This window comes from Aquabacterium olei (assembly GCF_003100395.1).
GTDB classification, from domain to species: Bacteria; Pseudomonadota; Gammaproteobacteria; order Burkholderiales; family Burkholderiaceae_C; genus Aquabacterium; species Aquabacterium olei.
This window is the reverse complement of the sequence record NZ_CP029210.1, coordinates 3,397,774-3,454,386: the sequence shown is the minus strand read 5'-3', so window position 1 is coordinate 3,454,386 and position 56,613 is coordinate 3,397,774. Positions and strand designations below refer to the sequence as shown.

Genomic DNA, 56,613 nt, shown 5'->3' with positions numbered 1-56,613 from the left:
GCATCTGGGGCGGCGCAGCGTGTCCGATTTTCAGCGTGGCGTGCTGGCCCTGCGCAAGAAGGCCATCCTGCAGGCGCGGGCGGAAGCGGCGGCCCAGCCTGCCGCGCTCGCCGATGCCGCACTGCAGGGTGGCGTCGACGGCGCACCGTCAGACAGCACCGCGTCGGCCGCGCCTGTGGCGATGACCGAAGAAGAGCGCGCCGCCGCCGAAGCGCTGGCCAGCCGCGAGGCCCTGGCGCGTGCCGCCCGCATCAGCCCGACCACCGTGGCCCAGATCGAGAAGATCCAAAAGCACGCGGCACCCGAGTTGGTCGAGGCCGTCAAGCAGGGCACGATCTCGATCAATGCCGCCGCCACGGTGGCCACGCTGCCGATGGAAGAGCAGGTGGCCGCGGCGGCCGGCGGCCGCAAGGAGCTGCAGCAGGCCGCACGCCAGGTGCGCGAGGCGCGTCGCCAGGCCCGTGAAGGCCGCCACGCCGAGGTCAGCGAGATGCTCGAAGGCGATGCGGGCCAGCCGGCGTCTCAGGCCGCGCCGTGGGAGGCCATCGACGCGGCCGACGACGGCCCGCGCCCCGGCGAGACCCCGGAAGAGACCATTGCCCGCCTGGTCGAGACCGTGCGCACCCTGCGCAACCAGAACGCCATGCTGGCCGCCCGCGTGACGGCGATGGAAGGCTGACGCCCGCGATTCAGGCGGCAGGGCGGGGCGCCGGGTTGTCGAACACCAGCGCGCCGTCGTCCAGGCCCGCCAGTCGCAGGCGCCAGCGGTCCAGCAGCGCGTTGTCCGGCGTGCGCCAGGGGCCCTGCGTGCCGGCCTTCGGGAAGCAGTGCAGGTTGCGCAGCACATAGCCCGGCTGGAAGTCCAGGCGCCGGTCGGTGCGCAGGTCCGCGGGCGCGCGGGGCATGCAGCGCCGCAGGCCCGTGCCGCGCAGGTGGCGCAGCACGCGAACCACCTGCTCGGTGGCCAGCTCGGCGCGCAGCGTCCATGAGGCGTGCGTGTAGCCAAAGGCATAGGCAAAGTTCGGCACGCCGGCCAGCATCATCCCGCGGTGGCTGAAGGTGCGGCGCAACACCACGGGCGCGTCGTTCACGGTCAGCGTCATGCCGCCAAGGGCCAACAGGTCCAGCCCAGTGGCCGTCACCACGATGTCGGCGGGCAGGTGGCGGCCGGAAGCCAGCGCCACACCGTCGGGCGTGAAGTGGTCCACCGTGTCGGTCACGACCTCGGCATGGCCTTCACGCAGGGCGGTGAACAGGTCGCCGTTGGGGGCCAGGCACACCCGCTGATCCCACGGCCGGTAGTGCGGTGTGAAGTGCACCAGCAGATCCTGACGGGGGCCGAGCGCCTGGGCCACACCGCGCAGCAGGTGACGCCGCACGGCCTCGGGCCAGCGGCGCGACAGGCGATGCACCAGCACCTGGCGGGCCGCGCGCGCCTGGCGGATGAGCCGGCCTGCCAGCGGGGCGGGCAGCCACCGCGTGAGGTGCCGGGCCAGCGCGCTCTCCCCCGCGCGCACCTCGACGTAGGTGGGCGAGCGCTGCAGCATCGTCACCTGTGCCCCTCGGGCGGCCAGGGCGGGCACCAGCGTCACGGCGGTGGCCCCCGAGCCGATCACCACCACCCGTTGCCCGGCCACCGCCAGGTCCTGCGGCCAATGCTGCGGGTGGACGATGCGGCCGGTGTAATCGGCCTGCCCGGGCCAGGTCGGTGTGTGGCCCTGGTCCATCCGGTAGTAGCCGCTGCAGGCGTACAGAAAGCGGGCCTGCAGCGTGCAGCGCGTGCGCTCGGGGCCAATCTCCACATCCACGTGCCACAACGCGGTGGCGTCGTCCCAGCGCGCGCCCACCACGCGGTGCTGCAGCCGGATGAGGCGGCCGAGGTCGTGTTCGGCAATCGTGTCGTCCAGGTAGCGCCGGATCGCCTCGCCGGAGGCCGTGCGGTGCGCACCCTGCCAGGGGCGGAAGCGGTGGCCCAGGGTGTGCATGTCCGAATCCGAACGCATGCCGGGATAGCGAAAGAGGTCCCAGGTGCCGCCCGGCGCATCGCGTGCTTCGAGCACGGCCAGCCGCAGGCCGGGCAGTTCACGCTGGAGGAGGGCGGCGGCGCCGATGCCGGAGAGGCCGGCGCCAACAATCAGCACATCAAGGTGCGTGGGATGCATGCAGACGAAGCGTGGTGACAGGGATGCGGATTGTCGTGTGGATGCGGCACACTGACGACCGTCTCGGTCGTGATCGGAGTTGCCTTGATGTCTGTTGCCTCGCGCCCGGTGTGGCGCCGTCGTGTCCTGTGGGTCGCTCTGGCGTGCCTGGCGGTCGGCGTGCTGGCCTGGATGCGGCTCAGGCCGCCGGTGGTGGATGCGGTGCCGGCCGAGGCCCGTGCGCTGGTGCGCACGCTGCAGTTCACCGGCCGCGTGAAGACACCGGCCCGCGTGGAGGTGGGCGTGACCGTGACGGGCCGCGTGGCCAGGGTGGCCGTGGACGAGGGCGATGCCGTGGAGGCCGGCCAGCCACTGATCGAGCTGGAGACCGATGAGGCGCGTGCGGCCGCCGAGCAGGCCCGCGCCAGCCTGGCCCAGGCCGAGGCCCGGCGCGAAAGCCAGGCCACGCTGGCGCTGAGCAGCGCCGAGGCGGCCCTCGGGCAGGCTGAAGCCACGCTGCGGGCCGCCGAGCGCGAGCTGACCCGCACGCAGGAGCTCGTGGCCCAGCAGTTCTACAGCCAGTCCCGGCTGGACGAGGCCCGGCGGGCGGCCGATGTGGCCCGGGCTCAGCGTGATGCGGCCCGCGCCCAGGTGCAGGCCAACCAGCGCAGCGGGGCCGAGCGCGGCGCGGCGGTGGCCCAGGTCGCCACGGCCCGGGCGGCGCTCGCTGCGGCCGAGGCCCGTCTGGCGCAGCTGGTGGTGCGTGCGCCGGCGGCCGGGCGCGTGCTGCTGCGCAACGTCGAGCCCGGCCAGATCGTGCAGGCCGGCAAGGGGCTGCTGACGCTGTCCGTGCAGGGCCCGACCGAGCTGGTGGCGCCCGTCGATGAACGCTTTCTGGGCCAGTTGCGGGACGGACAGGTCGCGCGCGTGCGCGCCGATGCCTACCCCGAGGCACCGTTCGACGCCCGGCTGGTGCGCCTGGCCCCGTCGGTGGACGCCCAGAGCGGGGCGGTGGAGGTGACCTTCGCGGTGCAAGGCGCCTTGCCTGCTTTCCTGCGCGAAGACATGACGCTGTCGATCGAGGTGCGCACCGGCGCCCGTGAGGCAGCCCGGGCGGTGCCGCTCAAGGCCCTGCGCGAACCGGCGGCAGGCTCATCGGGTGAGCGAGCCACGGTGCTGGTGGCCGAAGACGGCAGGGCAGTCGCGCGCGAGGTCGTCCTCGGGCTGCGCACCCTTGATGCCGTCGAGGTGCGCAGTGGGCTGAAGGACGGCGATCTGGTGCTGCTCGACGCGGCCATCGTGCCCGGTCAGCGCGTGCGTGCGCGCCCCGTTCCGCTGACCACGCGGGCTGGGGCGGGGCAGGCCATGTCCTCGTCCTTCTCGCGCTGAGGTCCGCACGCCATGCGGGGCATCGGATTCGAATGGCAGGTGGCGGTGCGCTTCCTGCGCGAAGGGCGCTTTCAGAGCGTGCTCATCATCGCGGGCGTGGCCGCCGGCGTGGCGGTGGTGGCCTACATCTCGGCCCTGGTCACCGGCCTGCAGGCCAACACCTTGAACCGCACGCTGGGGGCCCAGGCCCATGTGGTGCTGTCGCCGCCCGACGAGGTCGTGACGCCTGCGTGGCCCCGGCCCGGCGACACGATGGTGTTGAGCGAAACCCAGGCCCGTGCGCAGCGGCTGCGCACCGTGGCCAACTGGCCGGCGCTGCAGCAGGCGCTGGCACGTCGGGCGGGCGTCGACGCGGTTTCCCCGATGGCGACCGGGGCCGCACTGGCCCGGCGGGGCGAGGCCACGCGCGCGGTCGCGATCACCGGGGTGGAACTGGCACTGTACGACCGCATCGTCAACCTGCGCGACAAGCTGGTGGATGGCGCGCTGCGCATGGGCCCGGGTGAGGCCATCATCGGCCAGACGCTGGCACGGGACCTGGGCCTGCGCGTGGGCGACCGGCTCACGGTCTCCACCGGCGATCGCACCGACACGCTGCGCATCAGCGGGCTGGTCGACCTGGGCGTGAAGGACCTCAACCGCCGCGTGGTCATCATGCCGCTGCGGGCGGCGCAAAGCCTGCTCGATGTGGCGGGCGGCGTCACCCAGCTCGATCTGCGGCTGGCCGACGTGTGGGCTGCGCGCACGCTGGCCGCCGAACTGGGGCGTGAGCTGCCCTACAAGGTCGAAAGCTGGCAGGAAAGCAACGCGCAGCTTGTCACGGCCTTGAATGCCCAGACCATCAGCACGACGCTCATCCGTGGCGTGGTCATGGTGGTGGTCGTCATGGGCATCGCCAGCGTGCTGGTGGTGTCGGTGGTGCAGAAGCAGCGCGAGATCGGCATCCTGCGCGCCATGGGGGCCACGCGGGCGCAGATCCTGCGCGTGTTCCTGCTGCAGGGTGCGCTGGTGGGCGCCCTGGGGTCAATCGCGGGCGTCGTGCTCGCCATGGCCATGATCAAGGCCTTCACCACCTTTGTGCGCGGGGCCGATGGCCTGCCGCTGTTCGCGATCACGCTGCCGCCTGAAATGGCGCTGCAGGCGGTCGGTGTCACGCTGGTGGCCGGGGTGCTGGCCGCCATGGCGCCGGCCCGTCGCGCCGCCCGCATGGATCCGGCCCAGGCCATTCGACTATGAACGACGCCACCGAGCTGCTGCGCCTGCGCGGCCTGAGCAAGACCTACAACACGGGCCAGCCCAACGAAGTTCAGGTGCTGCATGCGCTGGACCTCAGCCTGGCGCGCGGCGAGTTCGTCGCGCTGATCGGCCCGTCCGGCTCGGGCAAAAGCACGCTGCTCAACATCCTGGGCCTGCTGGAGCGGCCGACCTCGGGCGAGCACCGCCTGCTGGGCCAGGCCGTGCAGGACCTGGCCGACGACGAACTCACCCGCCTGCGCCGGGAGGCCCTGGGCTTCGTCTTCCAGTTCCACCACCTGCTTCCGGCCTTCTCGGCGCTCGAGAACGTGACCCTGCCGGCGCTGGTGCGCGACGGCCACGTGGGCGCAGCCCAGCGCGCGCGCGGGCAGGCCTTGCTCCGGGCTGTGGGCCTGGCCGACGCGATGGACCGACGCCCGGCCCAGCTCTCGGGCGGCATGCAGCAGCGCGTGGCGATGGCGCGGGCGCTGATGCTCGAGCCCGCGCTGATCCTTGCCGACGAGCCCACCGGCAACCTCGACACCGCCTCGTCGGACGAGGTGTTCCGGCTGCTGCGCGAGGTGCACAGCCAGGGCCACACGGCCTTCCTGATCGTCACGCATGACCCGCGGCTGGCGGCGCGCTGCGACCGCATCATCGAGCTGGTGGACGGGCGCATCGCCCGGGATGTGCTGACTCAGCCACCGGCATAACGCATCCACCGGCCTGAGGGATGGAAAGACGACGCACTTCTCCGTAGAGTCAACGGGGTCTTCAAAGAAATCTCCTCACACCGCAAGGACAGGGCATGGCATTCATTCAACGCGCCGCAGTGGCGACGGCGCTCGGTTTCGGTCTCGGCCTGGGTGCCGCCCACGCCACCGGCACCCCGATCACCCTCAAGACGGACGGCTACACCAGCGCGTCCACCCACGCCACCACCTCGGTGAAGTACGGCTGGGACACCCTGTCCGTCGACGCCGGCTCGTTCCAGGTCACCACCAGCGCGGGCAAGAGCTTCCTCGCCTTCTGCGCCGAGATCAGCCAGTTCACCAGCAGCAACTGGCAGACGTATTACGTGGGCACCTTCGGCAGCGCCGACCAGACCCTGCTCCAGGGCCTGTTCTCGTCGGTCGCCTCGTTCTCGGGCTCGGCCAAGGTTGACAGCGGCCTCGAGTACGCCGCCCTGCAACTGGCCGTGTGGGAAATCATGCACGAGACCGCCACCACCGCCAGCCTGACCAAGGGCAGCGGCACGCTGTACGTCAATGACACGAGCGCGAGCGGTCTGAGCCTCGCCAGCTTGGCCAACACTTACCTGAGCGCCGCCTACAACTGGGAAGGCCCCTCGCTGGTCAAGGTCGAGAAGCTGAGCAATGGCAGCTACCAGGATCTGGTGCGTGTCACGCCCGTGCCCGAAGCCGGGACCTTCGGCCTGATGGCGCTGGGTCTTGCCGGCCTGGCGCTGGTGCGCCGCCGCAAAGCCTGAGCGCGGATCCGCCGCACGGTATGAAAGGCCCTTCGGGGCCTTTTTTGTTTTTTGATGCATGAATATGGTTCATGTATCGCTGAAAAGATCTCGCTTGATTCATGGATGGGTGATGGCCAGACTGCCGCCATCCCGTCTGATCCGAATCAAGTCCATGACCACCACCCACATTCTTGGCTTTCCGCGCATTGGCGCCCACCGCGAACTCAAGCACGCGCTCGAGTCGTTCTGGCGGGGCGAAGACCCCGATGCCACCCGCCTGCAGGACACCGGCCGCAGCCTGCGTGCCCGCCACTGGCAAGCCCAGCGCGAGGCCGGGCTGGCCTTCGTCACCGTCGGCGACTTCGCCTGGTACGACCACATCCTCACCCTGTGCGCCACCCTCGGCGCCTTGCCGCGGCGCTTCGGGTTCGATGCGCGGGCGCTGACCCTCACGCAGTACTTTGCGCTGGCCCGCGGCAACGCCGACCACCCGGCCATGGACATGACCAAGTGGTTCGACACCAACTACCATCACCTCGTGCCCGAGTTCGACGAGCACACCCGCTTCGACGGCGGTGTGACCTGGTTGCTCGACGAGGTCGACGAGGCGCACGCGCTGGGCCACGCCGTCAAGGTGGCGCTGCCCGGCCCCTTGACGCTGCTGTGGCTGGCGCGCTGGGATGGCGGTGCCACAACTGACCGGCTGGATCTGCTGCCCCGCGTGCTGGCCGCCTACCAGCGCCTGTTGACCGCGTTGCAGCGCCGCGGTGTGGCGTGGGTGCAGGTCGACGAGCCGGTGCTCTGCCTCGATCTGCCAGAGGCCTGGCGTGCGGCCTTGCCGGCCAGCTGTGCGGCCTTGCAGGTCGAGGGCCTGAAGACGCTGCTGGCGCTGCCCTTCGGTTCGGCGGCGGAACATGCCGAGGCGCTGGCCGCGCTGCCGCTGGACGGCGTCCACCTCGACCTGGTGCGCGCACCGCAGCAGCTGCCCGCCTGGCTGGCCGCCTGGCCGCGTGACCGGGTGCTGTCGCTCGGAGTGGTCGACGGCCGCAACATCTGGCGCACCGATCTGCGCCGCGTGCTGACCCTGGTGCGTGAGGCCCATGCCGCCTGGGGCGAGCGCCTGTGGCTGGCGCCCAGTTGCTCGCTGCTGCACGTGCCGGTGAGCCTGGCACCCGAAACGCGGCTCGATCCGGAGTTGCGCAGCTGGCTGGCCTTTGCCACCGAGAAGCTCGACGAGCTGCACCTGCTGGCGCGCGCCCTCGACGAAGGGGCGCCGGCCGTGGCCGAGGCGCTCGCCCAGGCGGAAGCCGCCGTGGCGGGGCGCCGGGCCTCGCCCCGCGTCACGCACCGGGCGGTGCAGCGCCGGCTGGCGCAGGTCACGGTCGACATGGCGCAGCGAGGGCGAGCGTTCGCCGAGCGCGCGGTGTTGCAGCAGCAGGCGCTCGGCCTGCCGCCGCTGCCCACCACCACCATCGGCTCCTTCCCGCAGACGGCCGCCATCCGCCAGACGCGTGCGGCCCACCGCCGGGGCGAGCTCTCGGCCATGGCCTACCTGCACCGCATCCGCGACGAGATCCGGCTGGCGGTGCGCGAGCAGGAAGCGCTGGGCCTGGACGTGCTCGTGCATGGCGAGGCCGAGCGCAACGACATGGTCGAGTACTTCGGCGAGCAACTTTTCGGCTTTGCCTTCACCGACCACGGCTGGGTGCAGAGCTATGGCTCGCGCTGCGTCAAGCCGCCGATCCTGTATGGCGACGTGTTGCGGCCCGAGCCCATCACCGTCGAGACCACGCGGTATGCGCAGTCGCTGACCGAGCGGCCGATGAAGGGCATGCTCACCGGACCCGTGACGCTGCTGCAATGGTCCTTCGTGCGTGACGACCAGCCGCGCGAGCACACGGCACTGCAGCTGGCGCTGGCCGTGCGCGACGAGGTACTCGACCTGGAGCGCGCCGGCATCCGCCTGATCCAGATCGACGAGCCGGCGTTCCGCGAAGGGCTGCCGCTGCGCCGCAGCGACTGGGCCCACTACCTCGACTGGGCCGTGCGCGCCTTCAAGGTGGCCTCGTGCGGCGTGCGGGACGAGACGCAGATCCACACGCACATGTGTTATTCCGAGTTCAACGACATCCTGCCGGCCATTGCGGCGCTCGACGCCGATGTCATCACCATCGAAACGGCGCGGTCGGCCATGGCCCTGCTGGATGGGTTCGGCGCCTTTGCCTACCCCAACGCGATCGGGCCGGGTGTGTACGACATCCATTCGCCGCGTGTGCCCAGCGTGACGGCGATGACGACGCTGCTGGTGCGGGCCGCCAGCGTGATCCCGTCAGACCGGCTGTGGGTCAACCCCGATTGCGGCCTGAAGACGCGTGGCTGGCCTGAAACCCGGGCCGCGCTGGCCAACATGGTCGCGGCGGCCCGGGCGCTGCGTGCGCGCTGGGCGCTGCCGGCCGAAGCCGCGCGGGCCGCCTGATCCGTCGCTGTTGTTTTGTGCACCCGCCACCCCCGAAAGATGTCAGCAAGGCGTAACGCGCCTTGAGTGCTGACACACGGCCCGCCTACAGTGCCCGCATCCGTAAAGAATCAGGGGGAACACGGGGATGACGGACACGGGGGATGGAGCCCGCGGGGCGGCGCCGCCTGGTGCGCCTGCGCAGGCCGAGGCCTGGTCTCTGCGCCGCAGTGCGATGGCCGCCACGGCCAGCCTCGCTGGCAGTGTGCTGGGCGCCTGTGGTGGAGGCGGCTCGCCGGCGCCGCCGCGTGCCGAGCCGTCGGCGGTGCCGCCCGGTTGCACGGGCCTGAGTGCCGCCGCCGCCGCCGCCGAGCCCGCATGCCGGGGCGCCGCGCAGCCGTTCGAGGCCATGACGCGCGAGCGTGCCGCCCGCCTGCTGGCCCAGGGTGGACTCGGCGCCACGCCCGCCGAGGTCGACGCCCTGGTGCGCGACGGTGCCGAGGCGTGGTTCGAGGCGCAGGTCGCCATGGCCGCGCCGGCCTCCGTGTGGGACTGGGGCCTCGCCATGGGCTTCAACAACCGGCTCTACGCCCGCGGTGATTTCGGGCTCGACCGCGTGGTGTGGCGCCGCCTGAGCACCGCGCCCGATGTGCTGCGCCAGCGTGTCGTGCTGGCCCTCAGCGAGATCTTCGTCGTCTCGCCCCTCAACATGGTCGCCTACTGGAAGCAGTTCGCCTGCCTGGCCTGGTGGGAGCTGCTCGAACAGCACTGCTTCGGCTCCTTCCGTTCGCTGCTGCAGGCGATCACCCTGTCGCCCGCCATGGGCGTGTACCTCAGCATGCGCGGCAGTGCCCGGGCCGATGAGCAGGGGCGCCAGCCGGACGAAAACTACGCCCGCGAGCTGATGCAGCTGTTCACCATCGGGCTGGACGCCCTGCAGCTGGACGGCACACCCAGCACACCGCAGCAGGCCACGTACAGCGCCGACACCGTGAGCGAGCTGGCGCGCGTCTTCACCGGCTGGGATGTGGACGGCTTCAACCCGCTCGACCCGGAAGGGCCTTTCGACTACCTGCGCCAGCCGATGGACTTCCACCCGGAGCGCCACGACCCGGGGGCCAAGCGCCTGGTCGACGGGCGCGTGGTGCCGGCCGGCACGCCGGGGCCCGCCGCGCTCGGCATGGCGCTGGACGCGCTGTGTGCCCATCCGAACGTCGGGCCCTTCATCGCCCGCCAGCTGATCCAGCGCCTGGTGTGCAGCAATCCCAGCCCCGACTACGTGCGGCGCGTGGCGCTCGTGTTCAATGCCGCGGACACGAACGGCGAGCGGGGCAATCTGGCGCGCGTGATCCATGCCGTGCTGGCCGACCCCGAGGCCCGCCCCGAGATCCGCCACACCGCCGCAGCCGGTGCGCTCACCGACGGCAAGCTGCGCGAGCCCATCCTGCGCCTGCTGCACTGGCTGCGCCTGGCGCAGGTGCGTTCGGTCGATGGCCAGTGGGCCTTTCCCGACCTGTCGGGCAGCGACACCTTGGGGCAGGCGCCGTTGCGTGCGCCCTCGGTCTTCAACTTCTTCCGGCCCGGGCATGTGCCGGTGGGCACCGACATGGCGGCGCGCGGCCTGGTCGCCCCCGAATTCCAGATCACCAACGAGTCCACCGTGATGGGCTATGCCAACTTCCTGCTGGCGGTGATGCCGTTCGGTGCGGGCGGGCTCGAGCCCGACTATGCCCGCTGGCTGGCGCTGGCCGATACGCCCGACACGCTGGTGGACCAGCTGGCGCTGTACCTCGGGGCCGGCACGCTGAGCCCGTCCACCGTGAGCACCATCCGCAGCGCCGTCGGCAGCATCACCGTGGCTTCCGACACCGAGCGCCGCAACCGCGTGGTTGCGGCCTTCTTCCTGATCATGACCAGCCCGCAGTACCTCGTGCAGCGCTGACGCCCCGCCATGACCCCTTCCCTTCTGAGTCGACGCGCCTTCCTTCGCCGCAGCGCTGCGCTGTCGATGGCCGGCGTGGCCGCGCCGCTGGCGCTCAACCTGTCGCACATGGCCGAGGCGGCCGCCGCCGCCTCGCCGGGCGATGACTACAAGGCCCTGGTCTGCGTCTTCCTGCAGGGCGGCAACGACCACGCCAACACGCTGATCCCGGTGGACCCGACCGAGCACGCCGCCTATGCCGCGGCCCGTGGCATGCTCGCCTTGCCGCGCGACGATCTGGCCGCCACCACGCTCGGGCCCATCGCTTCGGGGCGGTCGGTGGCCATGCACCCGGCCCTGCTGCCGCTGATGGCGCCGTGGCGCGATGGGCGGCTCGCGTGGCTGGCCAACATCGGCCCGCTCGTGCAGCCTACCTCGCTGGCCGACTACCGCGCAGGGCGCGTGCCCCTGCCCCCGCGCCTGTTCTCGCACAACGACCAGCAGTCGGTGTGGCAGAGCGGTGCGCCCGAAGGCGCCCTGTCGGGCTGGGGCGGGCGTGCGGCCGATGCGGTGCTGTCGGGCAACAGTGTGGCGGCGCTCACGTGCATCAACACCGCCGGGCAGGCCGTGTTCCTGGCGGGGGACACCGCTGTGCCCTACATGCTCACGCCCGCCGGCGTGCCCTCGCTGGCGGCGCTGGAAGGTGGACTGTTCGGCTCGGCGGCGTGCGAGGCGGCCTTCCGCAGCCTCGTCACCGACACGACGCAGCCGCACCTCCTGGCCGGCGAGCACGCACGCATCATGGCCCGTGCGATCGACGTGAACGCTCGGCTGCGCAGCGGCCTCTCCGGCATCGCTACCCCAGCGGGGTTCGACCCATCGACGCCGCTGGGGCTGCAGCTCGGCATGGTGGCGCGCCTGATGGCGGCCCGCGCCGCGCTCGGGCTGCGCCGCCAGGTGTTCTTCGTGCAGCTGGGTGGCTTCGACCTGCATGACAACCTGCGTGCGCGCCACCCGGAGCTGCTGGCCCAGGTGGCGGCTGCGCTGGCGGCCTTCCAGACCGAGGTCGATCGGCTGGGCCTGGCGAACCAGGTCACCAGCTTCACCGCCAGCGACTTCGGGCGCACCCTCACGAGCAATGGCGATGGGTCGGACCATGGCTGGGGCGGGCACCACCTGATCCTGGGCGGCGCCGTGCAGGGCGGGGCCCTCTACGGCACGCTGCCGCCGGCGGGGCTGGATGGCGATCACCACGTCGGCCAGGGGCGGCTGCTGCCCACGCTGGCCGTGCAGCAACTGGGGGCGGTGCTCGCCCGCTGGCTCGGCGTGCCCCCGTCTGAACTGGAGCAGGTGGTGCCGGGCCAGGGGCGGTTCGATGCAGCGACGCTGGCATCGCTGCTGCCGGCCTGACTCGCGCACGCCATGCGGCCATCGACGTATGCGGGTACCATCCGGTACCTTGTCGTTCGAAGGTGACTGCATGACCCGTCCCAACCAGCTTGCCCGCACACTGGCCCGTTTCGATGCCCTGCCGACCGCGCTGCGGGTGCGGCTGGTCAGCCTCGTGCTCGGGCGCATTGTTCCGCTCGTCGGCACGGCGGGGTTGCGCTTCGAAGAGGTGAGCGCCCGGCGGGTGGTCGTCGGCATCCGCAACCGCCGGCCGGTGCAGAACCACATCCAGGGTGTGCATGCGGCCGGCATGGCGCTGCTGGCTGAAACCGCCACGGGCTTCAGTGTCGGCATGCACCTGCCCGATGACAAACTGCCCCTGATCAAGACGATGCAGATCGACTACCTGCGCCGCGCCCAGGGCGACCTGCGCGCGGAGGCCCACCTCAGTGAAGAGCAGATCGCGCTGATGCACGCGCAGGACAAGGGCGAGGTGACGGTGGCCGTGCGCATCACCGACGCCGCCGGCGAGACCCCGATCGAGGCCCGCATGGTCTGGGCCTGGGTTCCCAAGGCCCGGCGCTGACCCCTACGCGGGCGTCGCGCCACGCCACTTTGGTCAGGCCTCCACCGGCACCTCGCCGGGGTGCTCGCCGCGTTCGTACACCACGTTGGCGCGGCCCACCAGCAAGGGGTCGGGCTGGGCCACGTGGCTCAGATCGCGGTTGGCGTAGGGCAGCTTGTGCAGCACATAGCGCATGGCGTTCAGGCGTGCGCGCTTCTTGCAATCGCTCTTGATCACGGTCCACGGCGCATCGGCCGTGTCGGTGTGGAAGAACATCGCTTCCTTGGCGCGCGTGTAGTCGTCCCACTTGTCGAGTGAGGCCAGGTCCACCGGCGAGAGCTTCCACTGCTTGAGCGGGTGCGTTTCACGCTCCTTGAAGCGGCGGCGCTGCTCCTTGCGGCTCACCGAGAACCAGAACTTGATCAGGTGCACGCCCGACCGCACCAGGTTGCGCTCGAACTCCGGCGCCTGGCGCATGAACTCGCGGTACTCCTCGGCCGAGCAGAAGCCCATCACGTGTTCCACGCCGGCGCGGTTGTACCAGCTGCGGTCGAACAGCACGATCTCGCCGGCTGTGGGCAGGTGCTGCACATAGCGCTGGAAGTACCACTGACCCTTTTCGACTTCGCTGGGTTTTTCCAGCGCGACCACGCGGGCGCCCCGTGGGTTGAGGTGCTCCATGAAGCGTTTGATGGTGCCACCCTTGCCGGCCGCATCGCGACCCTCGAACAGGATCACCACCTTCTGGCCGGTCGCCTTGACCCAGGCCTGCAGCTTCAGCAGTTCCACCTGCAGGCGGTACTTCTGCTTCTCATAGCTCTTGCGGGCCATGAGGTTGCGGTACGGGTAGGTCGAGGCATCACGCCACGTGGGCGCCAGTTCCTCGTCGGGGTTGACGCGCGGTGCATGGCGGTCGAGTCGCCCCTGCAGCGCGGCGCGCAGCACGGCCGCGTCATCGGGCGAGGCGCCCTCCAGCAGCGAGTCGATCGCCCGGGCCAGCTCTTCGGGCGGGGTCTGCCGCACGATGTCGTCGAGTGCGGCCACCTGGGCGTACTGGCGGGCCACGGTCGCTTCCTGCGCGACCGCCGTCGCAATGTGATCGGGTCGGGTACTGTGGATCACGTCACCTGCCACCGCACGGCGCGGTGCGCGGGCAGTCCGGGCTGCGGCGCGGGTTGTCTTGCGCGGGGCGGCGGGGCGGGAAGAAGCAGGCTTGGCGGGTTTGTCCATGAGGGCGGTGTCATCGTTCTGAAACGATCAAACGTACGCCCAAGGCGGCCGGTGCGCAATGCCGCCGCCGCCCCGCTCCCCGCGCAATCTGAGCCAGATCAAATCACGCGTGTGACATCCGACCGGACGGGGCCATCGTCCCAGGCCGGACGGCCGAATGGGCTCAGCCCGCGGCGCGCGCGGTGACGGCCTTGCCGCTCTTGAGGCCCAGCTTGGCCATCAGCGCCTGGTCCTTGTCGAACTCGGGGTTGCCGGTGGTCAACAGCTTGTCGCCGTAGAAGATGGAGTTGGCGCCGGCCAGGAAGCACAGTGCCTGCACCGCTTCGCTCATGGCCTGACGGCCGGCCGACAGGCGCACGCGGGCCGTCGGCATGGTGATGCGGGCCACCGCGATCGTGCGCACGAACTCCAGCGGGTCGAGCTGCGGCGTGTCGGCCAGCGGGGTGCCGGGCACGCGCACCAGGTCGTTGATGGGCACCGACTCGGGGTAAGTCGGCAGGTTGGCCAGTTGCGCGATCAGGCCGGCGCGGCCTTCGCGGGTTTCGCCCATGCCGACGATGCCGCCGCTGCACACCTTGATGCTGGCGCTGCGCACGTGGGCCAGCGTGTCCAGGCGGTCCTGCATGTCGCGCGTGGTGATGATGTCGCCGTACAGCTCGGGTGCGGTGTCGAGGTTGTGGTTGTAGTAATCGAGGCCGGCGTCCTTCAGGGCCTGCGCCTGCGTGTCGGTCAGCATGCCCAGCGTGCAGCAGGCTTCCAGGCCTTCTTCCTTGATCACGCCGATCAGCTCGGCCACCTTTTCGATGTCGCGGTCCTTCGGCGCACGCCAGGCGGCGCCCATGCAGAAGCGGCTGGCGCCGGCGTCGCGCGCGGCCACGACGGCCTCGCGCACTTCATCGGGCGACATCAGCTTGCTGGCCTCGACCCCCGTGTCATGGCTGGCCGATTGCGGGCAGTAGCCGCAGTCTTCGGGGCAGCCGCCGGTCTTGACCGACAGCAGCGTGGCGTGTTCGATCTCGTTGGCGTCCCAGTGCTGACGGTGCACCTGCTGGGCCTGCCACAGCAGGTCGTTGAAGGGCAGGTTGAACAGTTCGAGCACCTTCGAACGCGGCCAGCGGCCGTTGTCGAAGTTCGGGTCGGTGCAGTCGCCGCCGCAGCCATGGCTGTTGAGCACCGCCTTGCGGGGCACGATCTGAACGGGCTGGGCGGCCGGCTCGGACACGGGGGCGGCGGTGGAGGAGGTGGCGCACTGGGACATGGATCGGGCCGCACCGGGTCGCGGCTGGTGTGAACGGACAAAAACGGCAGGGCCTTGTGAGCCCAGGGCGAAGTTTAGTCGCCCCGGTGCCCGCGGTTGCCGGCATGTGGAATTCCGGGCCGCCAGCGCGGGCCACGGACTGCAGGCAGGGCGCTGGCGTTAAGCTCGCGCCATGCGATTCGAACACCTCATCGAGATCAACTCGCCCGACCCGGTCTTCGGCGCCGCCATGCCGCCCTTCACGCGCGCGCAACTGTGGCGCGGCCTGATGCAGCGGGTGAAAGCGCCCCAGCGCTTCCCGAACGGGCCCGAGGGGTGTGACTGGCACGAGCCGGCGGCCGGCGTGATCGCGCGCACCCTGCGCTTCGGGCCCCACACGCTGACGGACCGGGTGCAGCTGGACGCCGAGGAGAGCCTGGTGTTCACCCCCGAAGCCCACGGCGAAACGGCCCCCATCCGCCTGACCATCCGCATCGAAGAGCCCCAGCCCCGCCAGATGGTGCTGCGCTTCATCTACGAGGCCCTGGCCGAGCAGACCCAGGAAGAGGCGTACTACAACGACTACCGCCACAGCGCCTGGTTGCACAACGACCGCGACATGGTCATCACCTTGCGCGAGTGGCTGGAAACGGGCCAGCTCAACCCGCTGTCGAGCTGAGTCCGGCCCCTTGCCCGTCATCGGCCCGTGTCCAGCACCGGCGCAGGCAATGCAGGGGCGCGGCGTCCGTCGCGCGGGGTGGCCGCGGCCGCACGCAGGGCCGGCGCACGGGCGGCCATCTCGGCGGCCCCTTCGCCCAGCCCGCGCACCACGCACACGGCGGCCGGCCCGCAGGCCGCAAAGCGGGCCACGTCCTGCGGTGTGAGCAGCCCGCCGATCGCCACCACGGGGGCCGGGCTGTGCGCCACCCACCAACGCAGGTTGTGCTCGCCCTGAGGGCGCCAGGGCATGTCCTTCGTGGTGGTGGGCATCACCGGGCCGCAGGCGATCAGGCTGGCACCGCAGCCGGCGGCACGCGCCAGTTCCCACAGGCTGTGTGAGCTCAGTCCCAGCATGACCCGGTCGCGCTCGGCCAGCAGCATGGCCTTGTCTGCGGCGTTCAGGGCCAGCAGGTCTTCCTGGCCCAGGTGCAGGCCCAGCCGGAAGCCGGGCTCGGCCGAGACGCGCGGGGGCAGGGCGAGCGCGTCGCGCCAGTGGTCGTTGACGAAGAGCTGCGCACCCCGCTCGGCGCAGAGGCTCAGGCTGTGAGCCAGATGGGCATCCAGACCCTCGTGCGGCTTGTGTCGCAGCTGCACCAGCCGCAAGCCGGCATTCAGGGCGTGCCCCAGTTCCTGGCTGTCGGGCAGGATGCCGTAGAGGCCGTCGCAGGGCGCGCGAAACGGTGCAAACAGCGGGGCAGGGCGCGGGCGCGGGGGGGGCTGGCCAGCGGGCTGGCCGTGGCTCAGCTGCCAGGGCAGTTCGTCGCCCAGGCCCAGCCACGGCAGGCGGGCACGTCCCGGCTTCGCAAAGCCGGCGCGGGCCTTCACGGGGCCTGCGCCCCGCCCGGCTGCGTGCGAGGCCGCCAGGGCGTCGCGCGTCAGCATGTGGGCCAGCACGATGGCATCGGCTTCGACATGGCCGAGTGCCCATGCGGCCGCCACGCCGGTGGCAAAGGTGCAGCCCGTGCCGTGGTGGTGCGGCGTGTCGATCCGGGGGGCGCACAGCCAGCCGTGGGCCTGTACCGAGGCGAGCCAGTCCAGGCACCAGCCGGGGTGGCTGTCATCCGCTGCATGGGGCGGGGCGTCGCCTCCGGTGATCACCACACTGCGGGCGCCCAGGCCCATGAGCCCGACGGCCAGTGCCGGCAGTTCCTGCCGTGAGCCCGAGTGCCCGCCCTGCTGCTTCAGCAGCCGGCGCGCTTCAGCCCGGTTGGGTGTCACCACCGTGGCCCTCGGCAGCAGCCACTGCCGATAGGCCTCGAGCACGGCCTCGGTGCTGAACGGCACACCGCCTGCCGAGGCGCCGAGCACCGGGTCGACGACCAGGGCCAGTTGCCGATGCGGGTCGGCGCCAGGTGGTGTCTGGGCGCGGAAGTGATCCACCCAGCGCGCCACGGCCTGCACGGCGGCCACGCTGCCCAGCAGCCCGGTCTTGATGACGCGGGGCGGCAGGTCTTCGGCCAGCGCGGCCAGCTGCGCGTGCAGCTGCTCGGGCGGCACGGAAAACAGCGCGGTCACGCCTTGCGAATGCTGCGCCGTCAGCACGGCCGCCACCGGGCACAGGTGCACGCCGAGCGCATCGGCTGCGCGCTGATCGGCGCTCAGGCCGGCACCGCCGGCGGGGTCCAGGCCAGCGATGCTCCAGACGACGGGACGTGCCGCTGCCGTGGGGGTCGAGTCGAGGGTCACAGCAGCACGAAAGGTTGTCCGCCCACGGGCGTGGTGGCGATCGCCACGTCGCTGGTGGCCATCAGCCCGGCGCGGAAGCCGGCGCGGCCACCGGCCACGGCGTCACGGAAAGCCGCGGCCATGCCCACCGGATCGCGCGATTGCGACACGGCCGAGTTCAACAGCACCGCATCGAACCCGAGCTCCAGGGCAGCGGCCGCGTGCGACGGGGCGCCCAGTCCGGCATCGACGATCAACGTGACACCGGGCAGCCGGGCGCGCAGCGTGCGCAAGGCCCACGGATTGAGCAGGCCGAGGCCCGAGCCGATCGGCGCGGCCCACGGCATCAGCACGCGGCAGCCCGCGTCCACCAGCCGCTGGCCGCTCACCAGGTCGTCGGTGCAGTAGGGCAGCACCTCGAAGCCGTCGGCCACGAGTTGGCGCGCCGCGTCGACCAGCTCGAAGGGGTCGGGCTGCAGGGTCTGTTCGTCGCCCACCACCTCCAGCTTGATCCAGTGCGTGCCGAGCAGCTCGCGCGCCATGTGGGCCAGGGTGACGGCCTCACGGGCGCTGCGGCAACCGGCGGTGTTGGGCAGCAGATGGGCACCGCGGGCGCGGGCCGTGTCGCGGATGATCTGCACAAAGCCGTTGTCGCCACCGCCCGGCAGGGCCAGCGTGCGCTTGAGGCCCAGTGTCAGCACCTGGCTGCCCGAGGCCACGATGGCGTCCTGCAAGGCCTGTGGTGAGGGGTAGCCGGCTGTGCCGAGCAGAAAGCGGCTGTGCAGCACCGTGTCGCCGATGCGCCAGGTGTCGTCAGGTGGGGTGGTGGGGTTCGGGGGGAGCATGGTCAGCCTCCGGTGATCGGGGAGAAGCACAGCACGGCATCGCCGTCGGCCAGGACATGGCGGGCGCGGGCGTCGCGCGGGACGAAGCCGCCGTTGACGGCGGTGGCCACGCTGGCCGGGTCGCGGTCAGTGCCCGCCAGCACGAGGTCGACCGCATCGGCCAGCGTGCTGCCTGCCCGCAGCGTCAGCGGGCCGCGGTCGGTGTGGATGGTCAGTTCATCTGAGTGGCTCATCACATGATCCTGTCGGGTGAAGGGGTGTCGTCCACCGGCAGAGGCGGGCATCCCATCTGGGCCAGGGCGTCGTCCACCACCGACGGGGCCAGCAGCCAGCCGTGGCGGTACAGACCGTTGAGCCGCACCAGCCCGTCTCGCACCTGCACCTCGGGGCGGTTGTCCGGCAGGGCGGGGCGCAGGTTGGTGTCCAGCCGCAGGATGCGGGCCTCGGCCAGCGCGGGGATCACGCTGTGCGCGGCGGCCATCAGTTCGACTGCCGTGCGCAGCGACATCGGCGAGCGGTCTTCCGTTTCCAGCTCGCTCGCGCCGACCAGCACGCGCTCGCCCGGCCTCGGCACGATGTAGACCCGGTGGCGAGGGTGCAGCAGGCGCACCGGCCGTTGCAGCCCCAGGCCAGGGGCGTGCAGCCACACCACTTCGCCGCGCACCCCGCGCACGGGCAGTGCCGGCCGGGCCCCGGTGCCGCGTGCATCGATGACCAGATCGAAGCGGTGCACGGTGCCGTCTGCCAGGTGCAGGGCGCCCGGCTCGACACGGGCCACCGGCATCCGCCATTGCCAGCGCACGGCCGCCGCATCGTCGTGCAACGCCTGCATCATGGCCACGGTGTCGAGGTGCCCCTCGCCCGGCAGCCACCACGCATGCAGCGGGCCGCTGCTGCCATGCAGGCCGGGCTCGAGCTCCGCGAGCGCCGTGGCGCCGAGCGGCTTCGGCAGCGCCCATGCCGGTTGCCCGGGCATGGGCTGGTCCAGCCGGGCCAGCACGCGCCGCGCCGCGCCCAGGTCGGGCCCGTGGGCCACCATCAGGCTGCCCAGCCGGGCCATGTGCGGCGCGGGCTGCACCCGCCGGCCCAGCTCGGCGGACACCGCGGCCCACCGCGGAATGCTGTGCCAGCCGCGGCCCGCCACATCGGGCTCGGCGGCGTCCAGTTCGGCCAGCGGGCTGAGCATGCCCGCGGCGGTGAAGCCCGCCGCGCCGCGTCCGTCGAATGCCGGCAGGGGGGCGTCAGCCGGGTCGAACACGCTCACGTCATGAGCCAGCCGTGACAGGTGCCACGCCAGCAGCCGGCCCAGCACGCCGGCGCCGGCAATGCCGATGCGCTGGCCCGGCGCCAAGGGGGATGAGGACATTGCAAGACCTCGCTGTCAGGCCTGCGGCTTGATCGGGATGTAGAGTTCGCCGCCCACCTGCTTGAACTCCTGCGATTTGGCTGCCATGCCCTGCGCGAGCGCGTCGGTTTCGCCCACGCCCTGCGCCGCGGCAAAGTCCCGCACCTCCTGCGTGATCTTCATCGAGCAGAACTTCGGCCCGCACATCGAGCAGAAGTGCGCCACCTTGGCCGCGTCCTTGGGCAGCGTTTCGTCGTGGAAGTCGCGTGCCGTTTCGGGGTCCAGGCCCAGGTTGAACTGGTCCTGCCAGCGGAAGTCGAAGCGCGCCTGCGAGAGCGCGTCGTCGCGTGCCCGCGCGCCCGGATGGCCCTTGGCCACGTCGGCCGCATGCGCCGCGATCTTGTAGGCGATCAGCCCCTGCTTCACATCGTCGCGGTTGGGCAGGCCCAGGTGCTCCTTGGGCGTCACGTAGCACAGCATGGCCGTGCCCATCCAGCCGATCATGGCCGCGCCAATGGCCGAGGCAATGTGGTCGTAGCCCGGCGCGATGTCGATCGTCAGCGGGCCCAGCGTGTAGAAGGGCGCCTCGGCGCAGTGCTTGAGCTGCTCGTCCATGTTGGCCTGGATCATGTGCATCGGCACGTGGCCCGGGCCCTCGATGATCGTCTGCACATCGTGCTTCCACGCAATCTGCGTCAGCTCGCCCAGTGTCTTCAGCTCGGCGAACTGCGCCTCGTCGTTCGCGTCGCTCAGGCAGCCGGGGCGCAGCCCATCGCCCAGCGAGAACGTCACGTCGTACGCCTTCATGATCTCGCAGATCTCTTCGAAGCGCGTGTACAGGAAGTTTTCCTGATGGTGGGCGATGCACCACTTGGCCAGGATCGAGCCGCCGCGCGAGACGATGCCGGTGCGACGCTTGGCCGTCATCGGGATGTGGTGCAGGCGCAGGCCGGCGTGGATGGTGAAGTAGTCCACGCCCTGTTCGGCCTGCTCGATCAGCGTGTCACGGAAGATCTCCCATGTGAGGTCTTCGGCCACACCGCCCACCTTCTCCAGCGCCTGGTAGATGGGCACGGTGCCGATGGGCACGGGGCTGTTGCGCACGATCCAGTCGCGCGTGGTGTGGATGTGTTTGCCGGTGGACAGGTCCATCACGGTGTCGCCGCCCCAGCGGATCGACCACACCAGCTTCTCCACTTCTTCTTCGATCGACGAGGTCACGGCGCTGTTGCCGATGTTCGCGTTGATCTTCACCAGGAAGTTGCGGCCGATGATCATCGGCTCCAGCTCGGTGTGGTTGATGTTGGCGGGGATCACGGCGCGGCCACGGGCCACCTCGTCGCGCACGAATTCGGGTGTGATCTCACGCGGAATCATGGCGCCCATCGGGTTGCCACGCAGGCGGGCCTCGCGCTCGGCGTCGGCGCCGTACTTGCTGCGCCAGTCTTCGGCCAGGTCCAGTCGACGCTGGTTCTCGCGCAGGGCCACGAATTCCATTTCGGGCGTGATGATGCCGCGGCGCGCATAGTGCATCTGAGACACGTTGTGGCCGGCCTTGGCGCGGCGCGGCTGGCGCTGCAGACCCGCGGCGGCCTCGCGCAGGGCGGCCATGCGGGCGTCGTGGCGCTCGCCGGGCAGCAGTCCGTCGTCCATGGCCTGCACGCTGCGGCCGGCATACAGCTCGGTGTCGCCGCGGGCCACCACGGCGGCCTCCCGCACGGGCGGCAGGCCCTTCGTCACGTCGATGGCCACGGCGGGGTCGGTGTAGGGGCCGGAGCAGTCGTACAGCGTGACCGCTTCGCCGTTGGTGAGCGAGACCTCACGCATGGGAACACGCACGCCCGGGTGACTGCCCTCCACGTAGACCTTGCGGGAGGCCGGCAAGGGCTCACGCGTCAGGCGGGTGAGCTCGTTCAGGGTGTCGAGGGCGACGGCAGGATCGGGGGCATTCATGGGCGGCTCCTTGAAGCAGGTGTGGTGACACGTGCTCCGAGGGCGCCCGACAGGCCACGCAAGGAGGGAGGACGAGGGCAGCGCGCGTTCTTCAGCCTGACGGCGCGCGGCCGTCATCTGAAGCCGCGCCCACCCAGGTCGCCATGCGGCCTCGACAGGACAGCTCTTCTTTCGCCGGTATGAACCGGATCAAGTTCAACGGGTTCGGTAATCCATCTCAGCGCCGCACGTGGATTTCACATGTGGCACACCCCGGAGCAGCTTGCAGTTTAGCGCGCTGCCGGGCGAATGGACAAGGGGGCGTCAGGGGCGGACGCGTGACTCGAAAGGCTGGCCGATCGGCATGGTCGGCAGGCGGTCGGCCGTGTGGGCGGCGCCCAGGCGCACGGGGGCGGGCCACGACGACAGGGTCGCGCGTGCGACGGGTCGGCTGTCGGCCGGAGCCTGGGCCTGCTGTGCCTGAGGCTGACCAGAGAGCGGCGCGGTGCGCGTGCCGTCGGTTCCGACCAGACTGAGCACGACCGCAAGCGGGGCGATGGCGTACAGCGTTTTCATGACGGGGCCTGGGTGCCTGGGTTTGTGTTGTTGGAGCCCAGTTTAGGCAGCGCTGCGCCTGGCCACATCCCCCGGCACAGGGGGCCTCCCTAGTGCGGGGGGGATGGTGGGCGCGGATGCACGCGCACCACACGGTGGTCCCGCGCGGGGGGCGAGCTGTCGCCGCCGCATTGACCGCAGCCGGCGCCGCACGACGTGGCAGGCGAGCCACAGTCTTCTCCCTTCTGGCGTGTGGCCGGACGCCAGCGGGCAGGCCACCAGCGCCGCAGCAGCCAGGCCAGGGCGACCAGGCCGATCAGAAGGGTGAGGAGGTCCTGCAGCATGCCGGTGTCCTTACTGGAGCCACCAGCCGGCCACCCGGTAGACGATGAAACACGCCACATAAGCCAGCGTGAACAGGTAGCCCGCCATCAACAGCGGTACCTTCCAGCCGTTGGTCTCGCGGCGCACCACCATCAGCGTCGGCAGGCACTGGGGCGCGTACACATACCAGGTCAGCAGCGACAGCGCGGTCGGCAGGCTCCAGGTCTGGCTCAGCAGCCCGGCCAGCGCGCCCGACAGCTCGTCGCCGCTCTGCGACAGGCTGTAGACCGTGCCCAGCGCCGCCACGGCCACTTCGCGGGCCGCCATGCCGGGCACCAGCGCAATGCAGATCTGCCACGTGAAGCCGATCGGGGCGAAGACCACTTCGAGCGCGCGGCCGATCATGCCGGCAACGCTGTACTGGATGGCGGGGCCGGTGGCGCCGTCGGGCGGCGAGGGGAAGTTCGACAGGAACCACAGCATCACCATCAGCGACAGGATGGTGGTGCCCACGCGGCGCACGAAGGTGCTGGCGCGCTCCCACAGGCCCAGCAACAGGTCGCGCCAGTGGGGCCAGTGGTAATCCGGCAGCTCCATCAGCAGAGGCTGGCTGGCGCCCTGCTTGAGCACGCGCTTGAGCACGAGCGCCACGATCATGGCCGAGACGATGCCCGCCATGTACAGGCCAAACAGCACCAGCCCCTGCAGGTTGAAGACGCCGCCCACGGTGCGCGAGGGCACGAAGGCTGCGATCAGCAGCGCGTACACCGGCAGGCGCGCCGAGCACGTCATCAGTGGCGCGATCAGGATGGTGACCAGCCGGTCGCGCGGCTGCCCGATGGTGCGGGTGGCCATGATGCCGGGGATGGCGCAGGCAAAGCTCGACAGCAGCGGGATGAAGGCCCGGCCCGACAGCCCGACGCTGCCCATGATGCGGTCGAGCAGGAAGGCGGCGCGGGGCAGGTAGCCTGAATCTTCCAGCGCGAGGATGAAGGCGAACAGGATGACGATTTGCGGCAGGAAGACGAGCACCCCGCCCGCGCCGGCAATGATGCCGTCGACCAGCAGGCTGCGCAGCATGCCGTCGGCCATGCGGGCCTGCACCTGCTCGCCGATCCACGACACGCCGGCGTCGATGAGGTCCATGGGCGTGGCAGCCCACGTGAACACCGCCTGGAACACCAGAAACATCAGCACCGCCAGGATGACCGGGCCGAGCAGCGGATGCAGCACGTAACGGTCGAGCGTGGCGGTGAAGTGCGAGGCGTGCGGCGGCGTGTGGACGCAATCGGCCAGCAACTGCCCGACGCGCTGGTGGGTCTGCTCGACCGGGGTCTCGGCGATGCGGCCCATGGGGCGCGGTGCGGCAGGCGGCTGCAGGCGGGCCCAGTCCAGTGCATCCAGCTGATTCAGCAGGGCCTGCTCGCCCCCGGCGCGCACGGCCACGGCCTCCACCACCGGGATGCCCAAGCCCTGTTGCAGGCGGGCGGTGTCGATGCGGATGCCGCGGCGCGTGGCCTCGTCCATCATGTTGATGACCAGCACCATGGGCACGCCCAGGGTCTGGAGTTCGAGCACCATGCGCAGGTTCAGGCGCAGGTTGGTGGCATCGACCACGCACACCAGGCCCACCGGGGCCGATTCGCCTTCGCGCACGCCGGCGATCACATCCCGGGTGATGGCTTCATCGGGGGTGGCGGCCAGCAGGCTGTAGGCACCGGGCAGGTCGAGCAGGCGCCAGGTCTGGCCCCGGGGCGAGATGAACTGGCCTTCCTTGCGCTCGACCGTCACACCGGCGTAGTTGCCGACCTTCTGGCGCGCGCCGGTGAGGCGGTTGAACAGCGCGGTCTTGCCGCAGTTGGGGTTGCCGACCAGGGCGATGAGCGGGGTCGGGGACGCGGTGGGGGCCGCTGCCGCCATGAATGAAGCTCCTGCGTACTGCGCGCTGAGGGGATCGGTGAGGGCGCCGCGTCAGGCGGACACGACCTCGATGAGGGAGGATTCGAGGCGGCGCATGGCGAAGGTACTGGTGCCCACGCGCACCGCCAGCGGGCCGCGCCCGGCAAAGACGCGGCGCAGGACCTGCACCCGCTCACCCGGCACGAAACCCAGTTCCATGAGCCGGCGCTTGAGTGCGCCCCCGTCGTGCCGCGCACAGTGCACCTCGCGGATGGTGGCCACCGTGCGGACCGGCAACTGGTCCAGCGTGAGACCCGTGTCGGGGTGCGCCGAGGGGGCAGGCATGCGGCCGAGGTGGGGGGCGTGGGCGACGGTCATGGCCCATTCTAGGTTCAAATGCGAACCATTCGCAATTCACGGGGCTTGATCCGCATCAGGCTGAACCGATGTTGCCGGACCCGCTCACGTCGGGGGCGGACCGCCGAACCCGGGGAGCACACCCCTGCGAGGGGCAATTGCTCATCCAGCGCTTGCAGACCAATTTGCATGTCCTTGATTTTGAAGGACTTTTTTTTCGACCCGGCGTCCGAAAAACACGCGTAAGTCTTTGATTTCATTGGCGTTTTTTTTGTTTCATCCCTTGTTCCAGGGGTGTGGATCGAGTAAAGTGGGATGAAGTGCACTTTTGTGGGGTTTTGTGGTGAATGTGGTCTTTCAGGGGGCTTCAGCGTTGTCGCTGGACGCGAAGGGGCGGATGGCCGTCCCTGCGCGCCATCGTGACGCCCTGTCCGCCCTGTGCAGCGGCCAGCTCACCATCACCAAGAACCCCGACGGCTGTCTGATGGTCTTCCCGCGTCCGGCGTGGGAGGCCTTCCGCGACAAGGTCGCCGCGCTGCCCATGTCGGCGGCGGGCTGGAAGCGGATCTTTCTGGGCAACGCCATGGACGTCGAGGTCGACAGCGCCGCGCGCGTGCTGATCTCACCCGAGCTGCGTGCCGCCGCCGGCATCACGAAGGATGTGATGCTGCTGGGCATGGGCAGCCACTTCGAGCTGTGGGATGCGGACCGCTACGCCGCGCATGAAGCCGAGGTCATGGCCCAGCCCATGCCCGATGCGCTCCAGGACTTCACCTTCTGACCGCCGCCATGACCACGGGGAGCGCCACCTGGACGCACCGCACCGTGCTGCTGCACGAGGCGGTTGAAGGCCTTTGGGATGCCGAGACCGGCCCGCAGCCGGAGGGCGTCTATGTGGATGCCACCTTCGGCCGTGGCGGCCACTCGCGTCTGCTGCTGTCGAAGCTGGGCCCGCAGGCCCGGCTGCTGGCGCTGGACCGCGACCTGGACGCCATCGCCCACGCCACCCAGGGGCCGGACGCCATCACCGACCCCCGCTTCACCATCGTGCACGCGCCGTTCTCGTCGTGGGCCGAGGTGGTGGCGCAGCAGGGCCTCGGTCCGGTGGCCGGCCTGCTGATGGACATCGGCGTGTCGTCGCCGCAGATCGACAACCCCGCGCGCGGGTTCAGCTTCCGCTTCGATGCGCCGCTGGACATGCGCATGGACACCACGCAGGGCGAGAGCGCCGCCGATTACCTGGCGCGCGCCGCCTTCGAGGAGCTGGCCGATGTCATCCGCACCTATGGAGAAGAACGGTTTGCTGGGGCCATTGCAAAGGCGCTTGTCGCTCGCCGCGAGGCGGGACAGCCTGTGCGCACCACCGGCGAGCTGCAGGCGGTCGTGGCTCGTGCGGTCAAGACCCGTGAACCCGGGCAGGATCCCGCCACACGCACCTTCCAGGCTCTTCGGATTCACGTCAACCGAGAACTGGGCGAGCTGGAAGACGCTCTGGAGTCGAGCCTGAAGATGCTGGCGCCGGGCGGTCACCTGGCGGTGATCAGCTTCCACTCGCTGGAAGACCGCATCGTCAAGACCTTCATCGCGCGCCACAGTCGCGAAGAGGTCGACCGCCGCGTGCCATTTGCCCAGCCCCGCCCGCTGTTGCTGGAATCGCTGGGGCGCATCAAGCCGTCCGAGGCCGAAGTGGCGGCCAACCCGCGCTCGCGCTCGGCCGTGCTGCGCGTGGCCCGCCGCACCGACGTGCCGTGGTCGGCGGAGCTGGTGGCCGCGGCTGGCGGACCGGGCGCGAAACCGTCGGGCAAGGGTGGCCGGGGTGGCGCGAAAGGGGGCCGCCGGTGATGGTGCGCCTCAACATCGTGCTCGCCATTCTGCTGCTGGCCAGCTGCGTGTGGCTGATCCGTTCGAGCAACGACGCGCGCCGCCTGTTTGCCGACCTGGAGAAGGCCAAGGCCCAGTCGCACGAACTGCAGATCGATTACGAGCGCCTGCAGCTCGACAAGCGCGCCCAGGCCACGCCGCTGCGCGTTGAAAAGCTCGCGCGCGAGAAGCTGAAGATGTTCAACAACAACCCGGCGGTGACGCACTACGTTGCCACCGGGGCTCCGGCCGCATCGGGGGCGCAGCCATGAGCCGCGTGCGCGACCTGCTGCGCCGTCTGGTGGGGCGGCCCCGTCGTCAGGGCGCGGCCGGCATGCCAACCGTCCGTTACGCGACCAGTCCGCTGCTGGCTTCGCGCACGCCGCCGTGGCGCGTCAAGTTCCTGATCGGGGGCATCGGGCTGGGCTTTGCCGTGCTGATCGGCCGGGCCGCCTGGATCCAGATCATCCACAACGACTTCTACCTGCAGCAGGGCGCGAGCCGCTACGAGCGCCGCATCGCGCTGCCGGCCAGCCGCGGGCGCATCGTGGATCGCCACGGCGAGCTGCTGGCGTCCAGCGTGCCGTCGCCGTCGCTGTGGGCGATCCCCAAGGATCTGGTGGCCTCCCCCGAGGACCTGCAGTCCCTGGCCAGGCTGATCGACATGCGGCCCCAGGACCTGAAGAAGCGCCTGGCGTCGAACCCGAATTTCGTCTGGCTGCGTCGGCAGGTGCCTGACGACGTGGCGCAGAAGGTGGCCGCGCTCAAGATCAAGGGCGTGCACGAACTGCGTGAGTCGCGTCGTCAGTACCCCGAGGGCGAGTCCGCGGCGCACATCGTCGGCTTCACCAACATCGAGGACCAGGGCCAGGAAGGCATCGAACTGGCCTACCAGAAGCAGCTGGCCGGCCGCGACGGCGCCCGCCATGTGCTGAAGGACCGACTGGGCCGCGTGGTCGAGTCGGTGGGCGACCTCGTGCCCGCAGAGGACGGCCAGCCCGTGCAGCTGTCCATCGACGCCAAGATCCAGTTCTACGCCTACCAGCGCATTCGCGATGCCGTCGCCCAGCACAAGGCCAAGGCGGGCAGCGTGGTGGTGCTCGATGCTGTCACGGGCGAGGTGCTGGCGCTGGCCAACGTGCCCAGCTACACGCCCGAAGACCGCCGCAACCTGACCGGCGCGCAGTTGCGCAACCGTGCGCTGACCGACACCTTCGAGCCGGGCTCGACCATGAAGCCGCTGATTGCAGCGCTGGCCATCGAGACCCGCCGTGTGCGCCCCGAAACCATCATCGCCACGGCGCCGGGCCGCATGACGATCGACGGCTCGACCATTTCCGACTCGCACGCGCATGGCGACCTGACGGTGGCCGAGGTCATCCAGAAGTCCAGCAACGTGGGCACGGCCAAGATGGCCTTGCAGATGCAGCCGCGCGAGATGTGGGAGATGTACTCGGCCGTGGGCCTGGGGCAGAAGCCGCAGATCGGCTTCCCGGGTGTGGTCACCGGGCGCCTGCGCCCGCACAAGAGCTGGCGTCGCATCGAGCAGGTCACCATGAGCTACGGCTACGGCCTGTCGGCCAGCCTGTTCCAGCTGGCGCAGGCCTACACGATCTTCGCGACCGACGGCGAACTGATTCCGATGACGCTGCTCAAGCGCGATGGACCGGACGCGCCACCGCGCAAGCTCGCCGAGCAGGGCGGGCCACCGACGCTGGCCTTCAAGACGGCCTTCAGGCCGGGTGAGGGGGGCGGCGAACCGGACGCCCGGCCTGCCGATGCCGAGCCCATTCCCGTGCGCGGCCAGCGCGTGATCTCGCCCGCCACTGCGCGGGCGGTTCGCCAGATGCTGCAGCTTGCGACGGGCCCCGGCGGCACCGCGCCCAAGGCACAGACCATGGGCTACAGCGTGGGCGGCAAGACCGGTACGGCGCACAAGCAGGAAGGCAAGGGCTACTCGGGCAACAAGTACCGATCGTGGTTTGTCGGCATTGCGCCGATCAGCAAGCCGCGCATCGTGGTGGCCGTCATGGTCGACGAGCCGAGCGCTGGCGTGTACTTCGGTGGCCTGGTGGCCGCGCCCGTGTTCAGCCAGGTTGTCCAGCAGACGCTGCACCGGTTGGGCGTGATGCCCGACCAGCACGTCGAACCGCAGATCATTTCGGCGCAGCCCGCCGAGCAGGAGAGCTTCTGATGGCGGCCAGCCTGCACACCCTGCACACCACCGCCGACGCACTGGCCTGGCTACGCCAGCAGGGCGTGGCTGAGCTCACCGTGGACAGCCGGAAGGTGGGCGCCATGGCCTCGCAAGGCGTGTGCTTCATCGCCTGGCCGGGCGCCGCGCGCGATGGCCGCAGCTTCGTGGCGCAGGCGCTGGCCGATGGCGCACGCGCCTGCCTGGTCGAAGCCGACGGGGCAGAGGCCTTCGGCTTCGACGATGCCCGCGTGGCCGCCGTGCCGGGCCTGAAAGCCCGCAGCGCCGAGATCGCCCACGGCTTCCATGGCGAGCCCAGCGCCCGCCTGCAGGTGGTGGCCGTCACAGGCACCAACGGCAAGACCTCGACGTCGTGGTGGACGGCCCAGGCCCTGGCCGCGCTCGGCCGCGGCTGCGGCGTGATCGGCACGCTGGGCGTGGGCCAACCGGGCGGCGCGGGCTTCACGCCCACCGGCCTCACCACACCCGACCCGGTCACGCTGCATGCCACCTTCCGGGCCTTCGCTGAAGCGGGGCTGCAGGCCGCGGCCATCGAGGCCTCTTCCATTGGCATCGAAGAGCTGCGCCTGCACGCCACGCACATCGCGGTGGCCCAGTTCACCAACTTCACGCAGGACCACCTGGACTACCACGGCAGCATGGCCGCCTATTGGCAGGCCAAGCGCGCGTTGTTCGACTGGCCGGGCCTGCAGGCCGCCGTGGTCAACCTCGACGACCCGATGGGCGCCGGCCTGTGTGCCCACGCGCGTTCGCGCGGCCTGGCCGTGTGGTCGTATGGCGTCGACACGCCGGCCCGTCTGCAGGCGCAGCAGGTGCGCCACGAAGCCATGGGCATCGCCTTCACGCTGGTGGAGCACACCGACACCGGCCTGGCCGAGCTGAGCCGCATTGACCTGCAGGCGCCGGTGATCGGGCGCTTCAATGTGTCCAACCTGCTCGCGGTGGTCGGCGCCCTGCGCGCCCTGGGCGTGCCGCTGCCCGAGGCCGCCGCGGCCTGCCGCGGGCTGCACGCCGTGCCGGGGCGCATGGACCTGGTGGCCGTGCCGCCCGCGCTGGCCACCATGCTGCCACTGGCCGTGGTCGACTACGCCCACACCCCGGACGCCCTGCAGAAGGCGCTCGAAGCGCTGCGCCCCGTGGCCGAGGCCCGCGGGGGGCGCCTGTGGTGCGTGTTCGGCTGCGGCGGCAACCGTGACCCGATCAAGCGCCCGCTGATGGGCGGCATCGCCGACCAGCTGGCCGACCACGTGGTGCTGACCAGCGACAACCCGCGTCACGAAGACCCGCATGCCATCCTGGCGCAGGTGCAGGCCGGCGTGCAGGGACGGGCGCGGCTGGCCGTGGTGGCCGATCGCCGCGAGGCCATTGCCCAGGCCCTGGCCGATGCCGAGCCACGCGATGTCGTGCTGATCGCCGGCAAGGGCCATGAGGACTACCAGGAGATTGCGGGCGTGCGCTCGCCGTTCTCCGACGTGGAAGAAGCCCGTGCCGCCCTCGCGCAGCGGGCCGATCTGGCTGCCATGGGAGGCGCCGCATGAACCGCACACCGATGATGACCCTGGGTCTGGCGCACGCGCTGCTGCCGGGCTCGGTCCTGCACGGCGATCCGGCCACGCCGATGGCCCGCGTGCACACCGACACCCGCACCCTGCAGGCCGGCGACCTGTTCGTGGCCCTGCGCGGTGAGCGCTTCGACGCCCACGATTTCCTGCCCCAGGCGGCGGCCTCAGGGGCGGTGGCCGTGCTGGCCCAGCATGGCATAGACACCTGCGGCCTGCCGGGTCTCACCGTGCCGGATACGCGTGCCGCGCTCGGCTGGCTGGCGTCGGGTTGGCGCGCGCGCTTCGATATCCCGCTGATCGGCGTGACCGGCAGCAACGGCAAGACCACCGTCACGCAGATGGTGGCTGCCATCCTGCGCGCCTGGATGCAGGACGTGGCCGGCACGCCCGAGGCCGCGCTGGCCACGCAGGGCAACTTCAACAACGACATCGGCGTGCCGCTGACGCTGCTGCGCCTGCGCGAGGGCGTGCACCGTTGCGCCGTCGTCGAGCTGGGCATGAACCACCCCGGCGAGATCGCCCAGCTGAGCGCCATGGCCGCGCCCACGGTGGGGCTGGTCAACAACGCCCAGCGCGAGCACCAGGAGTTCATGCACACCGTGGAGGCCGTGGCGCGCGAGAACGGCGCCGTGCTGCAGTCGCTGTCGCGCAGCGGCGTGGCCGTGTTCCCGGCGGACGACGACCACACCGCGATCTGGCGCGAGCTGGCCCAGGGCCGCCGCAAGCTTGAATTCGCCACCCATGGCGTGGCGGCCGTCACAGGCCACACGCACTGGGTCAGCGACGACCATCCCCATTGGGCCCTGACCCTGCGCACCCCGCAGGGCGAGGCCGCGCTGGCCCTGCACATGGCCGGCGCCCACAACGTCCGCAACGCGCTGGCGGCCACCGCCGCGGCGCTGGGTGCGGGCGTGCCGCTGGCCGCCATCGTGGCCGGCCTCACCGCGTTCGAGCCCGTCAAGGGCCGCTCCCAGCTCAAGCGCGTGGCCTTTGCCGGGCGCACGCTCACGCTGGTGGACGACAGCTACAACGCCAACCCCGACTCCGTGCGTGCCGCCATCGACATGCTGGCCGGGCTGCCCGGCCCGCACTGGCTGGTGCTGGGCGACATGGGCGAGGTCGGCGACCAGGGGCCCGCCTTCCATGCGGAAGTGGGGGCCTATGCCCGCGAACGCGGCATCGACCATGTCTGGACAGCCGGCACGCTGTGCGCCCATGCGGCGCAGGCGGTCGGTGCGTCTGCCCGTCATTTCGCCAGCGCCGCCGACATCGTCGCCGCGCTGGCCAGCCCGCAGGCCGCGCCCGATGCGGCCTCGGTGCTCGTCAAAGGTTCTCGCTTCATGAAGATGGAACAAGTCGTCACCTGCCTGTCCGGAGGTGCGCATGCTGCTTAGTCTGGCCCTGTGGCTGCAGGGGTTGAACCCCGACTGGGGCTTCCTGCGGGTCTTCCAGTACCTGACCTTCCGTGCCGTGATGGCCGCCATGACGGCGCTGCTCATCGGCCTGGTGCTGGGTCCGTTCGTCATCCGCAAGCTCACCGAGCTCAAGATCGGCCAGCCGATTCGCGAATACGGCGTGCAGGCCCACCTCGCCAAGCGCGGCACGCCGACGATGGGCGGCGCGCTCATCCTGCTGTCGCTGGGCATCTCGACCATGCTGTGGTTCGACTGGGCCAACCGCTTCGTCTGGATCGTGATGATCGTGACGCTGGGCTTCGGTGCCATCGGCTGGGTCGATGACTGGCGCAAGGTGGTCTTGAAAGACCCAGAAGGCATGCCTTCGGGTCAGAAGTACTTCTGGCAGTCCATCATCGGGCTGATCGCGGCGCTGTACCTCGCGTTCAACGTGTCCGAGGTCAACACGCTGCGCGTGATCCAGCTCTTCATCGACTGGGTGGCCTCGGGCTTCTCGGCCGACCTGCCGCCCAAGGCCGACCTGATCGTGCCCTTCTTCAAGACGGTGAGCTACCCGCTGGGCGTCTGGGGCTTCATCGTGCTGACCTACATCGTCATCGTGGGCACCAGCAACGCGGTGAACCTGACCGACGGCCTGGACGGCCTGGCCATCATGCCGGTCGTGATGGTGTCGGCGGCGCTCGGCATCTTTGCCTATGTGACCGGCAACGCCGTGTTCGCCAAGTACCTGCTGCTGCCGCACATTCCCGGCGCGGGCGAGCTGCTGATCTTCTGTGCCGCCATGTCGGGTGCAGGCCTGGCCTTTCTGTGGTTCAACGCCTACCCGGCCCAGGTCTTCATGGGCGACGTGGGCGCGCTCGCGCTGGGCGGCGCGTTGGGCACCATCGCCGTCATCGTGCGGCAGGAAATCGTGCTGGCCTTCATGGGCGGGGTGTTCGTGCTCGAGGCCCTCTCCGTCATGGTGCAGGTCAGCTACTTCAAGTACACGAAGAAGAAGTACGGCGAAGGCCGCCGAATTCTGCTGATGGCGCCGCTGCACCACCACTTCGAAAAATCTGGCTGGAAGGAAACGCAGGTCGTGGTCCGCTTCTGGATCATCACGATGCTGCTGTGCCTGCTGGGCCTGTCGTCGCTGAAGCTGCGCTGAACGAACACGAGACCATGCACTACCTCAAGGACCTCACCGTGCTGATCCTGGGTCTGGGTGACTCGGGCCTGGCCATGGCGCGCTGGTGCGCCCGGTGCGGCTCGACCGTGCGCGTGGCCGACACGCGTGCCACCCCGCCCCAGGCCGCGACGCTGGCCCGCGATGTGCCGGGCGCGACGTTGCACCATGGGCTGGATGCGAGCTTGCTGGACGGCGTGCAGCTGGTGCTCAAGAGCCCGGGCCTGGCGCCCAACGCGCCCGATGTGGCGGCGCTGTGCGCGCGCGCCGATGAGCAGGGCATTCCGGTGCGTGGCGAGCTGTCGCTGTTTGCCACGGCGCTGGCCGACCTGAAGACCGACCTGGGCTATGCCCCCAAGGTGCTGGCCATCACCGGCACGAACGGCAAGACGACGACGACCTCGCTGACCGCGCAACTGTGCGAGCGCGCCGGCCTGCGTGTGGGCCTGGCGGGCAACATCGGGCCGACCCTGCTCGACACCTTGAGCGAGGCCCTGGACGCCGAACCGCCGCGCGACGTGCCGGTCGATGCCGAGCCGGGAGAAGCCATCGCGGCCCAGGCCGGTACGCCGAGCGATGAGGTTGTCGCCGCGACCGCCGAAGAGGCCCTGGATGCCGACGGCGAGGGTGCGGGCGAGGCCACGCCCCCACTGTCCGACGACGCCGACGCCCCGCTGATCGAACTCACGCCCCCGCCGCCCGCTGCGCCCGTCTTCGAGGTGCTGCCCGATGTGTGGGTGCTCGAACTCTCGAGCTTCCAGCTCGACGGCGTGAGCAACTTCGAGCCGAGCGCCGCCGTGGTGCTCAACATCACCCAGGATCACCTCGACTGGCACGGCTCCATGGCCGCCTATGCCGCGGCCAAGGCCCGCATCTTCGGCAAGCAGGGCGTGATGGTGCTCAACCGTGACGACGAGACGGTGATGGCGATGCTGCCACCGCCCGAAGTCGTGAAGTCGGGTGTGCGCGGCCGGCCAGCGAAGCGGGTCGAGCGCGCCTCGGTGCATTTCGGGCTGGATGTCCCGCGCCGCCCCGGCGACTTCGGTCTGGTGACCGAGTCGGGCATGGCGTGGCTGGTGCGCGCGCTCGAAGCAGACCCGACGATCAAGCGCAAGAAGGGCGAGGAAGAAGAGATCGTGCTGCAGCGGCTGATGCCTGCCGATGCGCTGCGCATTCGCGGTCGTCACAACGCATCGAACGCACTCGCTGCGCTCGCGCTGACCACGGCGGTCGGCTGCCCGCTGGCGCCGATGCTGCACGGCCTGCGCGAATACCGCGGCGAGCCGCATCGCGTCGAACACGTGGCCACGGTGGCGGGCGTAGACGCCATCGACGACAGCAAGGGCACCAACGTGGGCGCCACGGTGGCGGCCCTCACCGGCCTGGGCTCCGACCTGTCGCCGGGCACGCTCATTGTCATCCTGGGCGGCGACGGCAAGGGTCAGGACTTCGGCCCGCTGCGTGAACCGGTCGCGCGCCATGCGCGCGCCGTGGCGCTGATCGGCCGCGATGCCGAGGCGATCGAAGCCGTGCTGCAGGGCGCCGAGACCCCGCAGGGCGAGCCGCTGCCGATGGCGCGCCACGCGAGCCTGGAAGACGCCACGCGCTGGGCCTTTGCACAGGCGCGCGAAGGCGATGCCGTGCTGCTCAGCCCGGCGTGTGCCAGCCTGGACATGTTCCGCAACTATGCCCACCGTGCCGAGGTGTTCGTCACCACGGTGCAGGCGCTGGCTGCCGACCGGGGAGACGTCGCATGAGCCTGACGCACGCCGGCCTCTCCGGACGCCTGAGCAGCCTGCTCGGTGGGCTGCGTGCCCGTCTGGGCGGTGCCGACGCGGCCGGATCCGGCTCGTTGCCGGTGCGCGACTATGTGAACGTCAGTGCCGCCAGTCCCTCGCGCGTGATGGGCTTCGACCAGCCGCTGGTGTGGGTGACGATCGCGCTGCTGCTCGCCGGCCTGATCATGGTCTACTCGGCCACGATCGCGCTGCCCGACAGCCCGCGCTTCGCCAACTACACACCGCATCACTTCTTCAGCCGCCACCTGCTCTCGATCGTGATGGCCGTCAGCGTGGCGGCCGTGGTCACGCAGGTGCCCATGGCCACCTGGGAGCGGGTTGCGCCGTGGCTTTTCATCGCCTCGCTGGTGTTGCTGATCCTGGTGCTCATCCCGCACGTCGGCAAGGTTGTCTATGGCGCGCGGCGCTGGCTGCCGCTCGGGGTCATGAACTTCCAGCCGTCCGAGCTGGCCAAGCTGGCCATCGTGCTCTATGCGTCCGACTACATGGTGCGCAAGATGGACGTGAAGGAACGCTTCTTCCGCGCCGTGGCCCCGATGGCCGTCGCCGTGGGCGTGGTGGGCCTGCTGCTGCTGGCCGAGCCCGACATGGGCGCCTTCATGGTGATCGCCACCATCGCCATGTCCATCCTGTTCCTGGGCGGCGTCAACGGCCGCATGTTCTTCCTGATCACGGCGGTGCTGCTCGGCGCCTTCGCGCTGATGGTGACGCTCAGCCCGTGGCGGCGCGAGCGGATCTTCGCCTACCTCGACCCGTGGAGCGAGAAGAACGCGCTGGGCAAGGCCTACCAGCTCACGCACTCGCTGATCGCCTTCGGGCGCGGTGAGGTGTTCGGCGAAGGCCTGGGCTCCAGCCTCGAAAAACTGCACTACCTGCCTGAGGCGCACACCGACTTCCTGCTCGCCGTCATCGGCGAAGAGCTGGGCTTTGTCGGTGTCGCCATCGTCATCCTGGCCTTCTTCTGGATGGTGGTGCGTCTGTTCAACATCGGCCGCCAGGCCATCGCGCTCGACCGCGTGTTCTCGGGCCTCGTGGCCCAGGGCGTGGCCGTGTGGATGGGCGGCCAGGGATTCATCAACATGGGTGTGAACCTGGGCGTGCTGCCCACCAAGGGCCTGACGCTGCCGCTGATGAGCTTCGGCGGCTCGGCCATCCTGCTCAACTGTGTGGCGTTGGCGATTTGCCTCAGAGTCGATATCGAGAATCGTCAACTTATGCGGGGAGGCCGAGCATGAGCGCACGCCACCTCGTGATCATGGCGGCCGGCACCGGCGGGCACATCATGCCCGGCCTGGCCGTGGCCGACGAGATGAAGCGCCGCGGCTGGACCGTGTCGTGGCTGGGCACGACCGGCGGCATGGAAAACCGGCTTGTGCCGCCCACCGGCATCCCGCTCGACTCCATTGCCTTCAACGGCCTGCGCGGCAAGAGCCCGGTCGACACGCTGTTCGGCGGCGTGCGCCTGCTCAAAGCCTTTGCCGACTGCTGGAAGATCCTGGCGGACCGCAAGGCCACGGCCGTGCTCGGCATGGGCGGCTACGTCTGCTTCCCCGGTGGGGTGATGGGCACGGCCCGGGGCCTGCCGCTGGTCATGGTGAATGCCGACGCGGCCATGCTGCTCAGCAACCGCGCGCTGCTGCCCATCACCGACGTGCTGGCCTGCGGCTTTGACGGCCCGGCCTCACAGCACAAGGTGGCCCGCGTGACCGGCAACCCCGTGCGCGCCGAGATCGAAGCCATCGCCCCGCCCGCCGAGCGCTTTGCCGGCCGCACCGGCCCGCTGCGCGTGCTGGTGGTGGGGGGCAGCCTGGGCGCGCGCGTGCTCAACGAGACGGTGCCGCAGGCGCTCGCGAAGATTCCGGCCGACCAGCGCCCGCTGATCACCCACCAGACCGGCATGGCCAACCTCGAAGACGTGCGCAAGGCCTATGCCGCCGCCGGCCTCGACGCCAGCCGCGATGCCGAGGTCCTGCCCTTCATCAACAACATGGCCGAGCGGCTGGCCGCCTGCGACCTGATCGTGTGCCGTGCCGGCGCCATCACCGTCAGCGAACTGTGCGCGGCCGGTGTGCCGAGCATCCTGATCCCGCTGATTGTGTCGACCACGGCACACCAGCGCGACAACGCCGAGTACATGGCCGGGCATGGCGCCGCCGTGCACCTGCCGCAGACCGAACTGTCGGCCGACGCCCTGGCGCAGCGCCTGATGGCGCTGGACCGCACACAGCTGCTGACCATGGCCGATCGGGCGCGGCAACTGGCGCGCACCCGCTCGGCCGCCGCCGTGGCTGATGCCATCGAACAGCACGTGAAACCTACTTCCGGAAAGGCGTCCGCATGAAGCACGCCGTCAAGCACATCCACTTCGTGGGCATCGGGGGCGCCGGCATGAGCGGCATCGCCGAGATCCTGCACAACCTGGGCTACACCGTCTCGGGCTCCGACCAGTCGGACAGCGCCACCTCGCGCCGCCTGGCCTCGCTCGGCATCCGTGTGTTCATCGGCCACGAGGCCGCGCACATCGAAGGCGCCGAAGCCGTGGTCACGTCCACCGCGGTGAAGGGCGACAACCCCGAGGTGATCGCCGCGCGCGCGAAGCGCATCCCCGTCGTGCCCCGCGCCGTGATGCTGGCCGAGCTGATGCGCCTGCGCCGCGGCATCGCCATTGCCGGCACGCACGGCAAGACCACCACCACCTCGCTGGTGACCTGCATCCTGGCCGAAGCCGGCGTCGACCCGACCTTCGTGATCGGTGGCAAGCTCAACAGCGCCGGCGCCAACTCGGCGCTGGGCAAGGGCGAGTACATCGTCGTGGAGGCCGACGAGTCGGACGCCTCCTTCCTGAACCTGCTGCCCGTGCTGTCGGTCGTCACCAACATCGACGCCGACCACATGGACACCTACGGGCACGACTTCGCGAAGCTCAAGCAGGCCTTCGTCGACTTCCTGCACCGCATGCCGTTCTACGGCTCGGCCATCCTGTGTGCCGACGATCCCGGCGTGCGCAGCATCATCCCGTTGATCTCGCGGCCGGTGATCACCTATGGCTTTGGTGAAGACGCCCAGGTGCGCGCCGTCAATGTGGTGGCGCTGCCCGGCGGGCAGATGCGCTTCACGGTGCAGCGTCGCAACGGCCAGGTCATGCCCGATCTGGACGTGACGCTGAACCTGCCCGGCGTGCACAACGTGCTCAATGCGCTGGCGGCCATTGCCGTGGCCACCGAGATCGAGCTGCCCGACGCCCCGATGGTGAAGGCGCTCGGTGAGTTCACCGGCGTGGGCCGCCGCTTCCAGCGCCACGGCCAGTGCCGTGCCGGCGACGGCGGTCAGTTCACGCTGATCGACGACTACGGCCACCACCCGGTCGAGATGGCCGCCGTGATCAACGCGGCGCGCGGCGCCTTTCCCGGCCAGCGCCTGGTGCTGGCCTTCCAGCCGCACCGCTACACCCGCACGCGCGACTGTTTTGAAGACTTCGTGAAGGTGCTGGGCACGGCCGATGCGGTGCTGCTGACCGAGGTTTATGCCGCGGGCGAAGCGCCCATCGTGGCCGCCGACGGCCGGGCCCTGACCCGCGCGGTGCGCGTGGCCGGCAAGGTCGAGCCGGTCTTCGTTGACGACGTGGCGGCGCTGCCCCAGGCCATCGCTGAAAGCACGCGCGACGGCGACATCGTGATCTGCATGGGCGCCGGTTCCATCGGCGGCGTGCCCGCCAAGGTGGCGGAACTGTTGAAGCAAGAGGCATCGGCATGAGCCAGGTTCACCTTCAGCCCCTCCGCATCGACCCGGCCTCGCTGGGCAAGGTCGCCGTGCTGTTCGGCGGCACCTCGGCCGAGCGCGAGGTCTCGATCATGTCGGGCACCGGCGTGCTGCAGGCGCTGCAGTCGGCCGGCGTCAACGCGTTCGCCTTCGACCCGGCCGAGCGCCCGCTGGAAGACCTGCGCACCGAGGGCGTGGACCGCTGCTTCATTGCGCTGCATGGCCGCGGTGGCGAAGACGGCACCGTGCAGGGCGCGCTCGAGCTGCTGAAGATCCCGTACACGGGCTCGGGCGTCATGGCCTCGTCGATCGCGATGGACAAGATCATGACCAAGCGCATCTGGCGTTTCGAGGGCCTGCCCACGCCGGACTGGCGCATGGTCAGCAGCGCCGACGAGTGCGTGCACGCGCTGGCCGTGCTGGGCGCGCCGATGATCGTCAAGCCCGCGCGCGAAGGCTCGTCCATCGGCCTGACCAAGGTGACCGACCCCGCCCAGTGCGCCGCCGCCTACGCGGCCGCCGCGCAGCACGACCCCGAGGTGCTGTGCGAGCAGTTCATCGAAGGTGAGGAAACGACCTGCCCGGTGCTCATCGTGGAAGGCCACGCGCAGGCGCTGCCCGTGATCCGCATCGTCGCGCCGGGAGGCAACTACGACTACCAGAACAAGTACTTCACCGACGAGGTGCAGTACCTGTGCCCGAGCGGTCTGGATGCCGACGAGGAAGCCGAGATCCAGCGCCAGGTGGTGCGGGCCTTCCGCACGCTGGGCTGCCGCGGCTGGGCCCGCGCCGACGTGATGATCCGCCAGAGCGACCGCCAGCCCTTCCTGCTGGAGATCAACACCTCGCCGGGCATGACCGGCCACTCCCTGGTGCCCATGTCGGCCCGCGTGGCCGGCCTGAGCTACGAACAACTGTGCGTGCACCTGCTGGCTTCGGCCAGCCTGGACAGCACCACCCGCTGACGCGAAGAAAGGCGCACAGGACCCCACCATGCTGGCTGCCGCAGCCCTCCACGCTGCCCCCCTCCAGGACGAGACGCCGATGGACGTCCGCTGGATGAACACGGCTGCGATCGCGCTGGCGATCGGGCTGGTGGGGCTGTTGCTGGCTGCCGGCTTGCTGCGCCTGTCGCGCCTGCCTTACTTCCAGATCGACCGCATCGAAATCGGCGGTGACCTCGAGCGCAACAACCTCGCCACCGTGCGCGCCAACGCCGTGCACCGCCTGCAAGGCAGCTTCTTCGACATCGACCTGCAGAAGAGCCGCGAGGTCTTCGAGGCGGTGCCCTGGGTGCGCAAGGCCGTCGTGCGCCGCGTGTGGCCCAACGAGCTGCGCGTGACGCTGGAAGAGCATCGCCCCGCGGCCTACTGGTTCCGCGAGGACCAGGAGGACCAGCTGGTCAACACGCTGGGCGAGGTGTTCGACGCCAACCTCGGCGATGTGGAAGACGAGCGGCTGCCCGTGCTGCGCGGGCCGGCCCACAGCACCGGCGAGGAGTCGGCACGGATGCTGGCCATGCTGCGCGCGCTCAAGCCGTTGCTGGCGCCGCTGGGCGAGATTCAGACGCTGCGCCTGACGGCCCGCGGCTCGTGGAGCGTGCTGCTCGACAGCGAGGCTCGCATTGAGCTGGGCCGCGGCACCGACGACGAGGTCCTGGCACGGGGCGCGCGTTTCGTGCAGACCCTCCCGGCGCTGCAGCGACAGTATCCGGCGCCGCTGGAGCAGGCCGACCTGCGCTATCCGCAGGGCTACGCCGTGAAGCTGCGTGGCACCAGCACCTGGGCCGATGCGGCCAGCAAGCCCAAGCCGCCGCCCGTGCGCAAGCCGTCGGCGCCCACCTCACCCTGATCAACCACCTGAGCCCTTCACACACACCATGCCCAAGGAATACAAGGATCTGGTCGTCGGACTGGACATCGGCACCGCCAAGGTGATGGCGGTCGTGGCCGAGGTCCTGCCCGGTGGTGACCTGCGCCTCGCGGGTCTCGGCGTGGCCCCGAGCCATGGCCTCAAGCGCGGCGTGGTCGTCAACATCGACGCGACCGTGCAGTCCATCCAGCAGGCGCTGAAAGAAGCCGAGCTGATGGCCGACTGCAAGATCAGCCGCGTGTGGACCGGCATCACCGGCAGCCACATCCGCGGCCAGAACAGCACCGGCATGGTTATCGTGCGCGACAAGGAAGTCGCTCCGATCGACGTGCAACGCGTGGTCGAGACTGCCAAGGCCATCAACATTCCGAACGACCAGCGCCTGCTGCTGGTCGAGCCGCAGGAATTCATCATCGACGGCCACGAGGTGCGGGAGCCGATCGGCATGAGCGGCGGCCGCCTGGAGGTCAAGGTCCACATCGTGACGGGCGCGCAGAGCGCGGCCGAGAACATCGTCAAGTGCGTGCGCCGCTGCGGCCTGGAAGCCGAGCAACTGGTGCTCAACCCGAGCGCATCCAGCTCGGCCGTGCTGACCGACGACGAGAAGTCGCTGGGCGTGGCCCTGGTCGACATCGGTGCGGGCACGACGGACGTCTCCATCTTCACCGATGGGGCCGTGCGCCACACCGCCGTCATCCCGATTGCCGGTGACCTGATCACCAGCGACATCGCGATGGCCCTGCGCACGCCCACCAAGGACGCCGAGGACATCAAGGTCGAGTACGGCGTGGCCAAGCAGCTGCTGGCCGACCCGAACGACCAGGTCGAGGTGCCCGGCCTGGGTGACCGCGCCCCGCGCATGCTCTCGCGCCAGGCGCTGGCCGGCGTGATCGAGCCGCGCGTCGAAGAAATCTTCTCGCTGGTTCACCAGGTGATCCGCGAGTCCGGTTACGAGGAGCTGTTGTCCTCCGGCATCGTGCTGACGGGCGGCTCGGCCGTCATGCCCGGCATGGTCGAACTCGCCGAGGACATCTTCCTGAAACCCGTGCGCAAGGGCCTGCCCCTGTACGCGGGTGCACTGCACGACATGGTGGCCAGCCCGCGCTCGGCCACCGTCATGGGCTTGCTCGAAGAAGCAAGACTCGCGCGCACGCGCGGGATGAAAGCGGCGCAGCAGGCCGGGTCGGTTCAGACCCTGTTCGGCCGCGTCCGCGACTGGTTTGTAGGCAACTTCTGACGCCCCACCGAGGGCAACTCCATTTCATTGGCAACTGCTTGAACAAAAGAGAGGTACGACATGGCAATCGAGATGATCGACAACTTTGATGCCGGCACCCAGATCAAGGTGATCGGGGTGGGTGGCGGCGGCGGCAACGCCGTGGAACACATGATCAGCCAGGGTGTGCAGGGCGTGCAGTTCATCTGCGCCAACACCGATTCGCAGGCGCTGGGTCGCTCGAGCGCCGAGATGCAGCTGCAGCTGGGCTCGTCCGGTCTGGGCGCGGGCGCCAAGCCGGAAGCCGGCAAGGCGGCTGCCGAAGAGGCCGTGGACCAGATCCGCAACGCGCTGGACGGCGCGCACATGGTCTTCATCACCGCCGGCATGGGCGGTGGCACGGGCACGGGCGCTGCGCCGGTGATCGCCCGCGTGGCCAAGGACATGGGCATCCTGACCGTGGGTGTCGTGACCAAGCCGTTCGAATTCGAAGGCAACCGCCGCACCAAGCAGGCCGATGCCGGCCTGGCCGAGCTGGAAGCCAACGTCGATTCGCTGATCGTCGTGCTCAACGAGAAGCTGCTGGAAGTGCTGGGTGACGACATCACCCAGGAAGAAGCCTTTGCCAAGGCCAACGACGTGCTGAAGAACGCCGTCGGCGGCATCTCGGACATCATCCACATCCCGGGCCTGGTGAACGTCGACTTCGAAGACGTCAAGACCGTGATGAGCGAGCCGGGCAAGGCCATGATGGGCACCGCCACTGCCGGCGGCCCGGACCGCGCCACCAAGGCTGCCGAAGCCGCCGTGGCCTGCCCGCTGCTGGAAGGCATCGACCTGTCGGGTGCGCGTGGCGTGCTGGTGCTGATCGCCGCGTCGAAGTCGAGCTTCAAGCTGGCCGAGTCGCGCAACGCGATGAACACCATCCGCCGCTATGCGGCCGATGACGCCCACGTGATCTACGGCACCGCCTACGACGAAAGCCTGGGCGACCAGCTGCGCGTCACCGTGATCGCCACCGGCCTGAGCTCGGGCAAGCGTGCCCAGGCGCCGATGACCGTGGTCCACAGCGCGGCCACCACGCAGGCCTTTGCCCGCACCGGCACCGACAACATTCCCGTGCTGAACCACCCGGTCGGCCACGCCCAGGGCCATGGCCTGGGTGGCGCCGGCGGCCACGACTTCAGCGGCCTCAACACCCCGAGCGTGTGGCGTTCGGGTCGCACGCAGGCGGCCGCCAAGGTCGACGCGCTGGCCAGCAACGGCATGGACGAGATCGAGATCCCGGCCTTCCTGCGCAAGCAGGCCGACTGAGTTGCCTCACTGATCGTACCGTTGCCAAGAAGTTGATCCCCCCGGGCCCGTGAGGGCGCGGGGGGTTTTTGGCGTTCTCGCCGCCGCCCTTCTTTTCTGGCGTCAGCCCTGCACGCGGAACACCGACACCGCGCGTGACAGTGCGCTCGCCTGGTTGCGCAGGCTTTCTGCCGCAGCCGATGTCTCTTCCACCAGCGCCGCGTTCTGCTGCGTCGTCTGGTCGAGCTGCCCCACCGCCTGGTTGATCTGCCCCACGCCGGTGCTCTGCTCCACGCTCGATGACGTGATCTCGGCGATCAGGTCGTTGACCTTGCGCACCTGCAGCACCACCTCCTCGATCGTGCGGCCTGCGCTGTTGACCTGTTCGTTGCCGGCGTCGACCTTCTCGACGCTGTCCGTGATCAGGCCCTTGATTTCCCTGGCTGCATTGGCCGAGCGCTGCGCCAGCGAGCGCACTTCGCTGGCCACGACCGCAAAGCCGCGGCCCTGTTCTCCCGCCCGTGCGGCTTCCACGGCGGCATTGAGCGCCAGGATGTTGGTCTGGAACGCGATGCCGTCGATGACCGAGATGATGTCGGCGATGCGCCGGCTCGACGCCTGGATGGCGGCCATCGTGGACACCACCCGGGCCACGTCCTCGCCACCGCGCGCGGCCACGGCGGTGGCCTGCGCCACCAGCTGGTTCGCCTGGTTGGCGTTGTCCGAGTTGGTTCGCACGGTGTCGTTCATCTGGTGCATCGAGGCGGCCGTCTGCTGCAGGCTGGCGGCCTGCTGCTCCGTGCGCGCCGAGAGGTCGGCGTTGCCCTGGGCGATCTGGGTCGAGGCGGTCGCGATGGCGTCGGTGCCCTGGCGCACATCGGCCACCAGGCGCGACAGGTTGCTCGTCATCGCGTTCATCGAGCGCACGAGCTCGGCCACCTCATCTTCGCCCTGCGTCTGTGCATGGTGGGTCAGGTCGCCCTTCGCCACGGCCTTGCTCAACGCCACGGCCTCGGCCAGCGGCACCGTGATCGAACGGGTGATGCGCCAGGCCAGCACGCCGCACACAATGGCCAGCAGACCGATGCCGGCCACCACCAGGTTGAGCGCGAGCTGGTAGGTGTGCTGCGCGGTGACCCAGGAATTCTCGGCGCCGCGCTTGTTCAGCGCCACGTCCTTGGCGACCAGGCCGAGCAGTGTCGCGTAGGCGCTCCCGGCCTCGCCGATGGCCAGTTCACGGGCGTCGGCGAGGGCGGCATCCCCCTGATCGGACAGCCCGATGAGGCGGCTGTTGATCCGGCGATAGGCGGCCAGCTGCGTCTTGATCTGGGCCGTGAGCTGGCGCTCGTCCTCGGACGAGATCAGGGCTTCGTAGTGCGCCAGGGTCGCCGGGATCCGCTTGTCGAAGATGTCGGCGAGCACCGTGGACTGATGGGCCTTGCCGGCCGCGGTCGGTTCCAGCACGTGCCGCAAGCTGGCGCGCCGGGCTTCGTCGAACTCGTTGCGCAGTTCGCTCAGCGCCTGCACGCTGGGAAGCCAGTTGACGGCCAGCTCACGTGTGTCGCCATGCAGGCGGGCCATCTGGAACAGGCCGAAGGCGCCCGTCAGGAGCAGCAACACGGCGGTCGTGCCGAACGCGAGCCCCAGCCGCGCTCCCAGTTTCATCTTGCTCAACATCGTTTCTTGCTCCCTGGTGCCCTGGTTATTCGGGCATATCGGCGCAGCGGAACAAGACTTGACCGGGGTTTAACGTTGGCGGTTTACCGTGCGGATGGGGCGGTATTCCGTCACGTGAGGCTCATTGGCCCGTGGCGAGGGCCGTCAGCGCGGCCAGGCGCGCCTGCGTGATCGCGTCGCCGATGGCCGGGCCCTTCAGGCCGCGTGCCAGGGCCCCGGCCGAGACCGATGCCGTGTCCACCGCCAGCACGGTGTCGAGCGCCGCGGCAAGGCGTGGGCCCTGCGGGTAGGGGCAGTCGTCCAGGCCGAGGCGGCCGCGCGCATCGCACTCGCACGCCAGCAGCAGCTCCCGGAAGCGGGCGGGCTTGCGCAGGCCGTCGCACCGCTCGAGCAGGCGCAGCACGGCCTCGGGGCCGAACTCGCCGCTGCGGTGCACATTGCCGTGCTCGCGCGCCACCACGTCGGCCAGCTCGCGGCAGTCGTTGGGCACGCGCAGGCGCGCACTCACGTCGCGTAGCAGGCGCACGCTGCGGCCCTCGTGGCCCAGATGGCGCGGCAGGATGTCGGCCGGCGTGGTGCCCTTGCCCAGGTCGTGGCCGAGGCAGGCGTACCGCACCGGCAGGCTGGCGCCCAGGCGGGCCGCCATGTCGAGCACCATCATCACGTGCACGCCGGTGTCCACCTCCGGGTGGTAGTCGGCCCGCTGGGGCACGCCCCACAGCCGGTCCAGCTCGGGCAGCAGGCGGGCCAGGGCGCCGCAGTCACGCAGCACGGCGAACATGCGCGACGGGCGCGCCTCCATCAGGCCGCGCGCCAGCTCCTGCCAGACCCGCTCGGCCACGAGGTGGTCGACCTCGCCGTCGTCCACCATCTGCCGCATCAGCGCCAGGGTTTCGTCGGCCACGGTGAAATCGGCAAAGCGTGCGGCGAAGCGGGCCAGGCGCAGGATGCGCACCGGGTCTTCTGCAAAGGCAGGCGAGACGTGGCGCAGCACCCGGTCGGCGAGGTCGCGCTGGCCGCCGTGGGGGTCGATGACCGTGCCGTCCTCGTCCTGTGCCATGGCGTTGACCGTCAGGTCACGGCGCACCAGATCCTCCTCCAGCGTCACCTCGGGGGCCGCGTACACGGTGAAGCCGTGGTAGCCCCGGCCGCTCTTGCGCTCGGTGCGGGCCAGCGCGTGTTCCTCGCCCGTTGTCGGGTGCAGGAAGACGGGGAAGTCCTTGCCGACCGGCCGGAAGCCGAGGGCGGTCATCTGCTGCGGGGTCGCGCCGATGACCACCCAGTCGCGGTCGCCGCCGGGGCGTCCGAGGAGGCGGTCGCGCACGGCGCCGCCGACAAGGTAGGTTCTCATGCGGTCAGTTTAGTGAAATGCACGGAAAGAGGGAGGGCGCGGCAGCCATGCCCTGGCATGCACACCGATTTGTGCGTTTCCGCACGGAAGAGGGCGAGGAGTGTCGATTTCAGTGCAGCGGCGCGGTGAAATCGGGCTCAAAAGAAGCGAAACAGGCCGGAATGGGCTGGCACGGCGCATGCGTGATGAGCCGCACCCCAACACCTCAGGAGGTCCCGCCATGAAGCGTTCCCTGTTTGCCCTTGCCACCGCGGCCGCACTGTGTGTGGCTGGCGCGGCCCATGCTGCCGAGCCGGTCTACGGCACGCTGTCCGGCACGTCGAAGAGCGTCAAGACGGTCTTCGAAGTCGACTACGCCGGCACCCTGTATGGCAACCTGTCGTCCTATCTGATCGACGGCGTCGGCTACGACATCTTCTCGGTGGTCGTGGACGGCGTCACCCTGGTCGACGAGCTGCCTGCATCCCCGAACGATTTCTACTCGTTCGCCTTGCCCGTGCTGCCCGGTGAGCACACCATCTGGGTGAAGGGGGCGAGCTTCGGCGGCCAGTTCAGCGGCACCTACACGGTCACGCCGGTGCCCGAGCCCGAATCGCTGGCCCTGGCCATGACGGGGCTGGTGGGTGTGGCTGGCGCACTGGGCCGTCGCCGCCTCAAGCGCTGAACTTCGCTTTGCGGGGCGCTCAGCGCGTGGCCACGGCCTGCTGTGCCAGGGAGAGGTAGTCGGCCACCGGCACCTCCTCGGCACGGCGCTGCAGGTCGAAGCCGCTGTCCAGACCCCGTTGCGCGATCCACGCACCCAGCGTGTGGCGCAGCAGCTTGCGGCGCTGCGAAAACGCCACCGCCACCAGTTCCTCCAGCACCGCCGGATCGATGTCCGGGGGGGCTGCAAACGGCGTCATGCGGACCACGGCCGAGTCCACCCGCGGCGGCGGATCGAAGGCTTCCGGCGGCACATCGACGACGTTTTCCATGTCGTAACGCCACTGCAGCATCACGCTCAGGCGCCCGTAGTCCTTGCTTCCAGGTGAGGCCACCATGCGGTCGACCACTTCCTTCTGCAGCATGAAGTGCTGGTCCTCCACCACGTCGGCCACAGGCAGCAGGTGGAACAGAATGGGGCTGGAGATGTTGTACGGCAGGTTGCCGATCACGCGCAGCTTGCGGCCGATCTGGGCCTGCAGCGCCGCGAAATCCACCTTCAGCACGTCGGACTCGACGACCGACAGCTCCGGGCGCTTGCGCAGCCGGGCCGCCAGGTCGCGGTCCAGTTCGATCACCGTGAGCTGACCGCTGCGCTCCACCACGGGATTGGTCAGCGCCGCCAGACCCGGGCCGATCTCGACCAGAGCCTGACCAGGCCGCGGGTCGATTGCTCGCACGATCTCGTCGATGACGCCGCTGTCGCTCAGGAAGTGCTGACCGAAGCGCTTGCGGGCCACATGGCCGCCACCGCCAGCCACCGCGCGCTTGGGGGAGCCGCCCTGAGGGCGCCGGTTTCCAGGACGATCAGGGCGCATCACGCATCTCGATCCAGGCGGCCGCGCGGATCTCGCGCGCCCATTCCTCGTAGGTGGACTCGAACTTGCGCTCGCGCAGCACGTTGCGGGCGGCTTCGCGCTTCTGTGCGTCCGTCAGCTGCACCTCGCGGCGTTCGATCAGCTGAATCAGGTGAACGCCGAAGCGGCTGACCACCGGCTCCGAGATCTGGCCCGGTTGCAGGGCATTGAGTGCGCGCTCGAACTCGGGCACGAACATGCCGGGCGGGGCCCAGCCCAGGTCGCCACCGCGCGCGGCGCTGCCGTCCTCGGAGTACTGGCGGGCCATCTGCGGGAAGCTGCCCTGGCCGCTCGTGATCTGTCGGCGGATGTCGGCCAGGCGCTTGACCAGGTCACCCGCGGGTTGCTGCGGGCTGCTGCGCAGGAGGATGTGGCGCGCGCGCTGTTCGGTGTAGGTGGCCTGCGCGGTGTTCTCGCGGGCCACGAGCTTGATCACGTGGAAGCCAGCGTTGGAGCGCACGAGGGGCGCCACCTGACCGACCTGCAGGTTCTGCGCGGCCTGCACGAACAGTTCGGGCAGCCGGCTGGCCTCGCGCAGACCGAAGCTGCCGCCCTGCTCGCGCGTGCCGCGGTCGTCGGACTGGGTCTTGGCCAGCTCGCTGAAGTTGGCGCCCTGGGCGGCCCGGTCGCGCAGCCCCTGGGCCTTGGCCTGCAGGGTGCGCACCTGTTCCGGCGTGGCGCCCTCGGGCACGGCGATCAGGATGTGGGCCAGGTTCAGCGCGGTTTCGGCCTGGCTGGCCGGCTCGCTCTGCAGGAAGGCGGTGACCTCGTCGTCGCTGATGCGGATGCGGGCGCCCACTTCGCGCTCGCGCACCCGCTGCAGCAGGATCTGCTCGCGCAGGCTGGTGCGGTAGCGCTGGAAATCGAGGCCATCGGCTTCCATGCGGCGCTTGAGCTCGGCGCGCGTCATCTGGTTCTGCATCGCGATGCTCTCGATCGTGGCGTCGATCTCGGCGTCGCCCACGTCGATGCCCAGCGTCTTGGCGTGCGCCAGCTGGGCCTTCTCGTCAATGAGCGCGTCCAGCACCTGGCGGCGCAGCTCGTCGGCCGGCGGCAGTTGCTGACCACGCTGCACGGTGGCCTGCAGGCGCGCCACCCGCTTGTCCACGTCGGTGTAGGTCACCAGCTCGTTGTTGACGACGGCAATGATGTAGTCGGCCGTGGTCGGCTTGCCGGCCAGGCTGAGCTCGGTGCTCAGACCGGCGTTGGCCGGAATGCGCGGCGAAACGGCCGGGGCGTCACGCCGGAACTGGGCCAGGGCGGGAGACAGCGCGCTCACCAGCAGGCTGAGGCAGACGCCGCGGGCCACCGCGCGCAGGGCGGTCGTATGAGACATCGAGGGGCGGTGGTCAGTCATCGGAAGGGAAAGGCTGGGAGGCGGGGGCCGACAGGACGCTGTCGTCCTGACGCAGCAGGCGGTAGCCGGGGATATTGTCCCTCAGCGTGCTCAAGGGGTTCGAGCCGATGCGCGACAGACCGACCAGTTCCAGCTGGAACATGATGCGGCGGCTCGAGGTGGTGCCCACCGTGGTGCGCTCGGCCACGACGCGGGTGATCCAGCAACCGGCGTCGTATTCGACGCCCAGCAGGCTGTTGGCCATGCGACCGTCGCGCATGTTGTAGTTGAAGCGGCCGACGCTGTACCAGGTGCCGCCGTCGCCGCAGGCCGAGCTGCTCACGGCGGGCTGGCCGTTCAGGCTGATCTGGTCGGGCGACGAGGCCTGGGCGCGCATCTGGTTGACCGAAGGCTTGCGGCCGGCAATGGGCCACTGCCAGCCGACGTCCACCTGGTTGGTGCGCTCGCGGGCGTAGCGGTAGATGGCACTCACCGTGCGATATCCGCCGGGCGAGTAGCGCATGCCGATGGTGGCGCGCTCGGCTTCGTGCGACTGCGCGTTGAGCTGCAGCACGTTGTCGAGGTACCAGTTCGGGATCACCGACGTGGACGCCAGCAGCAGCAGGTCGGACAGCCGGTCGGTGATGGGGCCGTCGCCTGTCGGGTTGATCTTCTGGTCGGCCAGCAACACCTTCTGGATCACGCCCAGGCGCAGCGCTTCGGCGCCGGTGGCCTGGTCGAACAGGCGCGAGGTGAGGCCCACCGTCACCTGGTTGGCGTCCGAGATGCGGTCGACGCCGGTGTAGGCGTTCTCGCTGTAGATGGCGTACTGGTTGAAGTCACGCGGCGCCGTGTCGAACAGCGGCAGCATGCTCTGGTCCTTGTACGGCGTGCGCACGTACTGGATGCGGGGCTCGAGCGTCTGCGTGAGCGCGCGGTTGAACATCGTCACCGGCCGCTCCATCGTGAAGCCGGCCTCGACGCTGAACGTGGGCAGCGTGCGGGAGACGCTGCGGCTGCCCGAACTCAGGGTCTGGTCCAGCTGATAGCGGGTGTTGTCCAGGCTCAGGCGGGGGGTCAGGCGCAGGCCGCCCAGCGAGAAGGTCTGCTCGACCGCGCCGGTCAAGTTGCTCCGCGTGCCCGACTGGCGGGTTTCGTCCGGGTGCGAGAACTGGTCGACCTGGCCCTTGACGCGCCAGGTGAGGCCGCTCTCGGCCACCGAGCGGCTGCGGACGCCGGCACGGTTGCGGTTGTACGGGGATTCGATCGCGCTGAGCAGCGGGTCGGCCGTCAGCGAGGTGTCGCGCAGCACCTGCCAGCGCTGCGTGCTGGCAAACAGCGCGGTCTGGCTGTTGCCCAGGCCCCAGTCTCGGGCATTGAGCTGGCGCTCGACCGACGCGTGGCTGTCGTACAGGCGCGGCGTGATCGTGGGCAGGTAGCGCGAGAAGTCCTTCCAGTAATCGTCGTCCGAGACGCGCCGCCAGCGCAGGTCGTAGCTGGTGAGCGCCAGCCCATCGGCCGAGGCCCGGCTGCCGAGCATGCGCAGGTTCACCATGCCGCGGTCGCGATCCGTCACGCGGTCGCCGGGCAGGCCGAAGGCATTGAGCGAGGCCCGCTCGTACTGCGACAGATAGCGGAACTCGCCGCCCAGGCCCATGCCGCGCCGGCTGGAGAAGGTAGGCGTGAGCGTCGCGTCCATGTTGGGCGCGATGTTCCAGTAATAGGGCTCGGCGATGCCAAGGCCGTTGCGCGTGTCGTAGTCGATGCTGGGCGGCAGCCAGCCCGATTTGCGCGCCTCGGTCAGCGGGAAGGTGAGCACCGGTGCCGCCAGGATGGGCACGCCCTTGAAGCGGATCACCGCGTTCTCGGCGCGGCCCTCGTTGGCATCGAAGTCCATGTCGACGCGCGAGGTGCGCAGCGACCAGTCGGGTTCGGCCGGCGTGCCGTCGGCGGTGTTCTCGGGGGTGCAGCTGCTGTAGCTGGTGTGGTGGGCGCGCAGGCGGTTCTCGCCGAGGAACTCGATCAGCGTGGCCTGGCCCCCGGCCTGCGTGCGCGCAAACCAGTACTGCGGCCGGATGAACTCGCCTTCCAGCGTGTCGAGCTGCAGCGTCAGCTCGGGGCCGCTGAAGACGTTGCCGTTGCGGGTGATCCGCACATGCCCCGCGGCGCGGGCGGTGTTGTCGGGCTGGGTGTGCACCAGCTCGTCGGCCCGCACCGTGAGGTCGCCCTGACGCAGGCGCACCGAGCCGGTGGCACGGGTGCGGCGGTCGGCTTCGCCCTCCAGCGTGTCGGCTTCGAAGAAGAGGGGCAGCTTGCCGTTGTGCGGCCCGGCGGGGGCCGGCAGCGAGAAGCTGAGCCGCGAGGCACCCGTTGTGGCGGCCGACGCCGGTGCGGCCGTGCCGGGCGCGTCAGAGGCCTGGGCGTGAGCCGGGCTGGCCATCGCGGTCAGGCCCAGCAGGGCCACGGCCAGGGCGATCGGCGAGCAGTGAGGAAGGGCGGGGGTTCGGTGGATGCGGGACACGGTGGAATCAGGTCGCAGGGATGCTGCGGCGTGGGCGTGTCGCGGCTGCGATCCGGCCTTGCCTAAAATCAGCCATTATTTCATGTCACCCCGCCGTCTTGCGGGGCCTCTTCCCCAGTCTGTCGCCCCCATGTCCGAATCGACCGCCGCTGCCGCCCCCGTGCCCTCCCTCACCTGGGCCGATCCCGCCCGCGCGCAGGCGTTTGCCGCCTGGCTGGCCGACGTGGGGCCGCGCCACGGTCTGGACGCCGCCTCGGTGCAGCCGGCGAGTGCCGACGCGAGCTTCCGGCGCTATTTCCGCGTGGCCGCCGGCGCGGGCTCGCTCGTCATCATGGACGCGCCGCCCGACAAGGAAGACTGCCGCCCCTTTGTCGCCGTCGACCGCCTGCTGGCAGGGGGCTTCGTCAACGTGCCCGCCATCCTGGAGTGGGACGAGGCCCGGGGCTTCATGCTGCTGGGCGACCTGGGCCGCCACACCCTGCTGTCCACCCTGGTGACCGACCAGCCGTGGGACGCCGGCAACCGTGCGCGCTACCGCGCCGCCACTGAAGAACTGGTGCGCCTGCAGGCCGTGCACGCCGCCGGGGTGCTGCCCGCCTACGACGACGCACTGCTGCAGCGCGAGATGGACCTCTTCCCTGAGTGGTATCTGGGGCAACTGCGCGGCATCACGCTGGACGACACCCAGCGCGGCCACCTCGACCGCATCTTCACCACCATCAAGGCCCAGGTGGGCGGCCAGGCCCGCGTGCTGGTGCACCGCGATTACCACAGCCGCAACCTGATGGCCGATCCGGCCGACGCGTCGGCGCGCCCGGGCGTGATCGACTTCCAGGACGCTGTGCACGGCCCCATCACCTACGACCTGGTCAGCCTGCTGCGCGACGCCTACGTGATGTGGGACGAGGACGTGCAGATCGATTACGCCGTGCGCTACTGGGAGGCCGCCCGCCGGGCCGGGCTGCCGGTGCCGGTCGATTTTGGCGAGTTCTGGCGCGACTTCGAATGGATGGGCCTGCAGCGTCACCTGAAGGTGCTGGGCATCTTCGCGCGCCTGGCCATCCGCGACGGCAAGCGCCAGTACCTCGACGACATCCCCCGCGTGTGGACGTACGCCCACCGTGTGGCTGCGCGCTACAGCGGGCTGGGCGCCCTGCGGCTCCTGCTGGAGCAGGCCGAAGCGGCCCACGGCGGGGCCCAGACGCAGGTCGGTTACACCTTCTGAGAGGGGCTCCCCTGATCGGCGGAGGGGGAGCAATCGCAAATTTGCGCAAAAAAGCAGCAACAGGAGGATAATGGTCCCTTGATGACCTTGAATACCTCTGAAGTGGCCGATCTGGCCCCGGCTGCACCGGCAGTCGCCGCGGCACCCGAAGCCGCCCCCTCCGCCGCCGTGGCCGAGGCCCCCGCCCTGTTCAACACCCTGCCGCTCGACGCCAAACTGCTGCGCGCGATCGAGGCGCAGGGCTACGCGACGATGACGCCCATCCAGGCCAAGGCCATCCCGATGGTGCTGGCCGGTCGCGACGTCATGGGCGCGGCACAGACGGGCACCGGCAAGACCGCCGCGTTCTCGATCCCGCTGCTGCAGAAGATGCTCAAGCACGAGAACGCCAGCATGTCGCCGGCCCGCCACCCGGTGCGCGCCGTGGTGCTGGCCCCCACGCGCGAGCTGGCCGACCAGGTCGCCAACAACGTCAAGGCCTACGCCAAGCAGACCAATCTGCGCGTGGCCGTGGTGTTTGGTGGCATCGACATGAAGCCCCAGACGGCCGAACTCAAGGGCGGCGTCGAGGTGCTGATCGCCACGCCGGGGCGCCTGCTCGACCACATCGAGGCCAAGAACTGCAACCTCGGCCAGGTCGAGTACGTCGTGCTCGACGAGGCCGACCGCATGCTGGACATCGGCTTCCTGCCCGACCTGCAGCGCATCCTGAGCTACCTGCCCAAGCAGCGCCAGACGCTGCTGTTCTCGGCCACATTCTCGACCGAGATCAAGAAGCTGGCGCAGAGCTACCTGCAGGACCCGGTGCTGGTCGAGGTGGCGCGCCCGAACGCGACGGCCACCAACGTCGAACAGCGCTTTTACAAGGTCGATGAAGACGACAAGCGCGCGGTGATCCGCCAGATCCTGCGCGACCGCAACATCAACCAGTCCATCGTCTTCGTGAACTCGAAGATCGGCGCCGGTCGCCTGGCCCGTGCTTTCGAACGCGACGGCCTGAAGACCGCAGCGCTGCACGGCGACAAGTCGCAGGACGAGCGCCTGAAAGCCCTCGCGGCCTTCAAGGCCGGCGAGATGGACCTGCTGGTGGCCACCGACGTGGCTGCCCGCGGCATCGACATCGCGGCGCTGCCGGCGGTGTTCAACTACGACATCCCCTTCAACGCCGAAGACTACGTGCACCGCATCGGCCGCACGGGCCGTGCCGGCGCGTCGGGCCTGGCGGTGTCGCTGGTCACGGGGGCCGATGCGCGCCTGATGGCCGACATCGAGAAGCTGATCAAGAAGAAGCCGGACGTCGAGGCATTCGAGCTCGAGCGCCGTGGCTACGGTGACCGGGGTGGCTACCGCCGCGAGCGCCGTGACGAGGGCGACAGCCGCCCGGACGAGGGTTTCGGCCGCGGTGCGCCGCGCGAAGCCCGTGCGCCGCGGCCCATGTCGTCGTCCCCGCGTCGTGCGCCGTCCGACCCGTTCTTCGACAAGCCCTACGAACCGACGACACCCGATGCCGCACCGGCGTGGGAAAAGGGCGACGCCGCCGTGCCGGCGGCGGGCAACGGTCTGTCGCGCTTCATCAAGCCCAAGCGCAAGGTTGCGATGCTGCTGGGTGGCTCGGGCACGGCCCGGCGCTGATTCCCGCTGAGCCGCTGCGCTGTGTCACGCCGCCCTCGGGCGGCGTGGTCGTTTCTGGGCTGCGCGCCGCCGCGCTGATCAGGGCAGCTCGACGCCGCCCATGCGCGCGGCAATCGTGCCGGCGCGCCCCACCAGGTAGCCCGACGCGGGCTGCTTCTCAAAGCGTTTCGGGGCGGGCAGCATCACCGCCAGGCGGGCGGCCTGCAGGGGCGCCAGCTGGCCGGCATCCACGCGGAAGTAGTGCCGTGCGGCCGCCTGCGCGCCGAACAGGCCTTCGCCCCACTCCACGTTGTTCAGGTAGATGGTGAGGATGCGCTCCTTGCTCAGCAGGCCTTCGAGCATGAAGGTGATGGCGAACTCCTGTCCCTTGCGCAGGAAGCTGCGCTCGCTGCTGAGAAAGAGGTTCTTGGCCAGCTGCTGCGTGATGGTGGAGCCGCCGATGACCTTGGGTGTGGCCGTCAGGGCGTTGGGCGGCGGAGGCGGCGTGCGCCCGCGCCGCTGCGCGCGTTCCACCGCGCGTTCGTAGCGGGCCTGTGCGGCGGCCCGCAGCTTCTCCGTGCGCTCCTGCGCCCGGGTGTTCTTGTGCCACGCCTTTTCCAGCGCGTCCCATTCCACGCCGCCGTGGTCCACGAAGTTCGCGTCCTCCGATGCGATCACGGCGCGCTTGAGGTGGCTGGCGATCTGGTCGTCGTCGCGCCACGCCTGGCTCCAGGGCAGTCGCCCCTGGCTGAACAGGATGCGGGCGGCCTCGCTGCGCTGGAACGCGGTCGACTGCGGGTTGACCACCGTCATCAGCGCGATGCGCGCCAGAAAACAGAGCTGCAGGGCCAGGCCGCACAGCAGGGTGAGGAGGACGATTCGCCAGACTGCGCGCATCGCGACAAGGCTCCGGGGTAGGTCGTGGGAGGGGGCTCAGTGGCCGGGGGGGGCGTCGACCTCGGCACGCAGCGCGGCCAGCACGGGCGCGGTGTCAGGGCGCACGCCGCGCCACAGGAAGAAGCTTTCGGCCGCCTGCTCCACCAGCATGCCCAGGCCGTCGCGCGGCTCGCCGCCGTGCGCGCGCACCCAGTCGAGGAAAGGGCGGGCCGCCGGGCCGTACATCATGTCGACGGCCAGCGTGCCGGGGCGCAGCACGGCCGCGCTCACGGGCACACCGCTGCCGGCCAGGCTGGCGGCGGTGCCGTTGATGAAGACGTCGAAGGCGGCGCCAGCGTCATCGAGCCCGCGGGCGGCCAGGCGCACGCCATGCTGCGCGGCCCAGTCGGCATGGCGGGCCACGATGGCTTCGGCCTTGGCCACGGTGCGGTTGGCCATCACGATCTCGGCCGGGCGAGCCTCGATCAGCGGGCCGAGCACGCCGGCACTGGCGCCCCCCGCGCCCAGCAGCAGCACACGCTGGCCGGCCAGCGCCACGCCCGCGTTGACGGTGATGTCGCGCACCAGGCCGACGCCATCGGTGTTGTCGGCCAGCCAGCCGTCGGCGTCGAAGCGCAGCGTGTTGGCGGCCTCGGCCAGCTCGGCCCGCGGCGTGCGCCGGGTGGCCAGCGCAAACGCCTCGAACTTGAACGGCACCGTGATGTTGGCGCCCTTGGCCCCGCTGGCGGCAAAGGCACGCACCGTGTCGGCAAAGGCATCGAGCGGGCACAGCAGGCGGTCGTAGGCCACGGCCTGACCCGTCTGCGCGGCAAAGCGTGCGTGGATGGCGGGCGACCGGCTGTGGGCCACGGGGTTGCCGGCCACGGCGTAGCGGTCGGCCGAGGTGGCGGGCTGAGCAGGAATCGGGTTCATCAGGGCTGGGTGGCCGGCTCGGTCGGCGCGGTGGGGGCCATGGTGGTGGCCTGCATGCCGGCGTCGCGGGTGAAACGGAAGCGGGACGAGATCACCAGCAGGTCATGGCCCGTGCTGACTTCGGGTGGCACGGCGCCGAAGGGGCCGGCCTGGCGGACGATGGCGGCCGCGCGCTTGTCGAGCAGGCGGTTGCCCGATGGCGTGCGCACCTCGGTGTCGATCACGCGGCCCTGGCGGTCCAGCGAGATGAACATCACCAGCTCGCCATAGAGCTTCTCGCCGTTGCGCCCGGTGGGGAAGTGGTCGGTGCCCGCGCGCTCCACCCGGGTGCGGAAGGCCGCGTAGTACAGCGCGTCGGCCGACTTCAGCGTGGCCGGGCTCAGGTAGCGCTTCTTGGGGCGCGCATTCTCTTCGCGGATGCGCTTTTCGATCTCGGCCAGCAGGCGGGTGAGCTGGCGGCGGCGTTCTTCCTCGGCGCGCTGCTGCGGGGTGTCGGTGCGGGCGTCGGGCTGGGGCGGCGGCAGGGCGGCCAGTTCCTGACGCACCTGGGTCAGCAGCAACTGCTGCTCGCGCTGCATCTGCTCGATCATCCGCATCGCGTCGTCCACCGCGTCGCCCTGTGTGTTCTCGGGCGATGGGGGCAGCGGCGAGGTGGCCCGGCCGCGGTCGGCCTCGCCACCGCCGGCCAGGTTGGC

The 56,613-nt window shown here is 70.2% G+C and carries 48 protein-coding genes and 1 riboswitch (2 of these 49 cut by a window edge); of the genes, 28 read left to right on the top strand and 20 right to left on the bottom strand.

Annotated features, from left to right (window positions below):
* Positions 1-679 carry the 3' portion of a ParB N-terminal domain-containing protein gene (locus DEH84_RS15565; protein ID WP_245932613.1) on the top strand. 245 nt of this gene lie to the left of the window's left edge, so only the last 679 of its 924 coding nucleotides appear in the window; its start codon lies beyond the left edge, outside the window; it ends in the stop codon at positions 677-679.
* A 10-nt stretch (positions 680-689) separates the two neighbouring features.
* Here the strand turns inward: DEH84_RS15565 and DEH84_RS15560 are convergent, their stop codons facing one another.
* On the bottom strand, positions 690-2,162 hold the full coding sequence (locus DEH84_RS15560) for a flavin-containing monooxygenase (protein WP_109037674.1): 1,473 nt from the start codon (positions 2,160-2,162) through the stop codon (positions 690-692).
* 87 nt (positions 2,163-2,249) lie between these two features.
* Here DEH84_RS15560 and DEH84_RS15555 point away from each other — a divergent pair, with 87 nt between their 5' ends.
* From DEH84_RS15555 to DEH84_RS15520, 8 genes are all read left to right on the top strand, one after another.
* The gene (locus DEH84_RS15555; protein ID WP_109037673.1) at positions 2,250-3,530 is read left to right on the top strand and encodes an efflux RND transporter periplasmic adaptor subunit; all 1,281 of its coding nucleotides are present in this window, start codon (positions 2,250-2,252) and stop codon (positions 3,528-3,530) included.
* A 12-nt stretch (positions 3,531-3,542) separates the two neighbouring features.
* Positions 3,543-4,766: an ABC transporter permease gene (locus tag DEH84_RS15550; RefSeq protein ID WP_109037672.1), complete on the top strand. Its 1,224-nt coding sequence runs from the start codon at positions 3,543-3,545 to the stop codon at positions 4,764-4,766.
* Entirely contained in the window at positions 4,763-5,476 is a 714-nt protein-coding gene (locus DEH84_RS15545; RefSeq protein WP_109037671.1) for an ABC transporter ATP-binding protein, read from the top strand. The genes DEH84_RS15550 and DEH84_RS15545 overlap by 4 nt, the downstream gene beginning before the upstream one ends.
* A 95-nt stretch (positions 5,477-5,571) precedes the next feature.
* Positions 5,572-6,252: a PEP-CTERM sorting domain-containing protein gene (locus DEH84_RS15540; protein WP_109037670.1), complete on the top strand. Its 681-nt coding sequence runs from the start codon at positions 5,572-5,574 to the stop codon at positions 6,250-6,252.
* Between the two features lie 154 nt (positions 6,253-6,406).
* A complete protein-coding gene (gene metE / locus DEH84_RS15535; protein ID WP_109038434.1) occupies positions 6,407-8,710 on the top strand; it encodes a 5-methyltetrahydropteroyltriglutamate--homocysteine S-methyltransferase in 2,304 nt (767 codons plus the stop codon).
* 127 nt (positions 8,711-8,837) lie between these two features.
* The gene (locus tag DEH84_RS15530; RefSeq protein WP_109037669.1) at positions 8,838-10,631 is read left to right on the top strand and encodes a DUF1800 domain-containing protein; all 1,794 of its coding nucleotides are present in this window, start codon (positions 8,838-8,840) and stop codon (positions 10,629-10,631) included.
* Positions 10,632-10,640: 9 nt separating this feature from the next.
* Positions 10,641-12,020 carry a DUF1501 domain-containing protein gene (locus DEH84_RS15525; RefSeq protein ID WP_109037668.1) on the top strand — a complete coding sequence of 460 codons (1,380 nt, stop codon included), beginning with the start codon at positions 10,641-10,643 and terminating at the stop codon, positions 12,018-12,020.
* Between the two features lie 70 nt (positions 12,021-12,090).
* Positions 12,091-12,585, top strand: a complete 495-nt coding sequence (locus DEH84_RS15520) for a DUF4442 domain-containing protein (RefSeq protein ID WP_109037667.1) — start codon at positions 12,091-12,093, stop codon at positions 12,583-12,585.
* A 33-nt stretch (positions 12,586-12,618) separates the two neighbouring features.
* Here DEH84_RS15520 and ppk2 read toward each other — a convergent pair whose 3' ends face one another.
* Positions 12,619-13,794 carry a polyphosphate kinase 2 gene (gene ppk2 / locus DEH84_RS15515; protein ID WP_109037666.1) on the bottom strand — a complete coding sequence of 392 codons (1,176 nt, stop codon included), beginning with the start codon at positions 13,792-13,794 and terminating at the stop codon, positions 12,619-12,621.
* 163 nt (positions 13,795-13,957) lie between these two features.
* The gene (gene bioB, locus DEH84_RS15510; protein WP_109037665.1) at positions 13,958-15,052 is read right to left on the bottom strand and encodes a biotin synthase BioB; all 1,095 of its coding nucleotides are present in this window, start codon (positions 15,050-15,052) and stop codon (positions 13,958-13,960) included.
* Positions 15,053-15,224: 172 nt separating this feature from the next.
* On the opposite strand from bioB, the gene DEH84_RS15505 reads away from it, so the two are divergent.
* Positions 15,225-15,710 (top strand): AtaL-like protein, encoded by a 486-nt coding sequence (locus DEH84_RS15505; RefSeq protein WP_109037664.1) that lies wholly within the window; start codon positions 15,225-15,227, stop codon positions 15,708-15,710.
* Between the two features lie 17 nt (positions 15,711-15,727).
* Here the strand turns inward: DEH84_RS15505 and DEH84_RS15500 are convergent, their stop codons facing one another.
* From DEH84_RS15500 to DEH84_RS15460, 9 genes are all read right to left on the bottom strand, one after another.
* On the bottom strand, positions 15,728-17,437 hold the full coding sequence (locus tag DEH84_RS15500) for a bifunctional hydroxymethylpyrimidine kinase/phosphomethylpyrimidine kinase (protein ID WP_109037663.1): 1,710 nt from the start codon (positions 17,435-17,437) through the stop codon (positions 15,728-15,730).
* Positions 17,434-18,261, bottom strand: coding sequence for a thiazole synthase (locus DEH84_RS15495; protein ID WP_109037662.1), 828 nt, complete (start codon positions 18,259-18,261; stop codon positions 17,434-17,436). Before DEH84_RS15495 ends, DEH84_RS15500 begins: the two co-directional genes overlap by 4 nt.
* A 2-nt stretch (positions 18,262-18,263) precedes the next feature.
* The gene (thiS, locus tag DEH84_RS15490) at positions 18,264-18,494 is read right to left on the bottom strand and encodes a sulfur carrier protein ThiS (protein WP_159098992.1); all 231 of its coding nucleotides are present in this window, start codon (positions 18,492-18,494) and stop codon (positions 18,264-18,266) included.
* A complete protein-coding gene (locus tag DEH84_RS15485) occupies positions 18,494-19,627 on the bottom strand; it encodes an FAD-dependent oxidoreductase (protein ID WP_109037660.1) in 1,134 nt (377 codons plus the stop codon). Before DEH84_RS15485 ends, thiS begins: the two co-directional genes overlap by 1 nt.
* A 15-nt stretch (positions 19,628-19,642) precedes the next feature.
* The gene (gene thiC, locus DEH84_RS15480) at positions 19,643-21,559 is read right to left on the bottom strand and encodes a phosphomethylpyrimidine synthase ThiC (protein WP_109037659.1); all 1,917 of its coding nucleotides are present in this window, start codon (positions 21,557-21,559) and stop codon (positions 19,643-19,645) included.
* A gap of 149 nt (positions 21,560-21,708) precedes the next feature.
* A riboswitch (TPP riboswitch) is annotated at positions 21,709-21,824 on the bottom strand.
* A gap of 38 nt (positions 21,825-21,862) precedes the next feature.
* Positions 21,863-22,114, bottom strand: coding sequence for a hypothetical protein (locus tag DEH84_RS15475; protein ID WP_109037658.1), 252 nt, complete (start codon positions 22,112-22,114; stop codon positions 21,863-21,865).
* A gap of 89 nt (positions 22,115-22,203) precedes the next feature.
* Complete coding sequence (locus DEH84_RS15470; RefSeq protein ID WP_109037657.1) at positions 22,204-22,437, bottom strand: hypothetical protein; 234 nt, start codon at positions 22,435-22,437, stop codon at positions 22,204-22,206.
* Positions 22,438-22,447: 10 nt separating this feature from the next.
* Complete coding sequence (gene feoB, locus DEH84_RS15465) at positions 22,448-24,337, bottom strand: ferrous iron transport protein B (protein ID WP_109037656.1); 1,890 nt, start codon at positions 24,335-24,337, stop codon at positions 22,448-22,450.
* Between the two features lie 51 nt (positions 24,338-24,388).
* Positions 24,389-24,694 carry a FeoA family protein gene (locus DEH84_RS15460; protein WP_245932612.1) on the bottom strand — a complete coding sequence of 102 codons (306 nt, stop codon included), beginning with the start codon at positions 24,692-24,694 and terminating at the stop codon, positions 24,389-24,391.
* 376 nt (positions 24,695-25,070) lie between these two features.
* Here DEH84_RS15460 and DEH84_RS15455 point away from each other — a divergent pair, with 376 nt between their 5' ends.
* The 15 genes from DEH84_RS15455 to ftsZ are packed head-to-tail and all read left to right on the top strand — an operon-like array spanning position 25,071 to position 42,850.
* Entirely contained in the window at positions 25,071-25,454 is a 384-nt protein-coding gene (locus tag DEH84_RS15455; RefSeq protein WP_245932611.1) for a division/cell wall cluster transcriptional repressor MraZ, read from the top strand.
* A gap of 8 nt (positions 25,455-25,462) precedes the next feature.
* A complete protein-coding gene (rsmH, locus tag DEH84_RS15450) occupies positions 25,463-26,515 on the top strand; it encodes a 16S rRNA (cytosine(1402)-N(4))-methyltransferase RsmH (RefSeq protein WP_109037655.1) in 1,053 nt (350 codons plus the stop codon).
* Positions 26,515-26,805 carry a cell division protein FtsL gene (ftsL, locus tag DEH84_RS15445; protein ID WP_109037654.1) on the top strand — a complete coding sequence of 97 codons (291 nt, stop codon included), beginning with the start codon at positions 26,515-26,517 and terminating at the stop codon, positions 26,803-26,805. Before rsmH ends, ftsL begins: the two co-directional genes overlap by 1 nt.
* Positions 26,802-28,727, top strand: coding sequence for a peptidoglycan D,D-transpeptidase FtsI family protein (locus DEH84_RS15440; RefSeq protein ID WP_109037653.1), 1,926 nt, complete (start codon positions 26,802-26,804; stop codon positions 28,725-28,727). Before ftsL ends, DEH84_RS15440 begins: the two co-directional genes overlap by 4 nt.
* Positions 28,727-30,286 (top strand): UDP-N-acetylmuramoyl-L-alanyl-D-glutamate--2,6-diaminopimelate ligase, encoded by a 1,560-nt coding sequence (locus DEH84_RS15435; RefSeq protein ID WP_109037652.1) that lies wholly within the window; start codon positions 28,727-28,729, stop codon positions 30,284-30,286. The genes DEH84_RS15440 and DEH84_RS15435 overlap by 1 nt, the downstream gene beginning before the upstream one ends.
* Positions 30,283-31,704 carry a UDP-N-acetylmuramoyl-tripeptide--D-alanyl-D-alanine ligase gene (locus tag DEH84_RS15430; protein ID WP_109037651.1) on the top strand — a complete coding sequence of 474 codons (1,422 nt, stop codon included), beginning with the start codon at positions 30,283-30,285 and terminating at the stop codon, positions 31,702-31,704. The genes DEH84_RS15435 and DEH84_RS15430 overlap by 4 nt, the downstream gene beginning before the upstream one ends.
* On the top strand, positions 31,694-32,872 hold the full coding sequence (mraY, locus tag DEH84_RS15425) for a phospho-N-acetylmuramoyl-pentapeptide-transferase (RefSeq protein WP_109037650.1): 1,179 nt from the start codon (positions 31,694-31,696) through the stop codon (positions 32,870-32,872). Before DEH84_RS15430 ends, mraY begins: the two co-directional genes overlap by 11 nt.
* Before the next feature lie 14 nt (positions 32,873-32,886).
* Positions 32,887-34,647, top strand: coding sequence for a UDP-N-acetylmuramoyl-L-alanine--D-glutamate ligase (murD, locus tag DEH84_RS15420; RefSeq protein WP_109038431.1), 1,761 nt, complete (start codon positions 32,887-32,889; stop codon positions 34,645-34,647).
* On the top strand, positions 34,644-35,924 hold the full coding sequence (gene ftsW / locus DEH84_RS15415; RefSeq protein ID WP_109037649.1) for a putative lipid II flippase FtsW: 1,281 nt from the start codon (positions 34,644-34,646) through the stop codon (positions 35,922-35,924). The genes murD and ftsW overlap by 4 nt, the downstream gene beginning before the upstream one ends.
* Positions 35,921-37,030, top strand: a complete 1,110-nt coding sequence (murG, locus tag DEH84_RS15410) for an undecaprenyldiphospho-muramoylpentapeptide beta-N-acetylglucosaminyltransferase (RefSeq protein ID WP_109037648.1) — start codon at positions 35,921-35,923, stop codon at positions 37,028-37,030. Before ftsW ends, murG begins: the two co-directional genes overlap by 4 nt.
* Positions 37,027-38,442, top strand: coding sequence for a UDP-N-acetylmuramate--L-alanine ligase (gene murC / locus DEH84_RS15405; protein WP_109037647.1), 1,416 nt, complete (start codon positions 37,027-37,029; stop codon positions 38,440-38,442). Before murG ends, murC begins: the two co-directional genes overlap by 4 nt.
* The gene (locus DEH84_RS15400; RefSeq protein ID WP_109037646.1) at positions 38,439-39,413 is read left to right on the top strand and encodes a D-alanine--D-alanine ligase; all 975 of its coding nucleotides are present in this window, start codon (positions 38,439-38,441) and stop codon (positions 39,411-39,413) included. The genes murC and DEH84_RS15400 overlap by 4 nt, the downstream gene beginning before the upstream one ends.
* 28 nt (positions 39,414-39,441) lie before the next feature.
* Positions 39,442-40,299: a cell division protein FtsQ/DivIB gene (locus DEH84_RS15395; RefSeq protein WP_109037645.1), complete on the top strand. Its 858-nt coding sequence runs from the start codon at positions 39,442-39,444 to the stop codon at positions 40,297-40,299.
* Positions 40,300-40,327: 28 nt separating this feature from the next.
* Positions 40,328-41,557: a cell division protein FtsA gene (gene ftsA, locus DEH84_RS15390; protein WP_109037644.1), complete on the top strand. Its 1,230-nt coding sequence runs from the start codon at positions 40,328-40,330 to the stop codon at positions 41,555-41,557.
* A 60-nt stretch (positions 41,558-41,617) separates the two neighbouring features.
* Entirely contained in the window at positions 41,618-42,850 is a 1,233-nt protein-coding gene (gene ftsZ, locus DEH84_RS15385; protein WP_109037643.1) for a cell division protein FtsZ, read from the top strand.
* A gap of 102 nt (positions 42,851-42,952) precedes the next feature.
* Here ftsZ and DEH84_RS19645 read toward each other — a convergent pair whose 3' ends face one another.
* Positions 42,953-44,506, bottom strand: a complete 1,554-nt coding sequence (locus DEH84_RS19645) for a methyl-accepting chemotaxis protein (protein ID WP_109037642.1) — start codon at positions 44,504-44,506, stop codon at positions 42,953-42,955.
* Between the two features lie 121 nt (positions 44,507-44,627).
* Positions 44,628-45,857 carry a multifunctional CCA addition/repair protein gene (locus tag DEH84_RS15375; protein WP_109037641.1) on the bottom strand — a complete coding sequence of 410 codons (1,230 nt, stop codon included), beginning with the start codon at positions 45,855-45,857 and terminating at the stop codon, positions 44,628-44,630.
* A 220-nt stretch (positions 45,858-46,077) separates the two neighbouring features.
* Here DEH84_RS15375 and DEH84_RS15370 point away from each other — a divergent pair, with 220 nt between their 5' ends.
* A complete protein-coding gene (locus tag DEH84_RS15370; protein WP_159098991.1) occupies positions 46,078-46,521 on the top strand; it encodes a PEP-CTERM sorting domain-containing protein in 444 nt (147 codons plus the stop codon).
* Positions 46,522-46,540: 19 nt separating this feature from the next.
* Here DEH84_RS15370 and rsmA read toward each other — a convergent pair whose 3' ends face one another.
* The 3 genes from rsmA to DEH84_RS15355 are packed head-to-tail and all read right to left on the bottom strand — an operon-like array spanning position 46,541 to position 51,273.
* Positions 46,541-47,377, bottom strand: coding sequence for a 16S rRNA (adenine(1518)-N(6)/adenine(1519)-N(6))-dimethyltransferase RsmA (gene rsmA / locus DEH84_RS15365; RefSeq protein ID WP_109037639.1), 837 nt, complete (start codon positions 47,375-47,377; stop codon positions 46,541-46,543).
* Positions 47,367-48,752 (bottom strand): peptidylprolyl isomerase, encoded by a 1,386-nt coding sequence (locus tag DEH84_RS15360; RefSeq protein ID WP_109037638.1) that lies wholly within the window; start codon positions 48,750-48,752, stop codon positions 47,367-47,369. The genes rsmA and DEH84_RS15360 overlap by 11 nt, the downstream gene beginning before the upstream one ends.
* A 13-nt stretch (positions 48,753-48,765) precedes the next feature.
* On the bottom strand, positions 48,766-51,273 hold the full coding sequence (locus DEH84_RS15355) for an LPS-assembly protein LptD (RefSeq protein WP_159098990.1): 2,508 nt from the start codon (positions 51,271-51,273) through the stop codon (positions 48,766-48,768).
* A 130-nt stretch (positions 51,274-51,403) separates the two neighbouring features.
* On the opposite strand from DEH84_RS15355, the gene DEH84_RS15350 reads away from it, so the two are divergent.
* Positions 51,404-52,498, top strand: a complete 1,095-nt coding sequence (locus DEH84_RS15350) for an aminoglycoside phosphotransferase family protein (RefSeq protein ID WP_109037636.1) — start codon at positions 51,404-51,406, stop codon at positions 52,496-52,498.
* 81 nt (positions 52,499-52,579) lie between these two features.
* Positions 52,580-54,130, top strand: coding sequence for a DEAD/DEAH box helicase (locus tag DEH84_RS15345; RefSeq protein WP_109037635.1), 1,551 nt, complete (start codon positions 52,580-52,582; stop codon positions 54,128-54,130).
* 78 nt (positions 54,131-54,208) lie between these two features.
* Here the strand turns inward: DEH84_RS15345 and DEH84_RS15340 are convergent, their stop codons facing one another.
* The 3 genes in view from DEH84_RS15340 to DEH84_RS15330 are tightly spaced (at most 36 nt apart) and all read right to left on the bottom strand, a layout consistent with a single transcriptional unit that may run on beyond the window.
* Positions 54,209-55,006 (bottom strand): transglycosylase domain-containing protein, encoded by a 798-nt coding sequence (locus DEH84_RS15340; protein ID WP_109037634.1) that lies wholly within the window; start codon positions 55,004-55,006, stop codon positions 54,209-54,211.
* A gap of 36 nt (positions 55,007-55,042) precedes the next feature.
* Positions 55,043-55,918, bottom strand: coding sequence for a shikimate dehydrogenase (gene aroE / locus DEH84_RS15335; RefSeq protein ID WP_109037633.1), 876 nt, complete (start codon positions 55,916-55,918; stop codon positions 55,043-55,045).
* Positions 55,918-56,613: the 3' portion of an energy transducer TonB gene (locus tag DEH84_RS15330; RefSeq protein WP_109037632.1), read on the bottom strand. Its footprint extends 210 nt past the window's final position; 696 of the gene's 906 nt are visible here — the last part of the coding sequence; its start codon lies beyond the right edge, outside the window; the stop codon is at positions 55,918-55,920. The genes aroE and DEH84_RS15330 overlap by 1 nt, the downstream gene beginning before the upstream one ends.

Excerpts from the sequence above, each read along its gene's own strand:
- DEH84_RS15560 (WP_109037674.1), bottom strand. The coding sequence starts at position 2,162 with ATGCATCCCACGCACCTTGATGTGCTGATTGTTGGCGCCGGCCTCTCC.
- DEH84_RS15555 (WP_109037673.1), top strand. The coding sequence starts at position 2,250 with ATGTCTGTTGCCTCGCGCCCGGTGTGGCGCCGTCGTGTCCTGTGGGTC.
- DEH84_RS15550 (WP_109037672.1), top strand. The coding sequence starts at position 3,543 with ATGCGGGGCATCGGATTCGAATGGCAGGTGGCGGTGCGCTTCCTGCGC.
- DEH84_RS15545 (WP_109037671.1), top strand. The coding sequence starts at position 4,763 with ATGAACGACGCCACCGAGCTGCTGCGCCTGCGCGGCCTGAGCAAGACC.
- DEH84_RS15540 (WP_109037670.1), top strand. The coding sequence starts at position 5,572 with ATGGCATTCATTCAACGCGCCGCAGTGGCGACGGCGCTCGGTTTCGGT.
- metE (WP_109038434.1), top strand. The coding sequence starts at position 6,407 with ATGACCACCACCCACATTCTTGGCTTTCCGCGCATTGGCGCCCACCGC.
- DEH84_RS15530 (WP_109037669.1), top strand. The coding sequence starts at position 8,838 with ATGACGGACACGGGGGATGGAGCCCGCGGGGCGGCGCCGCCTGGTGCG.
- DEH84_RS15525 (WP_109037668.1), top strand. The coding sequence starts at position 10,641 with ATGACCCCTTCCCTTCTGAGTCGACGCGCCTTCCTTCGCCGCAGCGCT.
- DEH84_RS15520 (WP_109037667.1), top strand. The coding sequence starts at position 12,091 with ATGACCCGTCCCAACCAGCTTGCCCGCACACTGGCCCGTTTCGATGCC.
- ppk2 (WP_109037666.1), bottom strand. The coding sequence starts at position 13,794 with ATGGACAAACCCGCCAAGCCTGCTTCTTCCCGCCCCGCCGCCCCGCGC.
- bioB (WP_109037665.1), bottom strand. The coding sequence starts at position 15,052 with ATGTCCCAGTGCGCCACCTCCTCCACCGCCGCCCCCGTGTCCGAGCCG.
- DEH84_RS15505 (WP_109037664.1), top strand. The coding sequence starts at position 15,225 with ATGCGATTCGAACACCTCATCGAGATCAACTCGCCCGACCCGGTCTTC.
- DEH84_RS15495 (WP_109037662.1), bottom strand. The coding sequence starts at position 18,261 with ATGCTCCCCCCGAACCCCACCACCCCACCTGACGACACCTGGCGCATC.
- thiS (WP_159098992.1), bottom strand. The coding sequence starts at position 18,494 with ATGAGCCACTCAGATGAACTGACCATCCACACCGACCGCGGCCCGCTG.
- DEH84_RS15485 (WP_109037660.1), bottom strand. The coding sequence starts at position 19,627 with ATGTCCTCATCCCCCTTGGCGCCGGGCCAGCGCATCGGCATTGCCGGC.
- thiC (WP_109037659.1), bottom strand. The coding sequence starts at position 21,559 with ATGAATGCCCCCGATCCTGCCGTCGCCCTCGACACCCTGAACGAGCTC.
- DEH84_RS15475 (WP_109037658.1), bottom strand. The coding sequence starts at position 22,114 with ATGAAAACGCTGTACGCCATCGCCCCGCTTGCGGTCGTGCTCAGTCTG.
- DEH84_RS15470 (WP_109037657.1), bottom strand. The coding sequence starts at position 22,437 with ATGCTGCAGGACCTCCTCACCCTTCTGATCGGCCTGGTCGCCCTGGCC.
- feoB (WP_109037656.1), bottom strand. The coding sequence starts at position 24,337 with ATGGCGGCAGCGGCCCCCACCGCGTCCCCGACCCCGCTCATCGCCCTG.
- DEH84_RS15460 (WP_245932612.1), bottom strand. The coding sequence starts at position 24,694 with ATGACCGTCGCCCACGCCCCCCACCTCGGCCGCATGCCTGCCCCCTCG.
- DEH84_RS15455 (WP_245932611.1), top strand. The coding sequence starts at position 25,071 with ATGGCCGTCCCTGCGCGCCATCGTGACGCCCTGTCCGCCCTGTGCAGC.
- rsmH (WP_109037655.1), top strand. The coding sequence starts at position 25,463 with ATGACCACGGGGAGCGCCACCTGGACGCACCGCACCGTGCTGCTGCAC.
- ftsL (WP_109037654.1), top strand. The coding sequence starts at position 26,515 with ATGGTGCGCCTCAACATCGTGCTCGCCATTCTGCTGCTGGCCAGCTGC.
- DEH84_RS15440 (WP_109037653.1), top strand. The coding sequence starts at position 26,802 with ATGAGCCGCGTGCGCGACCTGCTGCGCCGTCTGGTGGGGCGGCCCCGT.
- DEH84_RS15435 (WP_109037652.1), top strand. The coding sequence starts at position 28,727 with ATGGCGGCCAGCCTGCACACCCTGCACACCACCGCCGACGCACTGGCC.
- DEH84_RS15430 (WP_109037651.1), top strand. The coding sequence starts at position 30,283 with ATGAACCGCACACCGATGATGACCCTGGGTCTGGCGCACGCGCTGCTG.
- mraY (WP_109037650.1), top strand. The coding sequence starts at position 31,694 with ATGCTGCTTAGTCTGGCCCTGTGGCTGCAGGGGTTGAACCCCGACTGG.
- murD (WP_109038431.1), top strand. The coding sequence starts at position 32,887 with ATGCACTACCTCAAGGACCTCACCGTGCTGATCCTGGGTCTGGGTGAC.
- ftsW (WP_109037649.1), top strand. The coding sequence starts at position 34,644 with ATGAGCCTGACGCACGCCGGCCTCTCCGGACGCCTGAGCAGCCTGCTC.
- murG (WP_109037648.1), top strand. The coding sequence starts at position 35,921 with ATGAGCGCACGCCACCTCGTGATCATGGCGGCCGGCACCGGCGGGCAC.
- murC (WP_109037647.1), top strand. The coding sequence starts at position 37,027 with ATGAAGCACGCCGTCAAGCACATCCACTTCGTGGGCATCGGGGGCGCC.
- DEH84_RS15400 (WP_109037646.1), top strand. The coding sequence starts at position 38,439 with ATGAGCCAGGTTCACCTTCAGCCCCTCCGCATCGACCCGGCCTCGCTG.
- DEH84_RS15395 (WP_109037645.1), top strand. The coding sequence starts at position 39,442 with ATGCTGGCTGCCGCAGCCCTCCACGCTGCCCCCCTCCAGGACGAGACG.
- ftsA (WP_109037644.1), top strand. The coding sequence starts at position 40,328 with ATGCCCAAGGAATACAAGGATCTGGTCGTCGGACTGGACATCGGCACC.
- ftsZ (WP_109037643.1), top strand. The coding sequence starts at position 41,618 with ATGGCAATCGAGATGATCGACAACTTTGATGCCGGCACCCAGATCAAG.
- DEH84_RS19645 (WP_109037642.1), bottom strand. The coding sequence starts at position 44,506 with ATGTTGAGCAAGATGAAACTGGGAGCGCGGCTGGGGCTCGCGTTCGGC.
- DEH84_RS15375 (WP_109037641.1), bottom strand. The coding sequence starts at position 45,857 with ATGAGAACCTACCTTGTCGGCGGCGCCGTGCGCGACCGCCTCCTCGGA.
- DEH84_RS15370 (WP_159098991.1), top strand. The coding sequence starts at position 46,078 with ATGAAGCGTTCCCTGTTTGCCCTTGCCACCGCGGCCGCACTGTGTGTG.
- rsmA (WP_109037639.1), bottom strand. The coding sequence starts at position 47,377 with ATGCGCCCTGATCGTCCTGGAAACCGGCGCCCTCAGGGCGGCTCCCCC.
- DEH84_RS15360 (WP_109037638.1), bottom strand. The coding sequence starts at position 48,752 with ATGTCTCATACGACCGCCCTGCGCGCGGTGGCCCGCGGCGTCTGCCTC.
- DEH84_RS15350 (WP_109037636.1), top strand. The coding sequence starts at position 51,404 with ATGTCCGAATCGACCGCCGCTGCCGCCCCCGTGCCCTCCCTCACCTGG.
- DEH84_RS15345 (WP_109037635.1), top strand. The coding sequence starts at position 52,580 with ATGACCTTGAATACCTCTGAAGTGGCCGATCTGGCCCCGGCTGCACCG.
- DEH84_RS15340 (WP_109037634.1), bottom strand. The coding sequence starts at position 55,006 with ATGCGCGCAGTCTGGCGAATCGTCCTCCTCACCCTGCTGTGCGGCCTG.
- aroE (WP_109037633.1), bottom strand. The coding sequence starts at position 55,918 with ATGAACCCGATTCCTGCTCAGCCCGCCACCTCGGCCGACCGCTACGCC.